The sequence below is a fragment of the Halalkalibacterium ligniniphilum genome (assembly GCF_000334155.1).
Classification (GTDB): domain Bacteria; phylum Bacillota; class Bacilli; order Bacillales; family Bacillaceae_D; genus Halalkalibacterium; species Halalkalibacterium ligniniphilum.
Map to the genome: position 1 here is coordinate 1 of NZ_ANNK01000158.1, position 40,389 is coordinate 40,389.

Annotated in this window: 42 protein-coding genes and 2 tRNA genes; 33 read left to right on the forward strand and 11 right to left on the reverse strand. The window is 40.5% G+C overall.

Going from position 1 to position 40,389, the window contains the following annotated elements:
* Positions 1–269 precede the first annotated feature (269 nt).
* The gene (gene adhP, locus BLT_RS0119205; RefSeq protein ID WP_017729344.1) at positions 270–1,280 is read left to right on the forward strand and encodes an alcohol dehydrogenase AdhP; all 1,011 of its coding nucleotides are present in this window, start codon (positions 270–272) and stop codon (positions 1,278–1,280) included.
* A 100-nt stretch (positions 1,281–1,380) separates the two neighbouring features.
* On the opposite strand, the gene BLT_RS0119210 is transcribed toward adhP, so the two are convergent.
* The 5 genes from BLT_RS0119210 to BLT_RS0119230 all read right to left on the reverse strand — a co-directional run bounded on the left by BLT_RS0119210 (position 1,381) and on the right by BLT_RS0119230 (position 7,445).
* Positions 1,381–2,847: a sigma-54-dependent transcriptional regulator gene (locus tag BLT_RS0119210; protein ID WP_017729345.1), complete on the reverse strand. Its 1,467-nt coding sequence runs from the start codon at positions 2,845–2,847 to the stop codon at positions 1,381–1,383.
* A 32-nt stretch (positions 2,848–2,879) separates the two neighbouring features.
* Positions 2,880–4,538 (reverse strand): GAF domain-containing sensor histidine kinase, encoded by a 1,659-nt coding sequence (locus tag BLT_RS0119215; protein WP_017729346.1) that lies wholly within the window; start codon positions 4,536–4,538, stop codon positions 2,880–2,882.
* Positions 4,539–4,553: 15 nt separating this feature from the next.
* On the reverse strand, positions 4,554–5,702 hold the full coding sequence (locus tag BLT_RS0119220; RefSeq protein ID WP_017729347.1) for an iron-containing alcohol dehydrogenase: 1,149 nt from the start codon (positions 5,700–5,702) through the stop codon (positions 4,554–4,556).
* 128 nt (positions 5,703–5,830) lie between these two features.
* Entirely contained in the window at positions 5,831–6,799 is a 969-nt protein-coding gene (locus BLT_RS0119225; protein ID WP_017729348.1) for a DMT family transporter, read from the reverse strand.
* A 217-nt stretch (positions 6,800–7,016) separates the two neighbouring features.
* Positions 7,017–7,445: an organic hydroperoxide resistance protein gene (locus tag BLT_RS0119230; RefSeq protein ID WP_026105205.1), complete on the reverse strand. Its 429-nt coding sequence runs from the start codon at positions 7,443–7,445 to the stop codon at positions 7,017–7,019.
* Positions 7,446–7,891: 446 nt separating this feature from the next.
* Here BLT_RS0119230 and BLT_RS0119235 point away from each other — a divergent pair, with 446 nt between their 5' ends.
* The 6 genes from BLT_RS0119235 (at position 7,892) to BLT_RS0119260 (ending at position 14,248) form a co-directional block, all read left to right on the forward strand.
* Positions 7,892–8,080, forward strand: a complete 189-nt coding sequence (locus BLT_RS0119235; protein WP_017729350.1) for a hypothetical protein — start codon at positions 7,892–7,894, stop codon at positions 8,078–8,080.
* Positions 8,081–8,389: 309 nt separating this feature from the next.
* Positions 8,390–9,802 carry a PTS mannitol transporter subunit IICB gene (locus BLT_RS0119240; protein ID WP_017729351.1) on the forward strand — a complete coding sequence of 471 codons (1,413 nt, stop codon included), beginning with the start codon at positions 8,390–8,392 and terminating at the stop codon, positions 9,800–9,802.
* Between the two features lie 25 nt (positions 9,803–9,827).
* Entirely contained in the window at positions 9,828–11,930 is a 2,103-nt protein-coding gene (locus BLT_RS0119245) for a BglG family transcription antiterminator (RefSeq protein ID WP_017729352.1), read from the forward strand.
* A gap of 1 nt (position 11,931) precedes the next feature.
* Positions 11,932–12,369 carry a PTS sugar transporter subunit IIA gene (locus BLT_RS0119250; protein ID WP_017729353.1) on the forward strand — a complete coding sequence of 146 codons (438 nt, stop codon included), beginning with the start codon at positions 11,932–11,934 and terminating at the stop codon, positions 12,367–12,369.
* Complete coding sequence (locus BLT_RS0119255) at positions 12,369–13,511, forward strand: mannitol-1-phosphate 5-dehydrogenase (RefSeq protein WP_017729354.1); 1,143 nt, start codon at positions 12,369–12,371, stop codon at positions 13,509–13,511. The genes BLT_RS0119250 and BLT_RS0119255 overlap by 1 nt, the downstream gene beginning before the upstream one ends.
* Before the next feature lie 74 nt (positions 13,512–13,585).
* Positions 13,586–14,248 carry an HAD family hydrolase gene (locus tag BLT_RS0119260; RefSeq protein WP_017729355.1) on the forward strand — a complete coding sequence of 221 codons (663 nt, stop codon included), beginning with the start codon at positions 13,586–13,588 and terminating at the stop codon, positions 14,246–14,248.
* Positions 14,249–14,544: 296 nt separating this feature from the next.
* Here BLT_RS0119260 and BLT_RS24615 read toward each other — a convergent pair whose 3' ends face one another.
* The gene (locus tag BLT_RS24615) at positions 14,545–14,781 is read right to left on the reverse strand and encodes a DUF3918 family protein (protein ID WP_017729356.1); all 237 of its coding nucleotides are present in this window, start codon (positions 14,779–14,781) and stop codon (positions 14,545–14,547) included.
* 296 nt (positions 14,782–15,077) lie between these two features.
* Here BLT_RS24615 and BLT_RS24785 point away from each other — a divergent pair, with 296 nt between their 5' ends.
* Positions 15,078–15,200 (forward strand): hypothetical protein, encoded by a 123-nt coding sequence (locus BLT_RS24785; RefSeq protein WP_017729357.1) that lies wholly within the window; start codon positions 15,078–15,080, stop codon positions 15,198–15,200.
* Between the two features lie 291 nt (positions 15,201–15,491).
* On the opposite strand, the gene BLT_RS0119280 is transcribed toward BLT_RS24785, so the two are convergent.
* Positions 15,492–15,800, reverse strand: coding sequence for a winged helix-turn-helix transcriptional regulator (locus BLT_RS0119280; RefSeq protein WP_017729358.1), 309 nt, complete (start codon positions 15,798–15,800; stop codon positions 15,492–15,494).
* 155 nt (positions 15,801–15,955) lie between these two features.
* Here BLT_RS0119280 and wrbA point away from each other — a divergent pair, with 155 nt between their 5' ends.
* The gene (gene wrbA / locus BLT_RS0119285; RefSeq protein WP_017729359.1) at positions 15,956–16,573 is read left to right on the forward strand and encodes an NAD(P)H:quinone oxidoreductase; all 618 of its coding nucleotides are present in this window, start codon (positions 15,956–15,958) and stop codon (positions 16,571–16,573) included.
* 363 nt (positions 16,574–16,936) lie between these two features.
* Entirely contained in the window at positions 16,937–17,086 is a 150-nt protein-coding gene (locus BLT_RS22460; RefSeq protein ID WP_017729360.1) for a BH0509 family protein, read from the forward strand.
* A 393-nt stretch (positions 17,087–17,479) separates the two neighbouring features.
* On the opposite strand, the gene BLT_RS0119300 is transcribed toward BLT_RS22460, so the two are convergent.
* Both BLT_RS0119300 and mgtE read right to left on the reverse strand, forming a co-directional pair.
* Positions 17,480–18,055, reverse strand: coding sequence for a YitT family protein (locus BLT_RS0119300; protein WP_017729362.1), 576 nt, complete (start codon positions 18,053–18,055; stop codon positions 17,480–17,482).
* Between the two features lie 265 nt (positions 18,056–18,320).
* The gene (gene mgtE / locus BLT_RS0119305; RefSeq protein WP_017729363.1) at positions 18,321–19,682 is read right to left on the reverse strand and encodes a magnesium transporter; all 1,362 of its coding nucleotides are present in this window, start codon (positions 19,680–19,682) and stop codon (positions 18,321–18,323) included.
* A 347-nt stretch (positions 19,683–20,029) separates the two neighbouring features.
* Between mgtE and BLT_RS0119310 the strand changes: the two genes are divergently transcribed.
* The 6 genes from BLT_RS0119310 to BLT_RS0119335 all read left to right on the forward strand — a co-directional run bounded on the left by BLT_RS0119310 (position 20,030) and on the right by BLT_RS0119335 (position 26,488).
* Positions 20,030–21,079 (forward strand): ABC transporter ATP-binding protein, encoded by a 1,050-nt coding sequence (locus BLT_RS0119310; RefSeq protein ID WP_017729364.1) that lies wholly within the window; start codon positions 20,030–20,032, stop codon positions 21,077–21,079.
* Between the two features lie 270 nt (positions 21,080–21,349).
* Positions 21,350–22,441, forward strand: coding sequence for an extracellular solute-binding protein (locus BLT_RS0119315; RefSeq protein ID WP_017729365.1), 1,092 nt, complete (start codon positions 21,350–21,352; stop codon positions 22,439–22,441).
* 33 nt (positions 22,442–22,474) lie between these two features.
* Positions 22,475–24,160 carry an ABC transporter permease gene (locus BLT_RS0119320; protein WP_017729366.1) on the forward strand — a complete coding sequence of 562 codons (1,686 nt, stop codon included), beginning with the start codon at positions 22,475–22,477 and terminating at the stop codon, positions 24,158–24,160.
* Between the two features lie 198 nt (positions 24,161–24,358).
* Entirely contained in the window at positions 24,359–24,670 is a 312-nt protein-coding gene (locus BLT_RS0119325; protein ID WP_017729367.1) for a DUF2325 domain-containing protein, read from the forward strand.
* Positions 24,671–24,684: 14 nt separating this feature from the next.
* Positions 24,685–25,341 (forward strand): hypothetical protein, encoded by a 657-nt coding sequence (locus BLT_RS0119330; protein WP_152414411.1) that lies wholly within the window; start codon positions 24,685–24,687, stop codon positions 25,339–25,341.
* 238 nt (positions 25,342–25,579) lie between these two features.
* On the forward strand, positions 25,580–26,488 hold the full coding sequence (locus tag BLT_RS0119335; RefSeq protein ID WP_017729369.1) for a metal ABC transporter substrate-binding protein: 909 nt from the start codon (positions 25,580–25,582) through the stop codon (positions 26,486–26,488).
* 50 nt (positions 26,489–26,538) lie between these two features.
* On the opposite strand, the gene BLT_RS0119340 is transcribed toward BLT_RS0119335, so the two are convergent.
* Positions 26,539–27,282 (reverse strand): rhomboid family intramembrane serine protease, encoded by a 744-nt coding sequence (locus tag BLT_RS0119340; RefSeq protein ID WP_017729370.1) that lies wholly within the window; start codon positions 27,280–27,282, stop codon positions 26,539–26,541.
* Positions 27,283–27,719: 437 nt separating this feature from the next.
* Here BLT_RS0119340 and acpS point away from each other — a divergent pair, with 437 nt between their 5' ends.
* From acpS to BLT_RS0119410, 14 genes are all read left to right on the forward strand, one after another.
* A complete protein-coding gene (gene acpS / locus BLT_RS0119345; RefSeq protein ID WP_017729371.1) occupies positions 27,720–28,079 on the forward strand; it encodes a holo-ACP synthase in 360 nt (119 codons plus the stop codon).
* Between the two features lie 279 nt (positions 28,080–28,358).
* Positions 28,359–29,366, forward strand: coding sequence for a LolA family protein (locus BLT_RS0119350; RefSeq protein WP_017729372.1), 1,008 nt, complete (start codon positions 28,359–28,361; stop codon positions 29,364–29,366).
* Positions 29,367–29,551: 185 nt separating this feature from the next.
* Positions 29,552–30,733 carry an alanine racemase gene (gene alr, locus BLT_RS0119355; protein ID WP_017729373.1) on the forward strand — a complete coding sequence of 394 codons (1,182 nt, stop codon included), beginning with the start codon at positions 29,552–29,554 and terminating at the stop codon, positions 30,731–30,733.
* Between the two features lie 155 nt (positions 30,734–30,888).
* Entirely contained in the window at positions 30,889–31,167 is a 279-nt protein-coding gene (locus tag BLT_RS0119360) for a CopG family ribbon-helix-helix protein (protein ID WP_017729374.1), read from the forward strand.
* Positions 31,168–31,170: 3 nt separating this feature from the next.
* Positions 31,171–31,521, forward strand: coding sequence for a type II toxin-antitoxin system PemK/MazF family toxin (locus BLT_RS0119365; RefSeq protein ID WP_017729375.1), 351 nt, complete (start codon positions 31,171–31,173; stop codon positions 31,519–31,521).
* 395 nt (positions 31,522–31,916) lie between these two features.
* Entirely contained in the window at positions 31,917–32,735 is an 819-nt protein-coding gene (locus BLT_RS0119370; protein ID WP_017729376.1) for an RsbT co-antagonist protein RsbRA, read from the forward strand.
* A 17-nt stretch (positions 32,736–32,752) separates the two neighbouring features.
* Positions 32,753–33,109 (forward strand): STAS domain-containing protein, encoded by a 357-nt coding sequence (locus BLT_RS0119375; protein ID WP_017729377.1) that lies wholly within the window; start codon positions 32,753–32,755, stop codon positions 33,107–33,109.
* A gap of 3 nt (positions 33,110–33,112) precedes the next feature.
* On the forward strand, positions 33,113–33,526 hold the full coding sequence (locus BLT_RS0119380; RefSeq protein ID WP_017729378.1) for an anti-sigma regulatory factor: 414 nt from the start codon (positions 33,113–33,115) through the stop codon (positions 33,524–33,526).
* A gap of 14 nt (positions 33,527–33,540) precedes the next feature.
* Positions 33,541–34,554 (forward strand): PP2C family protein-serine/threonine phosphatase, encoded by a 1,014-nt coding sequence (locus BLT_RS0119385; protein ID WP_017729379.1) that lies wholly within the window; start codon positions 33,541–33,543, stop codon positions 34,552–34,554.
* A 61-nt stretch (positions 34,555–34,615) separates the two neighbouring features.
* Positions 34,616–34,948: an STAS domain-containing protein gene (locus BLT_RS0119390; RefSeq protein ID WP_017729380.1), complete on the forward strand. Its 333-nt coding sequence runs from the start codon at positions 34,616–34,618 to the stop codon at positions 34,946–34,948.
* Positions 34,945–35,433: an anti-sigma B factor RsbW gene (rsbW, locus tag BLT_RS0119395; RefSeq protein WP_017729381.1), complete on the forward strand. Its 489-nt coding sequence runs from the start codon at positions 34,945–34,947 to the stop codon at positions 35,431–35,433. Before BLT_RS0119390 ends, rsbW begins: the two co-directional genes overlap by 4 nt.
* The gene (sigB, locus tag BLT_RS0119400; protein ID WP_017729382.1) at positions 35,393–36,178 is read left to right on the forward strand and encodes an RNA polymerase sigma factor SigB; all 786 of its coding nucleotides are present in this window, start codon (positions 35,393–35,395) and stop codon (positions 36,176–36,178) included. The genes rsbW and sigB overlap by 41 nt, the downstream gene beginning before the upstream one ends.
* On the forward strand, positions 36,178–36,777 hold the full coding sequence (locus BLT_RS0119405; protein ID WP_017729383.1) for a PP2C family serine/threonine-protein phosphatase: 600 nt from the start codon (positions 36,178–36,180) through the stop codon (positions 36,775–36,777). Before sigB ends, BLT_RS0119405 begins: the two co-directional genes overlap by 1 nt.
* Positions 36,778–36,967: 190 nt before the next feature.
* Positions 36,968–39,151, forward strand: coding sequence for a Tex family protein (locus BLT_RS0119410; protein WP_017729384.1), 2,184 nt, complete (start codon positions 36,968–36,970; stop codon positions 39,149–39,151).
* A gap of 211 nt (positions 39,152–39,362) precedes the next feature.
* On the opposite strand, the gene cmpA is transcribed toward BLT_RS0119410, so the two are convergent.
* Positions 39,363–39,494: a cortex morphogenetic protein CmpA gene (gene cmpA / locus BLT_RS23865; RefSeq protein WP_017729385.1), complete on the reverse strand. Its 132-nt coding sequence runs from the start codon at positions 39,492–39,494 to the stop codon at positions 39,363–39,365.
* 110 nt (positions 39,495–39,604) lie between these two features.
* Here cmpA and BLT_RS0119420 point away from each other — a divergent pair, with 110 nt between their 5' ends.
* The 3 genes from BLT_RS0119420 (at position 39,605) to BLT_RS0119430 (ending at position 40,381) form a co-directional block, all read left to right on the forward strand.
* On the forward strand, positions 39,605–40,057 hold the full coding sequence (locus BLT_RS0119420) for a SprT family protein (RefSeq protein ID WP_017729386.1): 453 nt from the start codon (positions 39,605–39,607) through the stop codon (positions 40,055–40,057).
* 157 nt (positions 40,058–40,214) lie between these two features.
* A tRNA-Asn gene (locus BLT_RS0119425) sits at positions 40,215–40,289 on the forward strand.
* 1 nt (position 40,290) lies between these two features.
* Positions 40,291–40,381 (forward strand) — tRNA-Ser (locus BLT_RS0119430).
* Positions 40,382–40,389 lie beyond the last annotated feature (8 nt).

Genomic DNA, 40,389 nt, shown 5'->3' on the forward strand with positions numbered 1-40,389 from the left:
ATGAGCAAATTTAAAGTGTAAATGGAATAGATAAAGCTCCTAATGCCGAGTAGCATTAGGAGCTTTTTTGGTATTTCTGAATTTAGAAGGTGCGCATAAAAGGTTAAAAAGTGCCGAAAAAACGACAAGTTATGCCGATTTTTTGGCAAAGTCTGCTGAAAAATTGGCAGATAGAGATTTAAAAAGCCTATTTGTTTATAAGTCTAGCAGTTGGCACTAATCTTGCATTAATAGAATGTTGAATTTATTTAACAAAGGAGGCATTTAAAATGAAAGCAGCAGTTGTAAATGATTTCAACAAACAAATTGAAGTGAAGGATGTACCAAAGCCAACACTTGAGTCAGGAGAAGTTTTAGTTAAAATAGAAGCATGTGGTGTTTGTCATACAGATCTTCACGCTGCACATGGTGACTGGCCTGTTAAACCAAAGCTACCGTTAATCCCAGGTCATGAAGGTGTTGGGATCGTCGAAGAAATTGGGGAAGGTGTTACATCTGTAAAAGTTGGAGACCGAGTCGGAATTCCATGGCTGTATTCAGCATGTGGTGAGTGCGAATATTGCTTAACAGGAAGAGAGGCTCTATGCCCAGATCAATTAAACGGGGGTTATTCAGTAGATGGTGGCTATGCAGAGTATTGTAAAGCGCCTGCTAACTATGTGGCAAAAATTCCTGAAAATGTTGACCCAGTTGAAATTGCACCAATTCTTTGTGCGGGCGTTACAACTTACAAAGCATTAAAAGTTTCAGAAGCAAAACCAGGTGATTGGGTTGCGATCTATGGCATTGGCGGCCTTGGCCATGTTGCTCTGCAATATGCGAAAGCGATGGGCTTTAATGTAATTGCTGTTGATATCCAAGATGATAAGCTAGAGCTTGCAAAAAAATTAGGTGCAGATATAACGGTGAACGGAATGAAATCTGACCCAGCTCAAGTGATCAAAGATGAGGTGGGTGGTGTACAAGCGGCCGTAAGCGTTGCAGTAACGAAAAGAGCCTTTGAACAGGCTTATGCTTCTGTAAAACGTGGAGGGACGCTTGTCGTAGTAGGCTTACCTAATGCAGATTTACCAATTCCGATTTTTAACACGGTTCTAAATGGTATAACGGTTAGAGGTTCAATAGTTGGCACAAGAAAAGATATGCAGGAGGCGCTAGACTTTGCAGCCCAAGGAAAAGTGAAAACAAATATTGAGACAGCGCCGTTAGAGGATATTAATAAAGTATTTGACCGAATGGAAAATGGTAAAATTAATGGACGTGTAGTATTAACGATGTAACAAAAAATGTGTATAAATAAATGTAAGCGTTTTAAGGGAAGCTGTCAGATGCTTCCCGCTTTTTTGTGGGAGGAAAGGGAGTACCCATTTCATAGGGGCTTTATTTTGATGGTGCTTGTCCTTTTTCATTCAATAAATAACGAAGCTTACGCTGACTAATATTAAGTCGTTTGGCTGCTTCTTTTCGGTTTCCGAGCGTATCTTGAAGCGTTTTTTGTACAAAGGCTTTGCCAATTTCCGTTTCTAGTTCTTTAACCATTAAAAGGACGTCATCTAGTTTTACATCATGCTGATTTTGCCATAGGCTCAGGATTTGATGCTTCCATCGTGTTAAATTTGCTTCAAAGCTTTGAATATGATTTCCAAACTCTTTTTCCTCAACATTAGGTTTAGGTTTTTTTACCAAGTCATTGGTACTTAAAAGCAAGCGCTCTGGAAAATAATCAGGTGTAATAACCTTTGTTTCTCCTTCTGCTAACGTAATCGCTCGTTTTACGATGTTTACAAGCTCGCGAATATTCCCAGGCCAGTCATACTGCTTCATAAGACTGATGGCCTCATCAGAAAATGACAATGTCGTTTGATACTTGTTGCATAAATGGTCTAGAAAGAGTGGGATGTCTTCTATACGTTCACGCAAAGGCGGAATGGTAAGCTTGACAACGTCTAATCGGTACAGAAGGTCTTCTCGGAATCGTTTTTCTTTTACGGCCTCTAATAAATTCATATGAGAAGCGGCTAAAATACGGGTGTTTGTCCTTCTCGTTAGCTCATCACCTAATCTCATGTATTCACCTGTTTCTAACACACGTAATAATTTAACTTGAATGGATAAAGAGGCTTCTCCGATTTCATCTAAAAAAAGTGTTCCTTTGCTAGCTCTTTCAAATATTCCTTTATGATCTCTTATAGCTCCTGTAAATGCTCCTTTTTCATGTCCAAATAGCTCACTTTCTAATAGTGAGTCAGACAGTGCACCACAATTTATACCGATAAAAGGTGAGGTTGCCCGTTGGCTCGTTTGATGAATGTATTGTGCTAAAACCTCTTTTCCTGTCCCTGTCTCGCCTTCTATAAGAACATTTACATTCTTTTTTGCTATTTTATAAGCTAGGGTAAGTAAATGATTCATCTTTGCGCTTTTACCAACGATAAAATTTAAATTCTGTGCTTTTTGATGCATCTCGTGCTGTGCAGCAGTGTGGTTGTTTTCAAGAAGCTGGTCAATTAACGCTTCGAGCTCATCAATGTTATCAAAAGGTTTTTCAATATAATCATTTGCACCATTTTTTATCGCTTCAATGGCCGTTTTCACTGTACTATAACCTGTCATAACAATTGCCTTACAGGAAGGAAGCTGGGATTTAAGTTGTTTTAAAAGGGTAAGACCATCGGCATCAGGGAGCTTAACATCAATCATTGCAAACTCATAGCGCTTATCTTTTAAAAGGCGATTAAAGTCTCGTCCACTATATGCAAGGGTAACATTATGACCTTTGCTTGATAGTAAATGAAAGAGAAAGTTGCCCACTTCCCGTTCATCATCGATAATTAATATTTCTGTCATCCGATCACCTACTCTTGTTGGCTGAAAAAGCCTTATTGACCTGCTGGCAAACGTAAAGTAAAAATGCTTCCTTTCCCAATAGAGCTTTCTACTTGAATGGTGCCTCCATGAGCTTCTGCAATCCCTAAACTAACGGAAAGACCAAGGCCTGTCCCCTTTGTTGCTCGTTTCGTTGTGAAAAAAGGATTGAAGATCTCTTGTAAATGGGCTTCGGTAATGCCTCTTCCATTATCTTGAACGGTGAGGTACGTCCATTCAGTTCCTTCCTCATTCCTACTGAATGTTTCGAGCGTAATCACTTTTTTGTTTAGTGTTTCTAACTCTAGTGCATCTTTGGCGTTTAGTAGTAGATTGATGATTATTTGTCCAATTTGCTGCAAGTTGCCTTGAATGAGCGGAATATGAGGATCTTTCTTAACGTTAATAATAATGTTTTGACGTTCAATTTGGTAACCAATGAGTGTTAGTACTTGATCAATTGCTTCATTCACAGAACACTCTTCAAATAAAAATTCATTTTGTCTAGAAAAGGTTAATAGATTTTCAATGATATTTTTGCAGCGCTTGCCACAATGATCAATATCACTTAGAAGTTTGTATGAGTGGTCCTCCCGGTTTGTCATTCTTAATAATAATTGGGAATTTCCTAAAATGGCGGTTAAAGGGTTATTGAGCTCGTGGGCCACGCCTGCGGCCATTTCTCCAATTGCTGCAAGCTTACCCGAATGGATGAGCTGAGCTTCAATGCGTCGTTTTTCAGAGACATCACGCAAATATAAAATAACGCCATACATCCTTTTCTGTTCATTGAACACTGGGTAGGAAAAGGCTTCATAAATTCGCTGATCAATCAGCCGAAGCTCACAAGAAGCAGTTTGCTTGGACCCTTTGCTTTGGTCAAAGAGCTGTTTCATTTCTTTTTCTTCAGGCAGAAGATCTTCGAGCTTTTTATGGTATAGCTCCTGCTCATTCAACCCGAAGAAAGCTCTGCCTGCAGCATTTACCCGTAAGATCTTTCCGTTCAAATCCATGACAATAATCGGTTCAACAACGGCACGAAAAGTATCTTCCCACTCTTTTTTTCCATTTAAAACTTCATTGTATAATCGTGCATTTTCTAAACATACGGCAAACTGATCTGAAAGCTGCTGTAAAAATGAAAGATCAGAATCGTCGTAGGTTATGATGTTCTTGCTGCCAATGCTAAGGACGCCAATAACCTTTCCTTTGCTAAAAAGAGGGAATAGCAAGAAGCTTTTAATCTTAAATTTTTCAAGTGCGTCGATTTCTAGATAGAAATTTTTAGATTGAATAGGGAGGACGTAAAACAATATTTGTTTCGTTTCGACGGATTTCCAATAGAGTGATTGGTTTTTAGGTAAGGTGGTACCGTGTTTCATATACATTGATTCTTTTGGATACACATTTGACAAAACTAATTGCTCGTCTTTTAATATCGAGAGGCTAATGCGATCAAAGTTAAAGATGGCTTTTAGCTTGTCCAAGATGTTTTTTAACATGTCGTCCATCGACATATCGATATTGAAGTTCCTCATCACTTCATTCATGATTTCGAGTAGCATGTTTTTCTTTTGCATTTCGAAGAGGGTTCTTTTCAATTCGTGGTAGTAGTTTCGCTTAGATGATTGAACACCTGTAAGTAGCTCAATCATTTGATGCTTCTCAGTCATTCAACGAACTCCTTTCTAAAGGGCTTGCCGAAATAATCGTTCTACTTCTTGGATCGTAATATCACGGGGATTTGTGATCATACACGCATCATCAAGGGCGATTTGACTCATCTCTGCAAGGGCTTTCTCTTCTATCCCTAAATGCGAGAGTCTTTGAGGTGCACCGATTTCGAGTGACAATGTTTTTACATAATCAATCGCTTTCTTTCCTGCTTCTATATGAGACATGTGTTGAGTATCTTCGCCAAACAATTGGGCAATGGTCATGAATTTTCTAGGCGCTGCAAGAAAATTAAATTCCATCACATGGGGAAGTAATACAGCATTAACTTCACCGTGAAGAAGTGGAAAACGTCCCCCAATGGCATGTGACATAGCATGCACAGCTCCCAATATAGCATTGGAAAAAGCCAATCCGGCTTGTAAGCTTGCCATGGCCATCTTTTCCTTTGCTTCTAAATTTACTTTCGAGGCAACAGAAGGCCGTAAGTATTCAGCAACAAGAGAAATAGCATTTTTGGCTTGAACATTCGTTAACGGCGTGGCTGCAATGCTAACAAAAGCTTCAATGGCATGGGTTAAAACGTCTAATCCTGTGAATGCGGTTAAATGTGGACTTTTAGATGTAAGCGTTTGCGGATCAATGATTGCAATATCAGGGACAAGGGATTTGGAGACAATCGTCATTTTCTTCTTACGTTCCTCATCAACAATAACAGCAAATTGAGAAACCTCAGAACCTGAGCCAGCAGTCGTAGGTAACATGACAAGTGGAGGGAGGGGGCGTTTAATCTTATCGACACCTTCATAATCTTGGAGGGTACCGCTATTTGTAGCAAGGATGGCGATAGCTTTTGCAATATCAATGGCGCTTCCACCTCCAACACCAATAATCGCATCACAATCTTGTTCTAAATAGACGTTCTTTCCTTTTATGGCTTCATAGTCTTTTGGATTGGTTGTCAAATCATAAAAGGTGGCATACGGTAAATTCGCTCGATTGCAGCTTTCAATCACTTTTTCTAACCATCCAGCTTGGATGACGCCTTGATCACTGACAATTAAAACCTTTTTTGCGCCTAACCGTAAGGAACTTTCACCAGCCTGGTGGATCGATTCATTTCCAAAAATGACCTCTGGCATGACGAATTTACTTACTTGCATGCCTATCACGACTCCTTTTTTGTTTTTCTTGACCCTTAACAAGGTAGTTCGCTCTAAGCTGGTGAAATTCCTTTGTCATATGACTTTAAAGTCGGAAATTATTGATAACCTATAGAAAAGTGATTTCCTTATGCCTTTGCCTTATGTTGTTGTTTGATAAGAGGGACTCTTTTTGGTGTACGAACCGAAAAGTAGCTGTGAAGAATCATTCCCATAATAATGACGATAATACCAAGCAGTGCCACAGAGTCTGGCCAAGGGCTTGACAACAGGAACACTTCTCCAAGAATTACGAAAATAATTTGGATTGATAAGCTCGCTTCAACCGCAGCCAAATGCTCAGGAGAATGCCGCACAAGGTCTGTTGCAAAGAAAAAGAGCATGGTGGCTATAACCCCTGAGCAAAGACCAACTAGGAAGCTTTGAAATACTTGACTCATGCTTGGTAAGCCAACAGTCGCTAGCCCATAAAAGGAGAGGACAAACCAGAAAGGTAAGCTTGCTAGCGTCATCCCTAATACTCGCTGAAATGTATCAAGACGGTCACTGCAGAAGGCCATCATTTTACGATTACCAAGGGGGTAAGCAAAACAAGCAATAATCACCGGAAGAAAGCTTAAGAGAATGACAGTCCAAGACACTGATTCCATATGATTAAATTGGATTAAAAAAATCCCGATTAAAATAATTGATGAGATCGCTAACGCCTTCACCGGAATTCGTAACCGGTGAACATCCTGAGTGTTGCTTTTGAAAAAGGGAGTTAGCAGCACCCCTGCGATAATGGTAAATTGCCATGTTCCTGCGATTAACCATGCGGGTCCATAGGCCGCAGCGAAAGTGAGTGGGGCGTAAAATAGGACAAAGCCAACAAAGCTCCAAATGAGCCAAGGCTTTGGATTTTTCTTCATTTCCAACCAAAGCTGATAAAAATTTCGGCGCCATAAGACTAGAATAAGTAAAAAAGGCACCATAAAGAAATACCGTAAAGAAGCACTCCAAATCCAGTTGCCTCCCTCTAATTCCATCGAGCGGTTAAGGACAAAGGTCACAGCAAAAAAAAGGGACGATAGAGTCCCAAGTAAGATGGCTTTCATTCAAATTCCATCCTTTCTTTTTCACCTCAAATATAGATTGATATAATGGTAACATATTACATGGGAAAAAAGGGATGTATTAAAAGGTTTTATTTATGTGGGCTGGCTAAAAGAGGAGAAACGCAATTTAGTACCGCAAGCAATTTAAAGGAAGCGAAACATTTCCTTACAAACGGATCAAAAAAAGCGGCTCGGGGAAAAAGAACCCGAGCTGCTTTTACTCATTCGTTGTTACTTCCAATTGAACATCAATGTTTCCCCGTGTTGCTTTGGAGTATGGGCAGAATTCGTGAGCGGCTTTCACTAACTCTTCTGCTTCCTCTTGGGATACTCCTTTGAGGTTCGCATGAAGTTCAACTGAAATTTTAAATCCATCGTCTTCTTGATCTTTGTTTAAGCTGACCGCAGCTGTAATGGTTGATTCAATGTCTTTGTTTTGTCTTTTGGCCATCAAATTTAAAGCTCCATCGAAGCATGCAGAATAACCAGCTGCAAAAAGTTGTTCTGGATTTGTGCCTGATTGTTCCTTTGATTCTGGGCTTCCTGGCATGACAAGATTTAAATCAAGAACGCCATCATCTGACTTTACGTGTCCATTTCTTCCGCCTTTTGCCGTAGCTGTGGATGTAAATAACACTGACATCAAATCACCTCATTATTTTTTAATGAATCGGCCTAACAGTTAAATAATAGAAAATAAAGAGAGGAACGTCAAACATTCTCCCTCAATACTCTCTATACACACGCTTGGTTAAACTTAAACCTTTTCTTGAGGAAATCATAAACTTGCAGTGATGCTATGATTCGACATTTTTCACGTGAAACATTTTAATGGCGCTTTTTTTATGTTGTTTTTCCAACATAATTAGGCGCACTTAAGGAAGAGGCACAAGCATTTTTTCTTACTTCTCTTGGTTGGTTTTATAATCTAACCGCACTAAGCTTCCACCCTTTATCTACAAAAAAGGAAGCGAGCGCATTAATGACATAACAGGGCATGATATCATTAGATTAATAAAAGAAGCAAACACCTAAGAAGAGAGTAGGCATCTTAGGTGTTTTTTTTGATTGACGTTTTGAAAAAAAGGGAAGATGAATAGAAAAAGCTATCTTTATGCTGCCAGAATGACAGATATGTTAGCAAACGTCATACCGAGTACAAGCTGGGAGAAGGTTGAAGAAGTTATTGCTACAACTATTCAACACGAAGGCATTCATCAAGGTCAATGGTATGTAGCTTTTAAGCAAGCGGAAAAGCCGATACCGAAAGAGTGGGTGTAGGATTGGGCGTTAAAATAGAGAAAAATGGGAACTGTAAAGCGGATAGCTTTTCGCGCAGCTCTTTAATAAAATTTTTTCTTATGAACATCATACGAGAATTTTTTAATGGCATGCTTGAGTAATTTTAACAGCTGTCACATATACTACACGAGGAAACAAGCGTTAACATCGCTTATTTTAATTTTGTCACCATCAAAGGTGACGAAACTGCGATTAGATTGTATTGCTTGGACATTTGGTAGCGCTTTATTATAAATTCAGTACGACATTAAGAACAATAATCATTTTTCAAAAAGGGGGGTCTTTACGATGTCTCAACAAGGAAGTATTCGAACAAAGGTACAGAAGTTTGGGAGTTTCTTAAGCGGCATGATTATGCCGAATATTGGTGCATTTATTGCATGGGGTCTTATTACAGCGTTATTTATACCAACAGGTTGGACGCCAAATGAAAAGCTAGCAGAGCTAGTCGGTCCAATGATCACATATCTATTACCATTATTAATTGGTTATACAGGTGGTAAAATGGTTTATGACGTTCGTGGTGGTGTAGTTGGTGCTACTGCTACCATGGGGGTCATTATCGGTGCTGATATTCCGATGTTTATTGGTGCAATGATTATGGGACCACTGGGTGGTTACCTCATCAAAAAGACAGACAAATTGTTTGAAGGAAAGGTCCGCCAAGGGTTTGAAATGCTCGTCAATAACTTTACAGCTGGGATTTTAGCAGCAATTTTAACGATTATTGCTTACTTAGGTGTAGGACCAGTTGTTGTTGGCTTGAGCAGTGTGTTAGCTTCAGGTGTGGATGCTATCATTGGATTAGGGCTATTACCTTTGGTTAGCTTGTTTATTGAGCCAGCGAAGGTCTTATTTTTAAACAATGCAATTAACCACGGGATTTTAAGTCCGATCGGGATTGAGCAAGCTGCGTCAACTGGGAAGTCAATTCTCTTCTTACTTGAAACGAATCCAGGACCTGGTTTAGGGATCTTGCTTGCGTTTATGTTCTTCGGACGTGGCATGGCAAAACAATCGGCTCCGGGCGCGGCGATTATTCATTTTGCCGGCGGGATTCATGAGATTTATTTTCCGTACATTCTAATGAAGCCTGCACTGATTATCGCTGCAATTGCAGGAGGTATGAGTGGTGTGTTCACCTTCACTCTCTTTAATGCAGGGCTAGTGGCGGTTCCGTCACCTGGAAGTATCTTTGCTTTGTTGGCGATGACACCACGTGGAGGATACATCGGTGTGCTCGCAGGTGTCCTTGTGGCAACGGCTGTTTCCTTTGTGATTGCTTCATTTATTTTACGAACAAGTAAAACAGAAGATGAAGACCTTTCTGATGCTGCTACAAAAATGGAAGAAATGAAGGGGAAAAAGAGCAGTGTGACAGGCTCCTTCAAGCAACAAGAAATAGAAACACAAGTGAAAAAAGAAAATGTCCAAAAAATTGTTTTTGCTTGTGATGCAGGAATGGGCTCAAGTGCAATGGGTGCGTCCATTCTTCGGGACAAGGTGAAAAAAGCCGGACTTGACATTGAAGTAACGAATACGGCAATTAACAATTTGCCAGATGATGTGGATATCGTTATTACACATAAAGACTTGACGGATCGTGCAAAAGCAAAACAGCCGAATGCCGAGCATATTTCAGTGGAAAATTTCTTGAATAGTCCTAAATATACCGAGCTATTAGAACGGCTGCAAAAGTAAACTTTAGGGCGAGGAGGATAGGGCCATGTACATTTCTGCTCGAGAACGTAACATTTTGCAGTTTTTGTTAAAAGAGAAACAAGGTACGACGATCCAAAAGATTGCGGATGAACTCGACGTTAGTACACGGACTATTCAACGAGACCTTAAAGGGATTGAAGACATACTTAAGGAATATAAGTTGTCTTTAGCAAAGCAGTCTGGCGTTGGACTGTTGATTCAAGGAGGGCAGGAAGGAATTGAGCAACTTCAACAATTTCTTCAGTCTCTTCAGCACGAGGAATATACACCAGAGGAGCGACAAATGTTGCTCCTTGCTGTGTTGTTGCGTCACCGGGCACCTGTAAAGCTATTTGCCCTTGCCGATGAGTTGAATGTAACGGTAGCAACAGTTAGCAATGACTTAACGAAGGTGGAAGCCTGGCTTGAAGCATTTGAGCTTGGCCTTGTTCGAAAACGAGGGTATGGGGTTGAAATTAAAGGGGAAGAAAAAAATATTCGTCGTGCTATGAGTCGGCTGATTACTGAACATTTAAGCGAGGAACGTTTTTATCGGGTGTTAACAAATCAGACAGCATCTGAGATGACGACAGACTTCATTTCTGAACGGCTATTGCATCTTATGGATTTAAAAACGGTCAGACATGTTCAACAAGCAGTGGAAGCAATTCGAAGGCGAACACCGGAACAGATGGCAGATAGCTCTTACATTGGGCTTATTGTCCATGTCGCTCTTGCCATTGAACGAATTCGTCATGATGAGAACATTGAAATCGATCCCCACTATTTGGAGACGCTGCGTACACATAAAGAATATGACGTTGCTCGTCGCCTTGCAAAGCAATTAGAGCACACACTCGATGTGGACATTCCTGATGCTGAGGTTGGATATATGACGATGCACTTGCTCGGAGCCAAGCTCAGATTTGAAAGAGAATCCCTTTTAGAGGAGTCAAACTTTCAAATGGCCATAAGGGTAAAGCAGTTGATCGAGGGGGTAGAGGCAAGTCTTGGACTAACGTTTCAGGATGAATCTCTTTTTCATGGGCTGCTTGCACATGTAAAGCCTGCGATGTACCGAATCAGGGAGCAGATGAAAATCTATAATCCCCTTTTAGATAAAATTAAAGAGGATTATGAAGACCTCTTTAGGCAAGTACAAGGCCTTGCCCAGCAGGTGTTTGAACCGCTCCACATTCCTGATGAAGAGGTTGGCTTTCTTGTCATGCATTTTGGCTCGGCTCTTGAAAGGAAGAAGCGGCAGCTCCCGCTAAAAGCACTGGTGGTTTGTTCAAGCGGAATTGGTTCTTCCAAATTGCTTGCAAGTCGATTAGAAAAGGAGTTTCCTGAAATTACAACGATTGAAAATGCGTCTCTATTTGAACTGGAAGAAAAAAATATTGAGTCATTCGATCTGTTGATTTCAACCATACCTTTACAAAATGTCGAGCGATATTTTCTTGTTAAACCGTTTTTATCGAAACAAGAGGTAGCGCGCATTCGTGACTTTATTGATCGCTATCATCAGGAACAGTCCAACGTTGAAAAGAAAATCAACGTCAAACGAGAGATAAGAAAAGGGCATAGTACCAATGCAGGAATCTTTAAGAAAATCGCAGATGTGAGCTATGACATGGAGTTGATTCTTTCAGCTTTTCAGATTCGCTTAATTGAGAAATATCTCTCATTTGAGGAGGGGTTGGCTGAAATTTGTGAAGGGTTTGAAAAAGAAGGTTATATTACGAATGCAACACTTGTTGTAGAATCCCTTTTTGAACGGGAAGCTGCTGGGGGGTTAGCGATTCCGAATACATCTTTGGCTCTTTTTCATACCCGGAGCGATGAAATTAAAAAGCCGCTTTTTACAATCTACGAGCTAGAAACCCCTGTCATTCGTAAAGGGATGGACGGTGAGAAAATCCTTGTAAAGCGAATCTTACTGATGCTTGCTCCCCTAAAAATCGAGGAGCATCAGCTTGCATTTTTAAGTTATGTAAGTGCACTTGTAATTGATAGTGAAGCCCACACGCGAATTTTTGAACAAGGGACAGAGGAAGAGGTAGGCTCGTTATTAAGTGAGGCTTGTCACATCTATTTACTTTCAATCATAAACAAAGGAGAGAATTAAAATGAGTACAGAAATTTTAAAGGAAAGCAATATTAATGTAGCAGGGAAAGCTACAACGAAAGAGGAAGCGATTCGTGAGGCTGGTCAAATTTTAGTTGATAAAGGATATGTTGAAGAAGTTTATATAGAAAAAATGCTAGAACGTGAACAATTAACGTCAACTTTTATGGGAAATATGCTTGCGATTCCTCATGGAACAGAGGATGCAAAAGAAAATGTGAAGTCTTCTGGTATTTCGGTTACACTTTACCCTCAGGCAATTAACTGGGACGGAAATGACGTACGATTAGTTATCGGTATCGCAGGGAAAGGAAACGAGCATTTGGAGATCCTTTCGAAAATTGCCATTGCTTGCTCGGAAGAAGAGAATGTTCGAACACTGCTAAATGCGTCATCAGCACAGGAAGTGCTTGCATTTTTCTCAGAGGTGAATAGTTAATGAAAGCTGTTCATTTCGGAGCAGGGAACATTGGACGAGGGTTTATCGGCGCTCTGTTACATCAAGCTGGCTATGAGGTCGTTTTTATCGATGTAAACAAAGCGGTGATTGATGAATTAAATAAGCGTAACGCTTATAAGGTTCAGATTGCTGAACAAAACGGTGCGATTCATACGATAACGAATGTTCGTGGGATCAACAGTCAAGAGAACGAGCAGGATGTCGTAAATGAAATTGCAACAGCGGATCTTGTGACAACAGCAGTGGGACCGGCGATTCTGAAATTTGTAGCTGCACCGATTGCAAAAGGAATAAAGCAGCGAATAGCAGCAAAAAAAGTCCTAAATGTGATTGCGTGTGAAAACGCCATTGGTGCTACTTCTATCTTGAAGGAACACATTCAAGCACTAATGACGGAAAAAGAGTGGCCACAAGTTGAAGAAATGATTGGTTTCCCAAATGCGGCGGTTGATCGCATTGTGCCAAACCAAGAAAACGAGGACATTCTTGCTGTTTCAGTTGAGCCTTTTTATGAATGGGTTGTAGACCAGTCTGCCATAAAAGGACCTACTCCACAGATAGATGGAATTACGTATGTGAAAGACTTAATCCCCTATATTGAACGGAAGCTCTTTACGGTGAATACAGGTCACGCGATGGCCGCCTATCTCGGTTTTGTAAAAGGTGTAATGACCATTAAAGAGGCTATGGATCATGAGGAAATAGCATCTCTTGTCGAGGAAGCATTACATGAAACAAAAAAGCTACTCGTTAAGAAATACGAGTTTACAGAAGTGGAACAAGAAGCGTACATTCAAAAAATTCTTTTACGTTATAAGAACGAATACCTGTCTGATCGTGTGGAACGGGTAGGTCGTAATCCTATTCGCAAGCTTGGATACAACGATCGTCTCATTAAGCCAGCACGCCAGTTGCTTGAGCTTGGTGTTGAACCACAGGCGTTAATTCATGGAATTGTTGCTGCTCTTTCGTTCCATGTGCCTGAAGATGAGGAGAGTGTTCGGATTCAACATTTGCTACAAGAAAAAGGATTGCGGGATACTCTTGAGGAAATCACTGGACTCAAGCCAGGTGAAGCATTGTTCGAACGCATTACTCAGGTAAGTCAGCAAGGAATGTAAAGGCGAGAAGGGCTGGCTCGTTAAATGTCGTTGATGCATGTCGAGCGAATGAACGTTTATAAGGAGAGGGTCACATGAAGGGGATTATTTTTGATTTTGACGGACTCATTCTTGATACGGAAACACCGTGGTATGATGCATACAAACACGTATACAAAGCTCACGGTCATGAATTACCGCTCCCAATTTATGCGAAGACGATTGGAACGACGCTTGATGCTTTTCATCCATTTCGCTATTTAGAAGAAATTTCAGGTCGGAAGCTTAATGATCACGAATTAACGAAACAAATTACTCAACATCATGCCAGTTCCATGGAGAAAATGGACCTTCGTCCAGGGGTACGGAAGTATCTTCAAGATGCAAAATCAGAGGGCTTGAAGGTTGGCCTTGCTTCAAGCTCTGAACGGAAGTGGATCGATCGTTGGCTATCTAAGTATCAGCTTCACAGCTTTTTCGATACGATTTGGACAAGCGACGAGGTAATGAATGTGAAGCCAGATCCTGAGCTTTATGAAAAAGCGCAGCACGCACTTGGCTTAAATAAAGAGGACGTTGTCGTTTTTGAAGACTCATTAAACGGATTAATTGCAGCAAAACGAGCTGGATTGACCTGTGTGATTGTTCCGAATCCTGTTACCGCTCATCTTCCCTTTGAAGAGCATGATTACCAGCTATCTTCAATGGAAGAAATCCCATTAATTAATTTGCTTCAAAAACTTAAGAAAAAATTATGAGGCTGACTCTATATGGATCCTTACTCTCAGCGACACATCAATGGCTGTCTGAGAGAGGTTCCGAATGAGCCAGCTTTTTTACGTTCATTTGCTAACAACATTAGTATGATTGTTTTAAACGCATTAATTTGTACTCGGAATTCTATTACCTTTATTAGTGAAACAGAGGTAACGTCTCCCTTTGTACAGTATGTGATCTATAAGGTGTTCTGATAACAAAAAATGCACAATTAAAAAAGGAGGACAGCCTTTCAAAAAAGCTGTCCATCGTATTTCGCGATATCACCGTAAACATGTTAGCCAACAGGATTTCGCATCTGGTTAAAGGCTTTCTGGATGGGCTGCATAATCGAGTTCGTGGCACCATTCATATTTCGGCCTCTGATCATGCGATAAGCAGCTGCACCCAGTCCTAACCCAAGAACGGACATCATCATGCCATTTCGGTTACTTCGACGTCTAAAGCCAAGCATGTTCATCAACGGCAGATTTCGATTCCTTCTTAGAAATGAGGAAGTTAACCAATTCATCATGGTGGAGCCCCCTTTGTTTGTTCGCTTGAAGCATAAATACTGCTTCAAGCATTATTTATGATCGGTCATCCCTGTGATTAATATGCAAGGATATGCTTGCCACAAACAGGGTAAAACCAATTCTCCTACCAATCAACGCCAAGTCCTTTTATCTCTTTCTGAAAAAGGGGAAAAGGTCTTAGCTCAGCATACATGCTGGATGAAAAAAAGTTAACGGAGGTATTAAATAAATTTGAGCAGGGTGCATGGGAAGAGGTGGAAAGGGTGTTAAAGCGATGATGTGAGGAAGCAAAACGATGCTATTTTTCCTAATTAAGGTTGTGGTTTCTGCACTAATTATTGGTCTTGTGACAGAGATTGCTCGAGTCACGCCACAATACGGAGAGCTAATTGCAGCTTTACCACTTGTTAGTCTGTAAAATATGTTTTTGGCTCTTAATTCAAGGTAGCACTGCTTCAGAAATCGCCACATTTGCTCGCGATGTCGTGGTTGGATTGCCCGCCACCATCATCCTTATGGTTGTTGTGATGGGTTATGATTTAAAAAAAGCGGATCTTATCCGCTTGCTCTTGGGGTAGGATTTATTGCTTGGTTTCTTATGATAAAGCTTCAAGATGTAGTAAAAAGCTGGATATAAGAAATCGTTTAGCTTTCATATTGGAGCCGCTTAATAAATTTAAAAAAGCTAGCTCCTGTTAGCTTTGCATTGTTACATCCAAGTTTCTCCCCAAGTCTGTATTGATTCGATAACCGGTTCTAGAGCTTTTCCTTTTTCTGTTAAGGTATACTCAATTCGGACCGGTTTTTCAGGGTATACCGTCCGTGACACAATGTCTAGCTGTTCAAGCTCCCTCATTCGTTCCGTTAATATCCGGTCGCTCATTTCTGGAATTTGTGCCTTTATGTCTTTAAACCGTTTAGGGCCTGCTAACAACACGCGAATGATTAACCCTGTCCACTTTTTTCCTAACAGCTCAGCTGCAGCTTCGTATTTAGGGCACATTGTATTGTAGTCCATATTGTTCACCTCAATTATGTTTAGTTTACCACAAGATTGAGGTATAGATAAGTGGCACATCTTATTTAACAAAAGTTACTTGACAATAACAAGTGGCTTTTTTAATATAGATTATATAGTTACTAAAAAAAGTAAGTAAAAGGAGTGTTTCAAGAATGGCAAAAGTTTTAATTCCTTACTACAGTGCGTATGGCCACATTTACAAAATGGCACAAGCAGTTGCAGAAGGTGCAAAGCGTGCAGGAGCAGAAGTTAAGATCGTGAAAATTCCTGAATTCGATGCGGTTAAAAACGCCATGTCTGGCCAGGAGGCATATGTTAAAGCTCAAGAGAGTCAAACGGGCGTTCCGGAAGCAACGCATGACGATTTACTTTGGGCAGACGGAATTGTTTGGGGAATCCCAACTCGATATGGATCCATGCCAGCGCAAATGAAACAGTACCTTGATTCTGCAGGTGGATTATGGGCAAAAGGTGAATTAGAAGGTAAGGCTACAGCAATTTTCACGAGCTCTGGTTCAATCCATGGAGGTCAGGAAACTACAATTATTACATCGCTCGTACCATTGCTCCATTTCGGTTTGATCTTTGTTGGTCTCCCTTATGGTGAAAACCCTGAACAGCTAACAACTGACGGCATTGGAGGAAGTCCATACGGAGCATCAACGGTTGCTGGTCCAGATGGTTCAGCGTACCCAGATGAGCGTGATCTCTTAATGGCAGGTCGTTTAGGAGAACGAGTGGCAAAAGTCGCTGCCAAGCTTGCAAATTAAATAAAATAGATGCTAAGAAATGGAGCTGGGACATATTGGAAATGCGAACAATGCACAACCTTAGCGGAGTATATTTCCGAAGCGATTGCTATGCACCAACGATCATGACGTTCGGATTTCTCATCAATAAAAACTATTTTGTCCCAGCCCCGTTTTTTAGTACGTAAAGAAAGTATACCTACGGTGGTGTCAATCTCCAGGCGCTAGTGGCTTGCGATTTTCTTTCGTGCTTGAATATAAACCAAAATAAGAAAAAACATTTTGATAATTTCCAAAAAAAGATTGACCGTTTTGGAAATGCTGTTATATAATACATATAAATAAAATATATTGTAATAATACAGTGTAAAGGGGATGAAAACAATGAGAAGACAAGAGCGTGAGAACATGGTTAAATTTTTAATCCAAATGAAAGGATTTACACACCAGACATTAATGGTGATGACCGATGAAGATGTGGAGCATTTGTACACAAGGGCATACAGTTTTCATGAGAAAATTGAAGAAGCCTAAAACGTAGTTGTATTCGAGTTAATTTCTACATGAAATTCTAACCTGTTCAAAAAGGTTTCATGCGTACGAGTTTCGTTTTGTAGTATACTAGTGCAAAAGGAACTTTGGGTAGGTGTGTGTTCATTGAAGCTTTCAAACAAAGCGCTATTTATTGTTATAGCAACAGCTACAGCTCTTTATGGAATTCTGTATTGGGTCATCGGTCATTACATTACGACACGTTAATAGAAATTCTGGGCCTGTTTTCTGCTACAAAAGAAAGCAGGCCTTTTTGTGGTGGTAAGGTATTTTAAAATTTGATAACTAAGCAAGAATAAAAGGCATTTTTTATGTAATAATGTGTGTGAAGAAGGAAGAAAAACGTCTATTTCCCGGGAAAGATGCTGTCGAAAATCAGTGATCCTTCATATCTAAGGTAACAAGTGTTGTAGCGAAACCTGTCGCTGTTACAGCAATAATCGAAAGAATAAACGCATCAAAAGAAACGACATATAAGCCAGCGACAACGACCAAAAGATCAATGATAAAAATCATAACGCCTACATTCCATTTAAAGTAAGTGGCGAACATTTGCGCTAGTAAATCGAGTCCGCCAGTACTGATATTCATTCGAAACATAATACCAACACCCAGCCCAAGTAAAATACCACCAAAAAGCGCACTGTTGAGGGGGGCAAATTGGGTGGGATGGCTAGATAGACTTGTGAATAGATCGATAAAGAAAGCTGAGATGATGAGTCCGAAAATACTGTTATAGAAAAAAGATCGGTAATACACCCAAGCTAAAAGATAGATAGGGACACTTAAAAGGATGATCGTTGTGCCAACAGGAAAATGCCAAAGATAGTGGAAAATGAGACCTAATCCAATGATTCCCCCGTCTAATAAATGATAAGAAACAAAAAATAAATTAATTCCTAAGCTAATAAGAAGGCTTCCAAAGACAACTGCCAGTATTGACTTATACATCGGCTACACCCTCATCGGTCTATTGTCTTTTAATCATATCTAAACTCTATGCAGAGGCTTGCCCATTCTATGACAACGAAAGCCTACATGAGTGGTTGCTAAGAGGGAAGGGAAACAAGTATGCACGTTTTGCTTGTCCTTTATTTAATAAAGGTGATGTGAGGGAAGAGCTACTTTGCTATTTTATTTTGTGCAAAAGCTCATTCTAATAACGACAAAAAAGAGACTAACCTAAAAAGGTCAATCTCTTTTGTCAGACGTACCTTCAGCCAGTAAGTTGGCTTAAAAAGGCAGTAGCAATCCCAAAATAAATCATTAAGGAGAAGATATCGTTTAATGTTGTGATAAGAGGGCCTGAGGCAACGGCTGGGTCGACACCGAATCGATAAAGAAGAAGGGGAATGATTGTACCTGCGAGTGTACCTACGATAAGTGTAATTAGTAAGGAGACGCCAACAACAAAACCTAAGGTAAAGCTGCCCTGCCATATATAGGCAATCGATAAGATTAGCAACCCACAAATGATACCGATGATAAGGCCAACCCGAAGCTCACGAAGGATTAAGCGAACAACGGTTTTTTTGTCTACAGGATTCGTTACAATACCTCGTACAACGACTGCAAGTGATTGAGTGCCTGTATTTCCAGTCATACCAGCGATCATCGGCATAAAAAAGATTAAAGCGACGACTTGATCTAATGTATTTTCAAAGCCACTAATAATGCTTCCAGAGACGATACCTATAAATAGAAGCAAGATGAGCCAAGGAAGTCGTCTTGCAGAGGCCGTTAGAGCAGGTGTATTGAAATCGATGTCTTTACCGGAAGCGGATAGCTTTTCAATGTCTTCATTTGCTTCTCGGATAACAACATCCAACACATCATCGACCGTAATGATTCCTAGTAAGGTTTGGTTTTCATCAACAACTGGAACAGCAATAAAGTCATAACGTTCAATAATTTGAGCGACTTCTTCTTGGTCAGTATCAACTCGGACAGATACGACACGACTAAACATGATGTTTTCGATTTTTTCATCAATAGGGGCAATTAAAAGGTCTCGGTATGACACAACACCGACTAATTTCTTATCTTCATTAATGACATACAGGTAATAGATGTTTTCCGAAAAGCTTGCATAATCCTTCAATTTATCGACAGCTTGCCGAACCGTATAATTTTCTTTAATCCAAATGAACTGGTTGGTCATCAAGCCCCCAGCTGTGTCAGCAGGGTAGCTCATTAATGTTTGAAGGGTTTCAGATTCCTCGTCTTTCATTATCTCTAGAAATTCTTGAATTCGATCAACGGAGAGCTCATTTAACAAATCGGCAAGGTCATCGTTATCCATTAAATTCATGATCTTAGAGGAGCGCTCAATACCTAAACGATGTAGAATCTCAACTTGAAGGTCATATTCAAGCTCTTGAATTAAATCGGCGATTTGATCAGGTGTTAGAAATGTTAAAAACTTATGATGGTGTTTTTCAGGAAGTCCTCGATAGAGCTGTGCCACATCATAAGGATGTAACTCGTCCAATAAAGCTTGCAGAGCTCCACGTTTTGATTCTTTTAAATATTTGATAACTAGGACTAGCAGTTGATCTTCTGTCAAATTAATTACCATTGAAGCTCACCTCTCGATTCAAAACCTTCGCTTTCTTACTTTACAAAAAAAGAGAAGGGAAGTAAATGTTCAGTTCATTTATCCTTATTATTATTTTTTACCCTTTTTCTTACATAGACAATCAAAGAACTTTCAATCCTTCATGAAAGAAGTTTAAGGACTTACTCGTAAACTGCACTAGCATTATAATAGGTTATCGTTTTGTCTGAAATAAAATTGTTTGAAACTTCTGTCTCTATAATAGGATTTCGTTGACGCTTTCAAAAATACTGTGCTATAATTCATTTATAATGAAAATCATTCTCAGATAATGATAATAATACGTACGGCTTAAGTGGAGGGTTCTGATGAGTTTTATTCACCTACGTCAGCTAACTAAATTATATCGTAACTCCGTTCAACCAGCAGTTAACTCGATCGATCTAGCGATTGAACAAGGTGAGATTATTACATTGCTTGGACCAAGCGGGTGTGGAAAAACGACTACCTTACGGATGATTGCAGGTTTTGAACAGCCAACAAGCGGTTCAATCACAATTGGAAATGAACTTGTATATGAAAATCATTTTTCTGTTCCACCTGAAAAGCGTGGCATTGGGATGGTATTTCAAGACTATGCATTATTTCCCCATCTTTCAATTGAGAAAAATGTTATTTTTGGTTTGAATAAATGGAGCGGACGTGAAAAAAGAAAGCGTGCGAAAGAAGTGTTAGATCTCGTTGGGTTAGGAGAATACGGTTCTCGCTTTCCGCATGAGCTTTCAGGGGGACAACAGCAGCGTGTTGCTCTAGCAAGAGCATTAGCTCCAAAGCCTCATGTCGTATTAATGGATGAACCATTTAGCAATCTTGATGCAGGTTTGCGTGAAAAAATGCGCTTTGAGGTAACGAACATATTAAGAAAAGCCAATACCACCGCGATCATCGTTACCCACGACCAAAAGGATGCGTTTGCTGTATCTGATCGAGTAGTTGTTATGAATAAAGGGGTCATTCAACAAACGGCAACTCCTCGTGAAATGTACCGTTGTCCCAAGAACTGTTTTGTTGCGCAATTTGTTGGTAAAACGAACTTATTATCTGGAACCCTTTGTGATGATATGCAGCATGTGGATACGCACATTGGCAAAGTTTCCTTGCCGAGTCAATCGGAATCAATCCTCGAGGAGGTAAAGGTATCGATTCGTCCCGAGGGATGCCGGTTAGCTGAAAAAGGACGATACGCCGGTACTGTTCAAAGGGTAACCTATAGTGGAGAATATCAAGAGGTTGAGGTTCGACTAGGATCGGTGGCGGAACCAATGATCATTTACGCACCGATCGAACAGGAAATTGAAATTGATTCCATTGTTTCGTTTGATATTACTCCAGAATTAGTTGCCTTAGTTGAAAATTAAACAAGTAAATCAGTCTTCACAATGGAGGCTGATTTTTTAATTAGGTAATTTTTATAACCATTCCGAAAAGGGCCAGAATAATATTGCACATCGATAAAATGCAACAAAATGGTAATGCCTATAAATATTGTATTCTCATTAATGGAAAAAGTTAAAGAAATAAAAAAATTCCACTATATATGTTGACAATGATTCTCATTTGCAATATACTTCAAATCGTTGAGAATGAATATCATCTTCAAATTACATACGAATTAAAGGGGGAGCACAATGAATAAAGGATTGAAATTGCTACTTTTTGGATTGATGGCAATGGCGTTATTTGTGATTGCTGCATGCGGGGGAGCAGATGAGCCTGCTACGTCAGAGGAAGAACCAGCAGAACAAGCTGAGGACGGTGCAGAAGCCACAGAAGCTTCAGGTGAACTTGTCGTTTATTCTTCTCGTAATGAAAATTTCGTGGATGCCCTATTAAACAAATTCCAAGAAGAGACTGGGATTACTGTTCAAGCGCTACATGCAGGGGATAATGCAGTAAACCGTATCAAAGAAGAAGCAAACAATGTACAAGCTGATATTTTTATTTCAAATGATATTGGTGCACTTGAACACTTACGCTTAGAAGGGTTGTTAGAAGGTTCTGAGCCTGAAGGAATTGAATCAATTGATGAATTATATCGTGCAGAAGATAATTCATGGTTCGCATTATCTGCACGGACTCGTGTTTTAATGTATAATAAAGATCTGATCACAGAAGAAGAAATGCCAAAGAGCATTGTTGAATTGGCAGATCCAAAATGGAAAGGTCAATTTGCCATTACACGTGGTGGGAATGGTGGTATGATCGGACATGTCTCAGCCTTACGTAACGAGTGGGGCGATGAGAAAACAGCTGAATGGATTGCAGCAGTAAAAGATAATGCAGGTGCCATTCTAGAAGGTCATGGTGACATTCGCCGTGCTGTTGGAGCAGGAGAATTTGCGTTTGGACTAGTGAATAACTACTATTATCATCAGCAACTTCAAGAGCCAACAGATAATAATGTTGGTGTCATTTATCCAGACCAAGCAGAAGGTGAAATGGGAGCAGTAGTGAATGCAGCAGGAGTTGGTAAGGTAAGTGGTGGCCCGAATGCAGAGAATGCACAAATTTTCTTAGAATGGATTTTACAGCCTGAAAATCAACGCGAATTTTCATTTGAGTCTCTTGAAGTGCCAATAAACCCAGATATTGAAGCGCCTGAAGGGGCAGCAACAATTAGTGATTACAAAACACACGACATGCCATTAAGTGAGCTTGGAAAAGTGTGGGAAGATACTCGTCAACTTATTGAAGAAGCAGGCTTGGATTTAGATTTATAAAGATAATTATCGGTGAGTAGGAGCTGTCGCAGCATGAGTTCAAGCAAGGATCAACAACATCAACAACATAACAAGCGACATCATCAGGTTGGGGAGCATAGCTCTCCAACCTCTCACCGTTTATTTAAGAAAGGCTGGCTCCAGCTGTGGAATGGTAATCCACCGGGAACTATTTTATTAATGATGGCTGGCTTAACCGGCATTTTGATGGCTATTCCGATTGTATACGTTGTTTGGCGCTCTCTTTTTGCGGGGACCGATCGATGGATGCGGCTGCTGGATTCTCGTATTCCTCAACTATTATGGAATACGCTTTCTTTAACATTAATGGTCACAATATTTGCTGTAACGATTGGTGTGTCTCTTGCTTGGATTGTGAATCGGACGAATTTACCAGGGCGTAAAAACTGGCAGTGGCTGCTTGCCTTACCCCTTGTTATTCCACCATATGTTGGTGCCGTTGCATATATTCTCATCTTTGGCCCAAGAGGCTGGATTTGGCGATATTGGAATGAAAACGATTGGCTTAATCAGGTGTTTGGAGATTATCCACTAAATGTCTACACATTTTGGGGTGTGTTTTTCGTCCTGACGATGTTTACATTCCCTTATGTTTTTCTCATAGCTAGTGCATCACTTAGAAAAATGAATCGGAATTTTGAAGAAGTTGCCCGTTCCCAGGGTATGACAACGTCTCAAATCTTTTTGCGTGTCAATCTACCATTTTTGCGCCCCGCTATCGGTGCTGGAGCCATTCTCATTGCGTTGTATGTTCTTTCAGATTTTGGGGCGATTGCTATGCTTCGCTACACAACGTTCACAGCAGCTATCTATTATCAGATGGGGAGCTATGATAATCTATCAGCCACTGTGCTCAGTGTCGTACTCATCTTGCTTACGTTAGTCATACTATGGATCGAAGCGCGCACGAGAAAAAAGCAAAAATATTACCAGACGACGAATACCTTTCAAGAGCCGGATATCCTGTCACTTGGGAAATGGAAATGGCCAGTGTTTTTTTATGTTTCGGTCGTGTTTCTTTTCTCTGTTGCTCTACCAATTGTCGTCCTCGTCTATTGGTCGGTTATCGGCATTGGTGCAGGTGCACTCGATTCCCGCTTTTGGGGGTTTGCTTGGAATAGTTTGAGAGTTTCGGGAATGGCCGCATTTTTCTGTATGGTGCTTGCTTTGCCTGTCGTTTATTTACGCTCTCGCTACCCGTCAACCATTTCGACTTTAGTTGAGAAAATGAGTTACGCAGGGTATGCATTGCCAGGTGTCATCGTTGCGTTAGGGGTTATTTTCATTTTTAATCAATATATCCCTGCTCTTTATAACACGTACTATTTAATTGCGATTGCGTTCGTCATTCGGTTTCTACCACAGGCGATGCAGTCAACAGACGCATCATTAAGCTTAATTTCACCAAGAATCGATGAAGCGGCAAGAAGCTTAGGTCAGCCACCGTGGAAAGTGCTGTACAAAGTGATCATTCCATCGATTCTTCCGGGAATTTTAGCAGGTGGAGCACTCGTGTTCGTTAGTTCAATTAAAGAACTCCCTGCAACATTGCTACTTCGGCCACCAGGGTTTGATACGCTAGCCGTAAGGATTTGGGTAGAAACGAGTGAAGCGGTTTATCATTTAGCTGCACCAGCAGCATTGTTAATTATTCTTGTCTCGATCATACCGCTACGCTACCTATTAAAAAAATACTGACAAAAGGGACCTCATAGAAGGGTCTCTTTTTTTTGGAGAAGAATGCTGCAAAATGCTCTTATTGAAAGGAGTCTGCCGAGACCTAGTTTTTCTAAGGTCGTCCTAATTATCTGATTTTTGTTGACAATGAGAAAGGTTATCATTTAAACTGTAATTAATGAGAATGAGAATTATTATCAATAGAAGGAGGGCTTATTTATGTCTTCATTACTTATTGTCGGTGCTGATCATTTAGGAACCATTCCGAAAAAATTAAATGGGATAGGCTTTGAAGAAATCATCCATATAAGTGGTAGAAAAGTTCAAATGGTGAAAAAAGAAATCCCTTGTCATATTGATTTAGTTTTAGTGTTAACGGATTACATCAATCATAATTTGACGTCAGTATTAAAGAAGAAAGCAAACGAACAAGATATTCCGATTTGCTACGCTAAGCGATCTTGGTGTTCGATCTACAAAGCGATTGGACAATGTGAGCGTGCTTGTCTAAAGGATTGTCAATTTAAATAAGCAGGAGGGACACTGTGAGCCATTTAACTGAAACCAATGAACAAACCTTGAATTTACTACATGTACAGTCCTACATAAGCTGTCCCTACCGATTCTATTTTCAAAATCAATTGCGAAACATAGGGGATTCCACTAACTGGAGGGAGATGACACAGCTTTGTGTGAACAAGATCGTTCAAAAATATTACTTGCTTCAAAAAGAAGAGCGAACAAGCTACAACATATTGCAATTAATAAGGGAGCAATGGAGAAAGATAGACCCAGCTTGCTTTTCGGATACCGTCGAGTATGTGACGACTTTTGCGCGGTTCACCGACCATTTGCTTCATTTTTTACTCTCAGAGCAGCAGGCAGAAATTCCTTTGTTCCTATTTGAATCGATTCCGTTATCTTCCGTTGAAAAAGGTCTCGTGTTTGATGTTGCACTATGGGGAGAGCGTTCATTTGTCATAAAAAAATTTTTAGTAGACGTAGACGATCACCTTTTACATTCATATTTTTCAGCAGTTGAATATTTTTCACAAAAAGCATTTCATATCTTGCCAGAACAAATAGAAGTTCTTGATTTAGGAAGTGCGAGGCGCCATATTCATCTGCCTAAACAATTAAATGCAAGCATGGTCGAGCCGATTTGTTTTACATGCCCCATCGTAAATGATTGTAAAGAATAAATGGAGCGTATTCCTAAAAGGAGTAGGCTCTTTTTGATCTTTAAAAAATTGGGCAGATGGCACAAAATAAAAATTTTCTCTAGACTTTTTAATTAAAATATGAAAAAATAAGTTGCATAAGGTAAAAAAAATTAGTGGAAGCTAAAAAGTTTGTCCAGGAACAATCTCTTTTTTTAGATTTTGTTTTGCCTTGTTGCAACTTTTTGGTTGATAGTAAAAATATAAGGAGGAAGTGACGTTGAGAAAAAAGTCTTTGTCGTTTTTGTTAGCTGGATTAATAAGTGTGGTGCTCGTTGCTTGCGGAGAAGAAGAGCCTAATCAAGATTCATCTGAAGAGGAAGGCCTTCAGATTGTCACAAGCTTCTCAATTCTCGCTGATCTTGCACAAGAGGTGGCAGGGGATCGCTCGAGTGTAGAGTATATTGTGCCGATTGGAGAAGACCCACATGGATATGAGCCTGTGCCTAGTGATTTCCAAAAGGTTTCAGATTCAGATGTGTTTTATGTGAATGGACTAGGGCTTGAAGGCTGGTTACAACGTTTAGTTGAAAACGTAGGAGATGTAAATACGGTTGAAGTATCACAAGGACTAACGACGATACCTTTAGAAGGTCAGGATGGGGAAGACCCTCACGCTTGGCTAGCGGTTTCAAATGCGATTCATTATGTGGAAGTCATTAGAGACGACTTAATCGAACGTGACCCTGAAGGAAAAGCTATTTACACGGAGAATGCAGAGGCGTACATTCAAGAGCTTGAGGAACTAGATTCATTGATTCAAGAAGAGCTTTCAGCGATTGAAGAAAGCAAACGGACGATTGTTGTTAGTGAAAATGCATTCCGTTATTTTGGCGAAGCATACGGAATTGAAACAGAAGGGATTTGGGAGCTGAACTCCCATGAGGAAGGAACACCTGGTCAAATTGCGAGAGTGGTTGATTTGATTCAAGATAAAGGACTGCCAGCCGTTTTTGTAGAAACGACTGTTAACCAACAGTACATGGAGACTGTCGCAAGCAATGCCAACGTGACGATAGCTGGGGAGGTTTATACTGATGCAGTAGGCCTTGATGGCAGCGGAGCGGAAACTTATATTACAATGATGGAGCACAATGCGCGAACGTTTGCTGATGGATTAACTCAATAGCTAAAAAGACCCTTCTTGCTCATTCAGAGTACGAAGGGTCTTTTAAATGGTTAAAAAAGCTGTGTTAGGAAGCCGACTAGAACAAGTCCAATGAGTAAAATCCAAAACACTCGCCCGAAAACTCGAGGGTTTATCTGTCTTCTACGCCAACGATTTGGGTTAAATGTCACTTCCTGCTCATCATAGACATGTTGATACGCATGGTAGGGATGAGCACCTGCAAGAATAATCGGCGCGAGAGCTGCACCGCCAATGAGTCCAAATAAATGAGCAAGAATGTTAATGTTCGAATTGACAAAGGTCATAACCAATCCAATCACTAAAATGATCATAACAAGTTGAGAATTTGCCTGGTCAATTAAATCCTTTCGATTAAGGATCATATACAGATAAATTCCAAAAAGGCCGAATATTGCGCCAGAGGCCCCGAGGTGGTAGTATGACAGCCCACCTAAATAATAGGTGGCGATGTTTGCGATAATACCTGAGAGTAAGTAGATAAGTAAGAATTTCCACTTACCGAGCATTCGCTCAAGAGCTGGGCCAAAAATTACAAGTGAAAATGAATTAAAGACAACATGGCCTAATCCAATATGGAGAAAGATAGGCGTGATCAAGCGCCAATATTCTCCGTTCGCCACAGCGTAATTATCACCAATGCCCAATGCTAGAATCGAACCACCGCCTGGTAGTAAGTTCATCCATAAAAATAAAATGAGATGGATCGCAACAAGCGTCGTCACGACAGGGTAACTTCGGCGAAACGAATAAAAGCTTTCATTTCGGATAAACATGATTAACCACCTTTTCAATGAGGGCTGTGTTTCAACATTACCCCCTTATGTTCTTTTTTAGAAGATGCATTTTTTAAGCTGCTTAGCTACAGGCACCAGAGGCTTGAGGTCGCTTCAATTTCTCCTACAGAAACTGTATGAGCGGCTCCTTCTTTCCACTTGGATGAGAACGAGTTCGTCAGGTAATGCTGAGCAACCTTTCAATGAAGGGGTGTGAGCGGAAGGGCTTCATTGTTTCATCAACTTGAACTGAAGCTCCGTCCCCTTTTCCACTGAAAACAAATAACATTTAGTTTCGGAGCGCTTGTCATTGCTTGGCAGGCACCTTGCACTTTTTATTATAACAAGAAGTAGGGGCGGAGGCTTGAAAGATGGTTTTTATGCTAAAGTATATGTATGAAAATCAGCGATTGTTATGACGGTTAAGAGGTGAAGGGATGATTATTGGAACAGGTGTTGATATTGTAGAGATTGAACGAATTCATTCAATGGTCGAGAACCACCCTCAATTTATTGAAAAAATTTTAACGGTTCAAGAACGGGAAAAATATTATACGTTGTCGAGAAAACGAAAAATCGAGTTCGTTGCAGGTCGCTTTGCTGCAAAAGAAGCTTTTGTGAAAGCAGCGGGAACTGGGATTTCGGCTCGATTTGGATGGCATGATATTGAAGTATTATCAGAAGAAAATGGAAAGCCATTTATTCAAGCAGAGATTGATGCGGTGATTCATGTTTCCATTTCACATAGCCAATCTTATGCGATTTCCCAAGTCATTCTTGAACGCTTGTCAAGCTAGTCTGCATATTGCCCGTGTTTGTCTCATATAGTTGTAATGCGATGAGGGAGACCTATCGATTCAAAGGGAGTAAGGGTAAAAGGGTGCCTCAAGATTAGCTTTTGCTTATTACTAATTAAGCATAGCCAATTATTGGGCTAGTCTACCGATCCATCCCTCCATTTGAATGTATAGAACTTCTCCTTTGATAACTAGGAATTTCTCTTTCCTAACGCATCAGGAAGACAAGGACGTATCTTGTTTTTCTAATCTTTCAAATGAGACAAAGGGGTGAATGCATTGAAAAGAGCAAGATGGTTTGTAGCCCTCGGCCTTATTTTTACGCTGATGCTTGTGGGTTGCGGCGAAAAAACACAAGAGGACGTAATCGGAGACTTAGACAAAAAGTTGACGGAAATGAATGGCTACAAAGCAAAAGCAACGATGACCCTACAGACAGGTAAAGACCCACAAATGTACGAGGTTGAGGTGTGGCACCAAAGAAAAAGCTTTTATCGAGTCGCCTTGAAAAACCAAAACAAGGATCAGAGTCAGATTATTTTACGGAATGATGATGGTGTATTTGTCTTAACACCTGCTCTAAACAAAAGCTTCCGTTTCCAAAGTGATTGGCCAACGAATAGTAGTCAAGTTTATTTATTTGATTCACTCGTTCAGGACATTTTAATGGACCCGGAGCGTAAATTTACAGCAACTGATGAGCATTATGTATTTCAGACAAGTACAAATTATCAAAATAAAAACTTGAACAGTCAAGAGGTTACGTTAAATAAAAAGGATTTATCGCCGAGGCAAGTGAAAATAATGAATGCAGACTTAGAGGTTCTCGTGCAGCTTGATTTTACAGAATTTGCTCTTGATCCTAGCTTTAATGATGGAGACTTTGATATGGAACGGAATATGACAGGAGCTCAGATGGATGTTCCGACAATGGCTGAGCCAAGTGAACCGATGACCGTTCATTACCCAATGTATGAACCACAAGGCACGGAGTTTGCAGGTTCTCAAGAAATTGAAACAGAGAATGGAAAACGGGTTGTTCTTCAATATGAAGGTGAGCGATCGTATACGCTCATTCAAGAGCAGAGCCAAATTGTCCCAGCCTCTATACCAATGCATGTAAGTGAAGGGGAACCAGTGGATTTAGGTTTTACAATTGGTGTAATGACGGAAGAGTCGATTATGTGGTCATACAACGGTGTCGATTTCTTTTTGGCTTCTCAAGACCTTGACCAAGAAGAAATGATGGCGATTGCCCGCTCTGTTTATGGAACGCTTGAAAAATAGGAATGATTGACGGGGATGGACCAACTGCTCAGTTCAAACGGATGAACTGGGCTTTCTTTCATAAAGTACTGTTGTAAAAAGCCTACCCATTTCATTTCCTCCTCCCCTTTTTGCCTGATTGACATGGCTTGTTTGCAAGAAGATAATGTTGATAATAGAGAGAACATAAGCAGCAGGATGGTGAAATGGTCGTGGGAGAAGCAACGCAATCATTTTTTCGAGATACGTGGGTAGAGGTTGATTTATCAGCGATTGAAGATAATATTCGGGGCGTTAAGGAGCTTTATCAAGACAAAGAAATGACAATCATGGCGATTGTAAAAGCAGACGGATATGGTCATGGTGCTCTAGAAGTAAGTCGCGCTGCCTTAGATGCAGGAGCAACTTTTCTTGGTGTTGCCCTTCTTGATGAGGCCCTGAAACTCAGGAAGGGAGGGATTGATGCGCCGATTCTTGTTTTAGGCAGGACGCGTCCGACCGATGTTCAGCTTGCTGTTATGCATAACATTTCATTGACAGTCTACCAGCTCGATTGGGTGGAAGAAGCGCAAAAGCATTTACAGCCAACTGATACGCTAAAGGTTCATATGAAGCTTGATTCAGGTATGGGACGAATCGGGCTACGAGAAAAAAAGGAAATAGATGAAATCATCGAGGCGCTTTCCGCTTCTAATACAATCAAATTAGAAGCAATTTTCACCCATTTTGCTACAGCGGATGAGCAAGATCTTCGATATTTTCAAGAGCAGTATCAACGGTTTTTAACAATGCTTGAGTGGATTCAGGCAAAGGGTATTACTGTGCCCTACATCCATTGTGGAAATAGTGCCACTGCACTTCGCTTTCCAGACAAAACCTTCAACATGATTCGTTTTGGCATTTCCATGTATGGACTAACACCTTCCTTAGAGATTAAGGCTGAATTGCCATTTCAACTTAAACAGGCTTTCTCGCTTCGCTGTAGGCTAACTCACGTGAAAAAGCTACCTGCTGGTGAAGCGATAAGCTACGGAGCAACGTATCGTACAACAGAGGATGAATGGATTGGAACATTACCGATCGGGTATGCGGATGGCTGGCTGCGGTATCACGCCTCGAATGGTGGCTATGTATTAGTTGAAGGTGAGGAAGCTCCATTTGTAGGTCGGATTTGCATGGATCAATGCATGGTAAGATTACCCAAAAAATTTGATGTAGACACGGTCGTAACCCTTATTGGAAAAGATAAGGGGAATGAGATTTCCATGGATGATGTGGCTGTGCGTTTAAATACAATTAATTATGAAATCCCTTGTGTAATTGGCCCCCGTGTCCCAAGAACATACTACAGACAAAAAGAGTTGGTTTCGGTAAAAAATATTAAATAAAAAATTGAATGAATGGAAGGAAATCTAGGGAGAATTGGCGAATAATATAGCTTGTTGGGATTGAAAGCCACTTTGCAATTCCATTATTCAAATGCTATTATTAATCTGGGATAAAAAATCTTGAGGTCACAGGTGGATGTTGGGGGTGCTTGTTTGTGTCAGAGCAGGGTACAAAGCGAATTGTAGTGAGCTTGCCACAGCATTTGTTAAATGAGGTGGATGGTGTCATTAAGGAAGAGAATGTAAACCGTAGCGAATTTATTTCACAAGCGACAAAAATGTATCTCCGGGAGCGTAAAAAACGCCAGATTCGTGAGACGATGCAACAAGGTTATATTGAAATGGCTAAAATTAACCTTAATATTGCATCAGAAGCTTTTCTTGCCGAGGAGGAAGCCGAACACACCCTAGATCGCTTAGTTAGTGGGGTGTAGAGGTTGATTGTCAAACGTGGCGACGTGTACTTTGCTGACTTATCTCCTGTTGTTGGTTCCGAGCAAGGTGGGGTCCGGCCAGTTCTCGTCATCCAAAATGATATTGGGAATCGATTTAGTCCGACCATTATCGTCGCAGCTATCACTGCTCAAATCCAGAAAGCAAAATTGCCGACTCACGTTGAAATCAATGCAAAGCGGTATGGGTTTGACCGTGATTCGGTGATTTTGTTAGAGCAAATCCGAACGATTGACAAACAACGGCTCACTGATAAAATCACACATTTGGATGATGATATGATGACGAAAGTGAACGATGCCCTATTGATTAGTTTAGGGCTCATTGATTTTTAACACTCCGTATATGTGTGAGACGGGGTGTTTTTTTAATTCACCTTTATCTTAGCTAAGGATAGAGACAGGGCCATAAGAATTGGCTTGTAGCAGGCTAGGGTCACAATCTTACCTCATAGACTTTATAGAAAAAAGAAGTTTGCAGAATGGTTAAATGGGGAATACAAAAAGGTGTTTAGAAGGGGAATCAATGTATGCTCATGAATAGTGAAATGGCTCCTATCAGTAAATCAGATACGACCTAGTTTTTAGGGTTGGTTGTGATACATAGTGTGAAAAACGAACATTTTCGCCCATGCTTTTTACAATTGTTATAGAAAATTTTGTGCATTTGCCTTTGCAACTCGAAAAAAGTCATGAAATAATAAAGTTAACAACCGACTGGAGGATGTTTAATGCAACCGTTTATCGTTTCATTTATCATTGAACAAAAAGATGAGCTGCGCGCTCGTTGGGAAGAAGAATTAAACGCGATCCGTCATGAAAGCTACTTAGAGCGAATCTCTGAAACGCTCTATGAAAATACGAATGCTGAATTCATGTCTCTAGTTTTCGAAACAGTCGAATTAAGTCAAGAAGAAGCAAAGAATCACTTGAGCCCGCATACCGATCGACTGATTCAAAGTGGATGGCCTCTCGTCTATTTCACGAAAGGATTGCAGGCTTTTCGGCGTGTCATGTTAAACGCATTAGCTGAGAAAGAAAAGGATGTCAAGCGAATGCTTGAGGTTTTTAATGACATTGAAACATGGATTGACGGAATGATTAATCAGCTCGTTCATGATTACACAGGTTCTTGGGAAGATATTTTTGAAATGCAAAAGCTTTCCCTGCTTGAACTTTCTGCTCCCCTTATTCCTGTGTTTGAAGGGGTTACGGTTATGCCTTTGATTGGAACAATTGACACGCAGCGAGCAAAGCTTATTATGGAGAATTTACTTGATGGTGTTATAAAGCATCGCTCACAAGTCGTTCTCATTGATATTACGGGAGTACCTGTTGTGGACACGATGGTTGCCCATCATATCATTCAAGCTTCAGAAGCCGTTCGCTTAGTTGGTGCGAAATGTATATTAGTAGGGATTCGTCCAGAAATTGCTCAAACGATTGTGAATTTAGGGATCGATTTAGGTAAATTTCCTACAAGAAGCACATTGCGTAAAGGGATAGAGACCGCATTAGAATTTACGAATAAGAAAATGGTTAATTTGTAGGATGGGGGTTGTACAAAATGAGGATTCCGATTTTAAAACTGAATCAATATTTACTGATCAGTGTACAAGTGGAATTGGATGATCAAACGGCTCTTCTCTTTCAGGAAGATTTGTTAAATAAGATACATCAGGAAGGATCCCTAGGGGTAGTCATTGATTTGACGTCTGTTGACATGATTGACTCATTTATTGCCAAAGTGTTAGGCGATGTCGTCGATATGTCTAGCTTAATGGGTGCCAAGGTTGTCTTAACAGGTATCCAACCTGCTGTTGCGATTACGCTCATTGATATGGGTATTAAACTAGAAGATGTTAGAACTGCTCTTGATTTAGAGCAGGGTCTTGAGAAATTGCAACAGGAACTGGAGGGATGATGGATGAAAGCCCATTCCAGCGTTGAAGTTAATAATGAATGGGGCATTGTCGCTGCTAGACAAGAAGGACGAACCCTTGCAAAAGAAATTGGATTCGGTAGCGTCGATCAAGCTCGAATCACAACGGCCATCTCAGAATTAGCGAGAAACATCTATCTATATGCCAAACGGGGAGAGATTTGTCTCGAAAAAGTTGAGAAGTCAGATAAAACTGGTATGAAACAAGGGATTAAAATTATTTCGCGAGATCAAGGGCCAGGTATCAAGGATATTCGACAAGTGATGGAAGATGGGTTTACTACATCAGGAGGACTAGGTGCTGGGCTACCTGGTGTAAAGCGGTTGATGGATGAATTTTCAATTGAATCGAATCAAGGAGTGGGAACGATTATAACAGCGATTAAATGGCTCCGTTAAAAGGAGGATATTTTGTGAAAGACACAGAAACAAAGCTGCAACAAAGCTATCGCCAAATTTTATGCGCCTTTCTAGAAAATAAAAGCGAACAAGGTCTTTACAATGCACAGCAATTCACAAAAAAGCTGTTAGAGCAACAAATTTCTCCTGAGGAGCTTGTGAGTTTACATTGTGCCGTGATCGATGAGTTGTTTCCGACTTTACCTGAAGAGGTGCAGGATTCATTTGATTTTTTACTTGAAGTCATGATCGGGTATGGTCTTGCTTACCGAGAGCATCAAAGCTTACGGGATCGCCAGCGAGAATTAGAATCGGAAATTGAAGTGGCTGCGAACATGCAGCAAACGTTATTGCCTAAAGTGACGCCTTCAATACCGTCATTAGATATAGGGGTTTTAAGTGTACCTGCAAATAAAATGAGTGGCGACTATTATCATTATGTTCAGGACGACTATGACTGTATCGGCATAGCGATTGCTGACATTATTGGAAAAGGTGTGCCTGCTGCTCTTTGTATGTCCATGATTAAGTATGCGATGGACAGTATACCTGAGCAGTGCCCTCAACCAAGTGAGCTATTAGAAAACTTAAACCGTGTCGTAGAACAAAATATCGATGACAGCATGTTTATTACGATGATGTACGGATACTATCATTCTACAAATCATGAATTTCGCTATTCCGGTGCCGGCCACGAGCCGGGGTTTTTTTATCATGCAGAAGAAGATACGTTTGAGGAGCTTTATGCAAAAGGACTTGTATTAGGATTATCGAAAAAAACAAAATTTCGGGAATATTATAAGAAAGTTAAACCAGGAGATTTCATCGTATTTCTTTCAGATGGTGTAACCGAATGTCGGGTCGACGACCGATTTATTGAACGGGAAGAGATCATTAACTTAATTCGAAAGTATTTACACTTCGATGCGCAAGAAATGGTCAATCGAGTCTATTATGAGTTAGCTAAGCTACAGGGATTCAATCTGCGTGATGATTTTACTTTGATGATCCTTCGGCGAAAGGTTTAGAGAAAATAGAATGGTGGTATGTTAACTAATAGTTTATTTAACGAACCTAGGAGGTAATAGAATGAATTTGGACATTCGTCAAGAGCAGAAAGGTGAGGCAGAATATTTATTTTTAATTGGAGAGATTGATGCTTACACTGCTCCGAAATTAAGAGATCATCTCATTCCTCTTATTACAGAATCAAAGGGCCGACAAGTTATCGTAGACCTGTCGGATGTCCAATATATTGATAGTACAGGCTTAGGGATTTTCATTGGGGCGCTTAAGGCTGCTCATACTCATGAAAGCACGTTAAAGCTTGTAGGAGTGACGGAGCGTGTACAACGTCTTTTTAAAATCACTGGTTTAGATGAAGTGATGGATATGGATAATCAAAGGGAGGAAGCAAAATGAACGTTCAACAAGCGGATAGTATCGAGTTAACTGTCCCTGCTAAACCTGAATTTGTTGGTGTCGTACGTTTGACTGTTTCTGGAATAGCAAATCGACTAGGATATACGTACGATGAGATCGAAGACATTAAGATAGCTGTTGCAGAAGCATGTACGAACGTGGTGGATCACGCCTATGAAGAAGGTGGATCGATTGCGGTTTCTTTTCATCTTTACGATGATCGGATGGAAGTAGTCGTTGCCGATCAAGGTCAAAGCTTTGATATCAAAGGATTGCGCGAGAAGCTTGGTCCTGTTGATGCCAGTCAACCAATTGGTGATTTGAAGGAAGGAGGGCTAGGTTTATTCCTTATTAATACGTTAATGGATAAAGTGGAAATACATGATGAATCAGGAATTGTGTTGGTCATGACCAAGTTCCTTCAAAGAGATGGGGTGGGACACGATGTCGATGGAATCTCTTCAGCACAAGAAGAACAAAGATGACGTTTACGAGTGGATTCGCTTGTTTCAAGAAAAGCGGGATGAGGAAATTCAAACAAGATTAGTGAAACATTTCGAGCCTCTCGTCCAATCGTTATCGCGAAAGTTCTCCCGAAGTCGTGAACATGATGAAGACCTCTTTCAAGTAGGGATGGTTGGTCTCCTCGCTGCATTGCAGCGGTTTGATAATGAGTTCGGTCGTAGCTTTGAATCTTTCGCTGTACCAACAATTGTCGGAGAAATCAAGCGTTTTATTCGAGATAAAACATGGAGCGTTCATGTTCCGCGTCGCATCAAAGAACTTGGTCCAAAAATAAAAAAAGCGGTCGAAACTCTTACTTCAGAGCTTCAGCGGTCTCCTAAAGTGGAAGAGATTGCAGCTTATTTAGGTGTGACGGAAGAGGAAGTTCTTGAAACGATGGAGATGGGGAAAAGTTATCAGGCCCTTTCAGTTGACCGGTCCCTAGAGGCGGATCAAGAAGGCGGAGAAGTGACGCTGCTTGATTTGGTAGGCTCCGAGGATGATGGGTTTGAAAAAGCAGAACAACAGATGTTGCTGCAAAAGGCATTTCAAGTGCTCAATGAACGTGAAAAACAAATTTTGCATTACACTTACTTCGAAAATTTGAGCCAAAAGGAAACGGGAGAAAGACTTAATATTTCGCAAATGCATGTATCTCGTTTGCAGCGGCGTGCCCTTCAAAAATTACGAGAGTCCATTCGGATTGAGTCATCGGAGGCTTTGTAATGATGACATTTTTTGAAAACGACAAGCTGGAAATTGCCGCTTTGCAAAAAGCAAAGCTAGGGAAAAGCTGTTGCGGTGATGCTTACGTTGTTATAAGAGAGGAGTCATATGCATTATGTGCAGTAGTGGACGGTCTTGGTAGTGGTGAAGGTGCCTCGAAATCTGCTTTAAAAGCAGTGAGAATGATTGAAGCTCATCATGATAAAGATGTTCGAACGATTGTTGAAAAGTGCAATGCTGCACTTACTAGTATGCGAGGTGTCGTCTTGACTGTCGTCAAGTTTGATTTTACGAAACAAGAGCTATGCTATAGCAATATAGGTAACATACGCTTTGTCCTGCATTCTCCTGATGGAACCTCTTTAGAACCGCTACCGGTTCGTGGGTATTTGTCTGGTCGAAAACAAAACATCACGATGAAACGTTTCCCCTACAAGCATGGAAGTGCTTTTATGCTACATTCTGATGGTATTCAGGCCCCCCCTAAGAAAACCTTTCTCATGAAAATGGAATCTCCTAAAGAAATGCCGAATGAACTTATTTCTACTTTTGATAATCCTTCTGACGATATGACAATCTTGGTAGGAAAGCTTTTATAATATGGTCTGCTCTAAAAAGAGAGTGGGCCTTTTTATATTCTCAGTAGATGATTGTGACTTCTATTTGGTTCATTGGATGGAGGACAAATGCGTCAGAATGTGGAATGAATCAGTAGGGGAATTATGCTATGATGAAGCCAATTGCCTTTACAGCATGGAAATTAAGCTTTTTTAAAAGGAGCGTTTCGAAATGAAGGAACAAGACTATGAGTCAAATCTAATTCAACAGTTATCAAAAGAACTCACATTAAAAGACACATACATAAAGCAAGTCATTCAGTTAATGGATAACGGCAATACAGTCCCATTTATTGCTCGTTATCGAAAAGAGCTTACAGGGGGAATGGATGAAATTCAAATCCGTAAGGTTGCTGAAAAATGGGCGTATGGAAAACAGCTACAAGAACGAAAAGTCGAAGTGATTCGCCTCATTGAAGAGCAAGGAAAGCTCACTCTAGAATTAAAAGAAAGCATCATGCAAGCCGTAAAGCTCCAAGAAGTAGAAGATCTATACCGCCCGTATAAGCAAAAGCGTCGGACAAAAGCGACGGTGGCGAAAGAAAAAGGGTTGGAGCCATTTGCGACTTGGTTATTTCACTTCCCACGTGAGGGAGATGTGGAAGGGGAAGCTGCTGCTTATCTTTCAGAAGAACATGAATTAACTACAATTGAAGAGGTATTGCATGGAGCTCGAGATATCATTGCTGAATGGGTGGCTGATGATGCTGATTTACGAAAGAAAGTAAGAGATTTAGGCTTTAAAGAAGGGACGATCGTGACAAAAGTAAAAAATGAAGAAAAAGATGAAAAAGGTGTATTTGAGATGTATTATGATTACGCCGAGCCTGTCAGATCACTTGTCCCTCACCGTACGTTAGCGTTGAACCGGGGAGAGAAGGAGGAAGTACTTCGTGTTAGCATTCAATTTCCAGTTGAACGAATCATCCGTCTCATGGAAACAACATTCATTCGTCGTCATGCTTCCCCGTCCGTGCCTTATGTGAAAGCAGCGATTGAGGATGGATATAAACGCTTGATTGAACCTGCGATTGAAAGGGAAATTCGTAATGAGTTGACAGAAAAAGCCGAGGAACAAGCCATCCATATTTTTTCAGAGAATTTGCGAAATCTTCTACTTCAACCACCAATGAAAGATAAGGTCGTACTTGGAGTAGACCCAGCCTATCGAACTGGGTGCAAGTTAGCAGTAGTAGACGAGACAGGAAAAGTATTAGACATTCAAGTCATTTATCCAACGCCGCCACGAAATGAAATTGAAAAAGCGAAAAAGGTTGTTAAGCACCTTATCGAAAAGCATCAAATTCAAATGATTGCGGTTGGAAATGGTACGGCTTCAAGGGAAACTGAGCAGTTTGTTGCTGCTATCATTAAAGAATTACCACAACCGATCTTTTACTTGATTGTTAATGAAGCAGGGGCCAGTGTGTATTCTGCTTCTGACCTTGCGCGCGAAGAATTCCCTCATCTTCAAGTAGAGGAGCGAAGTGCGGTTTCAATTGCAAGGCGCTTACAGGATCCGCTCGCAGAGCTGGTGAAAATTGATCCGAAATCAGTGGGAGTTGGACAATATCAGCATGATGTCTCACAAAAGCGATTGAATGAGTCATTAACGTTTGTCGTGGAAACGGTTGTTAACCAAGTAGGGGTAAATGTGAATACTGCATCACCTTCTCTCTTACAATATGTTGCAGGTCTTTCTAAGTCAGTTGCGGTCAATATTGTTAAAAAGCGGGAAGAGGAAGGACGTTTTGTGAGTCGGAAGCAATTAAAGAAGGTTCCTCGTCTTGGTGCAAAAACCTACGAGCAGTGCATCGGCTTCCTTCGTATTTTAGAAGGAGAAAACCCGCTTGATGCAACAGGGATACACCCAGAAAGTTACGGGGAAACGGAAAAGCTGTTAGAGCGTGTAGGAGCATCTCTTGGTGACATTGGGACTGAACAATTAAAAGAACACTTACAATCGCTCTCTGTTCAAGAATTGGCAGGCGAGTTAGAAGTGGGTGTTCCGACTCTTCAAGACATTATTGATGCATTAATACGACCAGGCCGAGATCCACGCGATGAAGTGGCGAAGCCGCTTCTTAAAAAAGATGTCCTCCAATTAGAAGATTTGTCCCGAGGAATGGAATTGCAAGGAACGGTACGAAATGTCGTTGACTTTGGAGCGTTTGTTGATATCGGTGTGAAGCAAGATGGGCTTGTTCATATCTCGAAGCTTGCAAACCGTTTTATTAAGCACCCTCTCGAAGTCGTGGCGGTAGGTGAAATCGTAACAGTGTGGGTAGATGATGTAGATATAAAAAAAGGAAGAATCGCCTTGACGATGCTGCAACCAAAAGAAGAACTCGTATAATGAAAAAATCGCTGTGAGCAAGGGGTTAACAATTTAGTAAGGGCTAAGAGGCTTTGTACGTAGATAAGAAAGGTTAATATTTAAAGCTGTCTAGCTACAGGCGTCAGCGGCTTAAGGACGCTTTAGCTTGTAAATGATTTCCTAAAATCCGGCTACGTATTGAATAACTCCAGCCACTAGTGGCGGCTGAACAAGAGCCTTGCGACCTTTCTTAATTGTTCTGCTTTGCTTGCAGCGTTTCTTTTTTCTTATAATAAAACCAACATTGGTTCAACAGTTTTACTTTGTAACGATTTTTTTGGGCGTAAGCTGCGCGCAGTTGATTGATAAGCCAATTTGGCATGTTCGCCAACTCCCTTAACCGTGTGTAATCGTAATTAGTATATGTTGCCATGGTTGTCAAGGTTATCGTTTTTTTTTTTTTTTTCAAAGTATAGAAAAAGGATGAACAGAATGAATCAAAGTGAGCTGCAAAAGTTAGTGGAGGAGATCTCATTAAAATATTTCCAACGACCATTTAAGCATGTCGCCCGATTTAACGGGCGGTTAAGAACGACTGGGGGCAGGTATCTTTTACAATCGCATGACATTGAGGTGAACCCAAAGCAGTTAGAGGCTTTTGGAGAAGAGGGGATTATCGGCATTATTAAACACGAATTATGCCATTATCATTTACATATACAGAAAAAAGGGTATCGCCATCAGGATAAAGACTTTAAAGCATTGTTAAAGAAGGTGGGAGCTCCGCGCTTTTGTGAAGTTGTTCCAGGTACAAGAAATCAATTGAAGAGTATTCATCTTTATGCATGTCAGAGCTGCGATCTTATTTATCAGCGAAAAAAAAGAATTGATACAACCCGTTATGTTTGTGGTAAATGCTCAGGGAAATTAAAAAAAATAAAATGAAATTTAATGTTGATTTACGAGCATCGATTGTGCTATATTATAGAAGTCGCTGAGCGAGACTGGCTCTTAGCGAAGGGAAAAAGGCTTTCAAAATAGGGATTGACACAAATTATCACATCCTTTAAAATGTAAAAAGTCTAGATTGAAAAAGTGATATTCCACAGTAGCTCAGTGGTAGAGCAATCGGCTGTTAACCGATCGGTCGTAGGTTCGAGTCCTACCTGTGGAGCCAAGGAGAAGTACCCAAGTGGCTGAAGGGGCGCCCCTGCTAAGGGTGTAGGTCGTTTACGCGGCGCGAGGGTTCAAATCCCTCCTTCTCCGCCATATTTACT

Coding starts and splice junctions, on each gene's coding strand:
- adhP (WP_017729344.1), top strand. CDS start 270: ATGAAAGCAGCAGTTGTAAATGATTTCAACAAACAAATTGAAGTGAAG.
- BLT_RS0119210 (WP_017729345.1), bottom strand. CDS start 2,847: ATGACAGAAATATTAATTATCGATGATGAACGGGAAGTGGGCAACTTT.
- BLT_RS0119215 (WP_017729346.1), bottom strand. CDS start 4,538: ATGACTGAGAAGCATCAAATGATTGAGCTACTTACAGGTGTTCAATCA.
- BLT_RS0119220 (WP_017729347.1), bottom strand. CDS start 5,702: ATGCAAGTAAGTAAATTCGTCATGCCAGAGGTCATTTTTGGAAATGAA.
- BLT_RS0119225 (WP_017729348.1), bottom strand. CDS start 6,799: ATGAAAGCCATCTTACTTGGGACTCTATCGTCCCTTTTTTTTGCTGTG.
- BLT_RS0119235 (WP_017729350.1), top strand. CDS start 7,892: ATGAATAGAAAAAGCTATCTTTATGCTGCCAGAATGACAGATATGTTA.
- BLT_RS0119240 (WP_017729351.1), top strand. CDS start 8,390: ATGTCTCAACAAGGAAGTATTCGAACAAAGGTACAGAAGTTTGGGAGT.
- BLT_RS0119245 (WP_017729352.1), top strand. CDS start 9,828: ATGTACATTTCTGCTCGAGAACGTAACATTTTGCAGTTTTTGTTAAAA.
- BLT_RS0119250 (WP_017729353.1), top strand. CDS start 11,932: ATGAGTACAGAAATTTTAAAGGAAAGCAATATTAATGTAGCAGGGAAA.
- BLT_RS0119255 (WP_017729354.1), top strand. CDS start 12,369: ATGAAAGCTGTTCATTTCGGAGCAGGGAACATTGGACGAGGGTTTATC.
- BLT_RS0119260 (WP_017729355.1), top strand. CDS start 13,586: ATGAAGGGGATTATTTTTGATTTTGACGGACTCATTCTTGATACGGAA.
- BLT_RS24615 (WP_017729356.1), bottom strand. CDS start 14,781: ATGATGAATTGGTTAACTTCCTCATTTCTAAGAAGGAATCGAAATCTG.
- BLT_RS24785 (WP_017729357.1), top strand. CDS start 15,078: ATGCTATTTTTCCTAATTAAGGTTGTGGTTTCTGCACTAATTATTGGT.
- BLT_RS0119280 (WP_017729358.1), bottom strand. CDS start 15,800: ATGGACTACAATACAATGTGCCCTAAATACGAAGCTGCAGCTGAGCTG.
- wrbA (WP_017729359.1), top strand. CDS start 15,956: ATGGCAAAAGTTTTAATTCCTTACTACAGTGCGTATGGCCACATTTAC.
- BLT_RS22460 (WP_017729360.1), top strand. CDS start 16,937: ATGAGAAGACAAGAGCGTGAGAACATGGTTAAATTTTTAATCCAAATG.
- BLT_RS0119300 (WP_017729362.1), bottom strand. CDS start 18,055: ATGTATAAGTCAATACTGGCAGTTGTCTTTGGAAGCCTTCTTATTAGC.
- mgtE (WP_017729363.1), bottom strand. CDS start 19,682: ATGGTAATTAATTTGACAGAAGATCAACTGCTAGTCCTAGTTATCAAA.
- BLT_RS0119310 (WP_017729364.1), top strand. CDS start 20,030: ATGAGTTTTATTCACCTACGTCAGCTAACTAAATTATATCGTAACTCC.
- BLT_RS0119315 (WP_017729365.1), top strand. CDS start 21,350: ATGAATAAAGGATTGAAATTGCTACTTTTTGGATTGATGGCAATGGCG.
- BLT_RS0119320 (WP_017729366.1), top strand. CDS start 22,475: ATGAGTTCAAGCAAGGATCAACAACATCAACAACATAACAAGCGACAT.
- BLT_RS0119325 (WP_017729367.1), top strand. CDS start 24,359: ATGTCTTCATTACTTATTGTCGGTGCTGATCATTTAGGAACCATTCCG.
- BLT_RS0119340 (WP_017729370.1), bottom strand. CDS start 27,282: ATGTTTATCCGAAATGAAAGCTTTTATTCGTTTCGCCGAAGTTACCCT.
- acpS (WP_017729371.1), top strand. CDS start 27,720: ATGATTATTGGAACAGGTGTTGATATTGTAGAGATTGAACGAATTCAT.
- alr (WP_017729373.1), top strand. CDS start 29,552: ATGGTCGTGGGAGAAGCAACGCAATCATTTTTTCGAGATACGTGGGTA.
- BLT_RS0119370 (WP_017729376.1), top strand. CDS start 31,917: ATGCAACCGTTTATCGTTTCATTTATCATTGAACAAAAAGATGAGCTG.
- BLT_RS0119375 (WP_017729377.1), top strand. CDS start 32,753: ATGAGGATTCCGATTTTAAAACTGAATCAATATTTACTGATCAGTGTA.
- BLT_RS0119380 (WP_017729378.1), top strand. CDS start 33,113: ATGAAAGCCCATTCCAGCGTTGAAGTTAATAATGAATGGGGCATTGTC.
- BLT_RS0119390 (WP_017729380.1), top strand. CDS start 34,616: ATGAATTTGGACATTCGTCAAGAGCAGAAAGGTGAGGCAGAATATTTA.
- rsbW (WP_017729381.1), top strand. CDS start 34,945: ATGAACGTTCAACAAGCGGATAGTATCGAGTTAACTGTCCCTGCTAAA.
- sigB (WP_017729382.1), top strand. CDS start 35,393: ATGTCGATGGAATCTCTTCAGCACAAGAAGAACAAAGATGACGTTTAC.
- BLT_RS0119405 (WP_017729383.1), top strand. CDS start 36,178: ATGATGACATTTTTTGAAAACGACAAGCTGGAAATTGCCGCTTTGCAA.
- BLT_RS0119410 (WP_017729384.1), top strand. CDS start 36,968: ATGAAGGAACAAGACTATGAGTCAAATCTAATTCAACAGTTATCAAAA.
- cmpA (WP_017729385.1), bottom strand. CDS start 39,494: ATGCCAAATTGGCTTATCAATCAACTGCGCGCAGCTTACGCCCAAAAA.
- BLT_RS0119420 (WP_017729386.1), top strand. CDS start 39,605: ATGAATCAAAGTGAGCTGCAAAAGTTAGTGGAGGAGATCTCATTAAAA.